The following is a 52,908-nucleotide window of genomic DNA, read 5'->3' as shown; positions in this document are numbered from 1 at the left end:
CCGGTGCGGCGGATGTAGCCGCCCCGTTCCAGGGCCTTGAGCTGACCGGCGACGCTGCTGGTGGAGGCGAGGCCGACGGCGTCGCCGATCTCCCGGATGGAGGGCGGGTAGCCGCGGTGCCGGATGGCGTCGTGGATGGCGGCGAGGATGTTCTCCTGCCGCTCGGTGAGGGGCGTGGTCTCAGACACGGCCGGCCTCCAGGTTGTCCTGCCGCCGTTCACGGGCGGCGTGGTAGACCGACAGCGGCACCCGCGCCCACATGTCCAGGCGCACCTGCTCTTCGGCGGGCGCGACCTTCCAGGTGACCCAGACCGCGCCGTCCATCTCCTTCAGGCCGGGGGTGTGGATCCGGTTGTGGTCGTAGTCCTCGACCTCGGCGGGCATGCCGGGTAGGCCGATGTGGGGTTCGGCTGGCGGTTTGCAGCCGGACATTTGGGCGGCGATCAGCTTGCCGCCGCGGGTGCGGCGGTCGGGGACGAACACGTCTCGGGCGTCGAAGCGGGTGCGGCGCCATCCGCGGAGCGGGAGTTCGATGTCGTCGCGGGGGGTGATGCCGACGATCCAGCGGTCGCCGAAGGCGGTGCCGACGATCCAGGTGCGGCCGGGGAAACCGAGGTCGGTGAGGAGTTGTGTGGCGTTGCGGCGCCATTGGGTGAGGGTTCGGTTGTGGCGGTTGCGGTGGGTGAGGACGGCGGGGTGGGTGGTGCGGTAGACGGTGAGGTCAGACATGGCCGACACCGCCGTCCAGGATGCGGCCCATGCACTCGATGGCTATGCGGGCCTGGTCCCATTCGTGGGTGATCGCGGCCTCGTCCTGCATGGCCTGGTCGAGGCGATTCTTGTAGTCGTCCCGTTCGGCGAGGACTTCTCGTGCGTCACGGAGGGAGCTCTCGCCGAAGGTGGCCTTCCACTGCTCGACCTCGGCGCGCTGCTCGCGGTGAGCGCGGATCAGGGCGAACGCCCGCCAGGCGACGTCCTTGGCCGCGGGGTCCGTCTCGTCGGCGCTGTGCAGCAGGGCGCACAGCGTTTCCAGGCCGGTCAGGTCGTCGCGGGTCGGGCTGGTGCCGAGGCGCTTGAGCTCGGCCAGTTCGGTGCGGAGGCGCACTGCCTCGTTGTGAGCAGTACCGGCTTCGTCAAGTGCGGCGTCGCGTTCGGCTTGGACGGCGCCGACGTCGCGGCGGAGGACGGCCAGCTCGCGCAGGTCGTTCTCCAGTCGACGCTGGGTGTCGTCCCGCTCGACGGCCTGGAGTGCGGCGTACAGGATCGGTGCAGGGTCGTCGGATCGTGCGGCGCGCTGTGCGGCGGCGGTGATCTGAGCGAGTGCGGCGAGCGCCCCGTCCCGCGCGGCCTTCAAGTGGTGGGCGCGGTCGCGCCATTGGTCGCGGTCGATCTGGACGGCGCAGAGTTCGAGCCGCTCGTCGTCGCCGGGGGCGTCCACGGCCCGCGTCCGCTCGGCGCGGAGCCGCTCGGGGGTCATCGGGTCAGCCACGGCGGGCCTCCGTCTTCTGGACCAGCTCGATGCCACGCGCCCGGTGCTTGTCCCGCCGCAGGAACCCCTCGCGCTCCAGCGCGCGCAGGTGATGGAAGGCGTTCGTCGCGGCGTTCAACCCGGCCAGGTCCGCGATCTCCCGCATCGTCGGCGCGCAGCCGTGCTGGGCGACGTAGTCGCGGACGGCGGCAAGCACGACCCGCTGGGTGGGGGTCAGCCGCTGGGCCGCGCGCCACTCCGCGACCTCGGCGCGGAGCCGGTCACGCTCGCGGACCAGCTCGGCCCAGCGGCTCGCGGGGATAGTGATCGTGGACCCGGCCACGGCCTCGCGCTCGATGAGCTCGGCGGTCATGAGGTCACCGCCTTCCACCGGCGCGACGACCGGTGATGCCCCCGGTGCAGAGCCACGGCGTACCGGGCGGCCAGCCACCCGGACCAGAACCGGAGAGAGAGGGGCTCACGCACGGCTCTCACCGCGTCCGTTACGGCCGTTCGGCGGTTGAAAGAGGTCCGAGGATTCGGACAGGTCACCACCGCCCTCCGGGTCGATGACGGTCTGCGTGGTGGTCTCTCCCGCGACGCCCAGCCCGAGGGGCGGCTCGGCCCCGGCGTCCCGCTCGGGCGCGGCCGGGAGGGCGTACTGCCCGTTCCCGTTCCCGTTCCCGGCGTTGATCGTGACCAGGTCGGGCTCGGGCGGCAGCGGGCGGCCGTGCTTGGTGCACCACAGCTCCGCCATCTCCCGGGACGTCTCCGAGCTGGTGTACGCGGCGGTGATGTCCCGGCCGGCGCGCTGGTGCTCGCCCTTGAGGAAGTCGAGGCGGGCCTGGACGCGCGCGAGCTCCTCGTCGAGGGCGGGGAGCTGGGCTTTGATCTGCTCGGCGCGCTGGAGGGCGGTGAAGGAGTCGTGCCAGTTCCGGAGGACTTCGGTGGGCAGCTCGGTCGGGATGGTGGGCTGGGGGCCGGTGTTGGGGCTGGTCATGATGGGTTCTCCTTGGGGTTGAGGGCTCGGGCGACGGCGAGGGCGTTCGTGAGGTTGATCAGCGACTTGTCCGCCAGTTCGCTCAGGAACTCCGCCGCTTGGGCGGCTTCCTCCAGCGAGGCGGCGAGGGGCTCGGCGACTGCCGGGGACATCAGCGCGATCCACTCGGCCTCGGCGGCAGCCCCCGGCCCGGCGAGGTGCTCGGAGACGGCGTGCGCGACGGCGACCTCCGTGCCCGCCATGACCTCGGCGTAGGGCTCGTCGGGGACCTCCCGCGTGGTCCACGGGCCGGGCGTGGCCTTGCTCGCGGTCTCGCGCAGCAGCGTCGCGGCGGCGCGCAACTCCTCGGCGGGGCTCATGACCGCACCGTCCGCGTCTGCTCCTCCAGTTCGACGGCCACGGCCGGCGGCACCCGCCACAGGCCGAGCGCCCCCTTGCACGGCAGCGGCCGTTCCAGCGCCCGCACCCCGATCAGGTGAAGGTGCCGCTGCCGGGGCATCGCCCACGGCCCGCACTCGCACGCCAGGCCCACGCCGTGCGGGATGCCGTACGAGGTTGAGCAGATGCCGGAGAGGTAGGCGACGGCGACGATCGCGGACCTGGTTCGCATGCCGTCCTCGACGTCCCGGATGGGGACGCTGGCGAGTGCGGCGACGCGGTCGGCGGCGTACTCCCACTCGTCCCGGGGGCCGGCCGACGCGGCGGCGTGGATGGCGATGAGGCCCCGGTAGGCGGTGGTCCAGCCACGGTTCTCGATGGTCTTCTGGTGATGGGCGATTGCGTGGGCCCAGGGCTGGCGGATGGTGAGGCCGCGGATCTCGGTCATCGCTGCCTCGCCTCGTCGCAGTCGCAGCGGGTGGGGTCGTCGAAGTCGCGGTGCGGGCACCGCATCCCCGGCGGGACGGGCTCCGGTTCGCGGTACTCCAGCCGCAGCTGCCGCCGCTGTTCCCAGGCCTCCTGCTGGTCGCGGGTCTCTCCCTCACCGTTGACGAGGGTCACGTTGGAGCCGACCTGGAACGCGAACCAGAGCGCCCCGCCTGTGTGCCGCCAGACGTCGTTGCGGCGGGGTGGCCAGTTGTCCGGGGCGGCGTGCTCGACGGTGACGCCTTCGGCATTGAGGTTCACCGTGTGCGAGCGGTCCTCGACACCCTCGTCGGGGTGCCGGTAGACGAGCACGGTTCCGGTGTCCTCGTGCGGGCCGTTGAGGGGCTTGCGGCCGGTGCGGAAGGTGTTGGTGACGAGGGCGTTCTCGATGGTGATGTTGACGCGGTCGCCTTCACGGAACTCGGTCACGACGCGCCGCCCTCGTGCTCGCGGGCGGTCGTCCCCAGCCGCGGCCGCGCCGGGTCCGGCCCGTTGCGGCGCAGCTCGTCGGCCTTGGCCCGGGCGTCGAGATTGTCGATGGCCTGCTGCCACGCGTCCCGGTGCGCCACCGCGACCGCGCGGTCGTCCGTCGACAGGACCAGCGCCCCGTCCAGCACGGTCATGATCGGGGCCGTGTCGTCGTCCACCGCCAGGCCCGCGAACTCGGGCTGGCCGTTGAGGGGGATGTGGGCGATGGGGGTGCCGGTGATGGACACCTCGGAGGATCCGCCGGAGATGATGCCGCGCCTCATCGGCCGGCCCCCGCCGTCTCCGCCTCGGCGGAGTCAAGCTGAATATTGCTGCGGTAGGACTCGGCCGCGTCGCGCTGCGACATCCAGGCACGCGTGATCGCCGCGGCCTTGTATTCGACCGGCCCGAACGCTCGCCGCGCCCGGTAGTGGGAGTCACCGGTCGCCGTGACGCCCAGGGCGGCGGCGATGCGGTCGACCTCGGCGCGCTCCTCCTGGTCGGTGCCGTCGTTGATGCTGACGGAGACCTCGTTGTAGTACTCGTTGATGGGGATCTCGGGGTGGTTCTCCAGGTAGTCCAGGAGGTCGCGGTAGCCCTGGATGATGGCGGTCCGCTTCTCCGGACCTGCGATACTGGTCATGGCCGTGTTTCTCCTTCTCAGTGCTGGGGAGGGTGTGTGTCGGTCAGGGCCAGCGCACCGGATGCACCCGGGGCGCTGGCCTTTCTCATGTCCGCGGGGATCAGCCCGCGGCCGGCGAACTCCCGCCAGAAGGCGGCGTCGCCCGGGTTGCGGCGGAGCCAGGTCGAGCCCCGGCTCGGCGCGCTGATCAGGGTTCGGTGCGTGGTCCGGCGGCCGCGGGCCTCGCCCTTCGAAGCGGTGCGGGCGGTTTTGCGCCAGACGCGCGTCCCCTCGGGCCTCATGACGCCGCCACCTGCTCCCAGGTGACCCGGAACGGCGACTCGGCCCCGTACGCGAGGAACGGCCCCAGCTCCCACACCGGCAGCTTCAGCGCCAGCGCGCACGCCACCTCGGCGCGGACACCCTGCGACGCCTGCCAGCCCGGCAGGACCACGACCGCGTCGGCCTCCTCGCAGATCCACGACAGGTCGGCGTTGAGGACCTTGCGGAAGTCGAATCCGGCCTCGGCGAGTTCGTGCTCGGTGCCGACGGTGTCGGTGAAGTCGAACCCGTTCGCGGTGTCGTGCTCGGCCGGGGAGAACACGTGGTGTCCTGCGTCGCGCAGCAGGGTCGTGGCCCGATGGAAGGCGGGGTGGTTGAAGTCGGCGTAGCCGCGCATCGGCCCGGCCAGGTAGATCCTCATGACGCCACTCCCTGCGGGGTTTCCAGCTGGCCGCCGCAGCGGCACGGCAGTACCCGGGTGTCGCACCACGCCAGGAACTGGCCGTAGGACACCGAGTCCGTCCGCGTCCCGCACGAGACGCAGACGCGGTCGCCGGCGTGCACCCGGAACAGGCCGGTCACGACGGCGGCGAAGCCACGGAGCGCGCTCACAGCAGCGCCCCCTGAGCCTCGAAGGGACGCACTGGCCACGACCCATCCAGCCGCTCGGCCTCGTCCGCCCGGCCCTGCCCTCGCAGCCACTGCCCGTAGTCCACGGTCTGGTCCCGCTTCCACCGCACCTGCGCGGCATGCAGCTCCGGCAGCGACATGCGGGCGAGCTCGGGCTTGCGGTCGCACATCTTCCACGCCACCCGCGCCGCCATGACCGCGTCGTAGGTGGAGTCGTGCGCGGCCTCGTCGTCCCAGGGGATGCCGAGCACTTCGGCGCAGGTCTTGAGGATGTGCGCGCCCTGCGTGGGGCTGGGCTTGCGGCGGTACTTGTCGAACCGCTTGGAGATCACGAACGTGTCGACCACGTGGAGCGGCCGCGCGCCGAGACGCTCCTCCAGGAGGCGGACGCCGTTGCGGCGGGACTCCCGGTCCAGGAGGGACAGGTCGTAGCCGCCGATGTTCTGCCCGACCAGCGGAGCCGAGGGCTCGTCCAGCAGGGCGGTGGCGAGCATCTCGACGATGAACTCGACGCCGTCCGCCGGCGGCATGGCGCCCTCGTACGTCTGGACGCGTTCGGTGGTCCAGCCGTGGATCGCGGCGGCCTCGGCGGGGATGGGGATGCCGGGGTTGATGACGACGTCGATCGTCTCCGGGGGCCGCTTCCCAGTGCCGTCGATGAGGGCGATGCAGGCGGTGACGATCCGGTCGTTCTCGACGTCGAGGCCCGTGCTCTCCAGATCGAACGCTATGAGTGCTCCGCGATGCCAGCCGCTCACGGCGTGACCTCCAGGATCCGGTCGCGCCAGTTGAGGAACTCGATTAGCGGCGACCGCCACCCGCCCAGCGGGTCGATGGACGCGGCCTTGAGCGGGACGATCCGTGCCGGGTCGATCTCCTCCGTCACGAACCGGGCGAACCGTTCGGCGACGTCGTACTCCTCGAACGGCCCGTAGTAGACGGGGCGCTCGGCGATGAGGAGCACGGCCCACATGTCGATGCCCGCGTCCGGCGTCTGCGCGGCGGTCATCGCGTCCACTCCGGCGCGCAGTCCCGGCACCGGCACATCTCGTTGATGTCGCTGCGCTTCGGGCATTCGGTGACGTGCCGCTCCCAGCACGTGCACGTCCCGCCGTCTTCGCGGATCGCGCAGTCGGACCAGTGCTTGGCCAGCTCGCCGGCGTTGTCCGGCAGGTCCTTCATGAGGGCCTGGTAGAGGGGGGTGGACTTGATCCACGCCTCCGGGTCCTCTGCGCGGGACGCGGACGCGGCTTCGAGTTCCCGCTCCACACCGGCCGCCGCCGCTTCGCTCGGTGCGAGGGAGAGCATTTGCCCAGTGACTTCGCGTGCCTTGGCGTGCCAGATCGCGCGGTGCTCGCCGAGCTCGTAGGTGAGGACGTAGTGGCGGGCGTTGCGGGTCAGGAACCGGGCGGTGTTGAACCGCCAGGCCGGGTCCATGTCGGTGATCTGGATGGGCGGCTTGCCGTTGGGGAGCCAGATCTCGCCCTGTTGGAAGAGGGTGAACAGGGCGCGGGCGGTGCGGAATGGGTCGTCGGTGCTCATCAGAACGGCACCCCGCTCTCGTTCTGCGCGGGCTGGATGGTTCCGGCCTTGATGTCCGCGAGGAACCGGGCGAGCTGGTCCGCCGTCGCGGTCGCCGGCGTCACATCGTGGTCGGACAGGAGCGTGCTCTCGATCTCGCTGGTGCGGTCGCCGGGCCAGGCCGCGACGATCTGCGCCCACAGCGCATCCCGATCCCCCACCGGCTCCGGCTCGGCAGGCGAGTCGAGCGCACGGCGGCGGCCCAGGAACGCGGCCGTAACGTCGTCGTCCTCGTCCGTCAGGTCCTTGCAGAACCCGTCGGCCTGCGCGGCGTTCAGCGCGGCCGTGAGGTCGTCCAGCGTCCGGGCCTGGAACGCGGCCTTGATGTGCGCGGCGCGTGGATCCTCGGCCGAGCCTGGACCGTTCGCGCACTCACAGGTCGCGGCGCACAGCGAGTGCTCGCCGTCGTGCTCCACGCAGGAGCACCCGCCACCGGGCCCGGTCTCCTGCGGTGCCGCGGGGTTGCCCTGCGCGGGCTGGGTGAGGCGGGTGCGGGCGGCGACGAACGCCTGCCACACCGCGTCGTTGTCCTTCGCGAACCCCGACCGCTGCGCCTCGGCGAGTGCGGCCGTCAGTTCCTCGATGGTGGTGCAGTCGGCTGCGGCCTGGACGAACTCCTCCGCCGACCGGGACGGGGCCCCGATCGCCGGACGGCCCGCGACGACCGCCGCCCGCTGACCACCGGCCACCGCACCTTGCGCCGCGCCAGAGAACAGCTCCCCCGGCGACAGATCGACGTCGATCTTCGGCAGCATGAACCGGGCCGTCTTCCCGTCAGCGCGGACGACGGACTTCTCCTCCATCGTCAGCCAGCCGTCGATGTCCCCGCGCGCCCGCGCCAGCATCTCCACCGTCGCCGGCAGTTCCGTCGTGGCGTAGTAGGAGTGGGTGGTCAGCAGCCACACACCCAGGCCCCGGACGTCCGTCAGCATCACGTTGAGGCGCGTGGTGATCTGGCATTCGCGGGCGGTCGGGTCACACAGGCAGGCCGTGTCGCCCTTCTGCTCGCGCTGCCCGTCGCACCGCCGGACGCACTTGGAGCCCTTGTACATCTCGTACCAGGCATCCAGCACGTTGTTCATCGGCGGGATGATCACCGGGACGCGGTCGACGTCGGAGTAGACCTCCCACTCCTTCGGGCCGCCGTTGGCCGGGGTCCACTCCTGGACGGTGCCGCCGTACAGGGCGGCGACCTGCTCCAGCAGGGGCTTGCTCGGGGAGGTGAACCGGAACTTCGACAGCTTCTCCGGGCGCATGATCGGGCGGCCGGTCTTCTGCGACACCTTGCCGGTGTCGACCACGTGGCCGATACGGATCTCGCCGAGCTGCCGCATCCGGCGCTGAAGATCGATGATGGGCATGCTTAGGCTGCCTTCCTGATCTGGGAGTTCTTCGGTGGCGTCAGCGCCGGGCCGACGATCGTCTTGGCGCGGCCGGTCTGGAACTCGGCCACCGCGCGGATGTGCTTGAACGCCTCGAACACGTCGTCGCCGCAGTCCAGCGGGTACAGCCGGTAGCCCTCCGGCCGCAGGTGCAGGACCACGCCGATGGAATGCCGCTCCGGCAGTTCGACCCGGGTGCCGTCACGCAGCCACCCGTACGGCGCCTTCCGGTACGCGGACATCTGCACGCCGGCCGTCGGGTACACGCCGCGGACGTCACCGTCGTAGGTCGTCTCGTCGAGTTCCCCGCCGGTCTTGGTGTCGCCGGGGATGTCCATGTCGGGCGGGCAGCCCAGCGCCGCGGCCAGCAGCGGGGACCGCAGGAGGTAGTCGAGGGTGCCGGCGTACTCCTCCAGGTAGTGCGCGACGACCATCTCCGAGGCGGTGAACTCGACCTGCCAGTCCCGGACGAACGCCTCGAAGTGGGTGATGTACGGGGCCATCTCCTCGTCGGCGAGGATGTCGGCGGGGATCGGCTGGCCGAGGACCTTCGCTTCGATGATGTTGTGGACGGCGGTGCCGAGGTCGGCGCGTTCGTCGCGCTTGCGGGTGTGGGCGCGCTTGAGCCAGTCGAGCGCGTTCTTGCGGGTCTCGGGGGTGCGGGCGGCGCGGACGAGGGCGGGCAGGAAGTCCATCGCGGTTTCGGCGACGAGCTTCCCGGCCCAGTGGATCAGCGCCTCTTTGGGGCTGCCCTGGTTGAGGATGGTGGTGACGGAGCGGAGGTCTACGTTCTCGATGCGGCAGCGGTAGAACCCGGACTTGGAGCGGCGGGGAATGCGTGCCTTGCCGACGGGCTGGTAGGAGCCGTTGCAGGGGGTGGGGCGGCCGTGCTTGGTGAGGGCGCCGTCCTTCTTGACGCGTTTGTCTTCTCCGCAGACGGGGCACGTGGCGGTCTCGGTGGCGGTGGTCACTGCCTGCCCCCCTTGAGTGGCGCCCACCGGTGACCGGGCTGGCGGTAGACGAGGTAGGCGTCGGCGTCCCGGTGGCGGCGGATGTCGAGTAGCCGCCCGCACGCGGCGGTCAGGGTCGTGCAGCGCCACACGGTGTGGGTGGCCATCTGCCGGGCCCAGAAGTGGACCCCGTACTCGACGTCGGTCTGCGCCTCGGGCGGGGAGGTCTGGGGTTGCGCGGTCATCGGCCGGCCTCCCTGGCGGTGGCGGCTGCGGCGCGCAGTTCCCGGACGGCATCCTCGGCGGTGCGGCCCGTGTCGTTCCACATCGCGATGGCCAGCGTCTTCGCCATCCATCCGCCGAACCGCGGGGTCAGCTGCAGCCGGTTGATCATGGCGTCGATGGCTTCGGCGAGGGTCCCGGTCGGGTCGTCGGTCTCGATGTAGCTGGGGGCGTAGCCGGCTGCGATTGCGAGGGCGCCGCCGACGCAGACGGGGCAGTCCCATGGGGGCTTGAGGGCGTCGGGTTCGTACCAGGTGCCGGTGGCCAGGCCGTTGGTGTGGATGGTGTCGGCGGCCTTGTCGAGGATCTGCGACAGCAGCAGGACGGTGGTGCTCATCGGCCCGCCTCGGCTTCCTTGCGGGCGGCGCCGCGCAGCACCCGAACCACGTCGCCCTCCGTACGGTCCGGAACGTCGTTCCACCCGGCACCAAGAACCTGAACCATCCGGTCATGCGGAAGCTCAACGTCGCCGATGAGGTGGTCCAGGCCGAGGTGCGCGGCAACCGCCTCAGCCGCGTCGAGAGTCACGTCGCAGAGCGGCTCGGAGTGGTACCGGCCGGCGGCGAGATTGATCGAGGCGAGGACGCAGACAGGGCAGTCGGCCTCGTCGTAGTCCTCATCGGACGGGTCGCCCGGGGCGATCCAGTCGTCCTTGGCCAGGCCGCGGACGGCGACGATGTCGGCGGCTCCGTAGAGGAGAGCGGAGGGCAGCAGGGTGGTGGTGTCGGCGGTCATGGGGTGCTCCCGTCCCGGTCGGTGCGGGTGGTCTGGGTGCGGGCGTGCTGGATGCGGGACTGCTCGGCGCCGCGGCGGCGGGCGGCGAGGCGCTGCACGATCTGGTGGATCTGGTAGTCGGTGACGTCGAGCTCGCGGAGCACGGCCTCGGCACGCTCGGCGCGCTGCAGGGCTTCGTCCCGCTCGGCCTCGGCCTCCTGGATGCGCTCGACGTACACGACCGCGGCGGCGCGGCCCTGCTCGATCCGCTGGCCCATACGGTTGCTTTCGCGCTCGATGCGGCGCCGGGTGTGTGCGGCATCGTCCAGCTCGGAGCGGAGCCGCTGCAGTTCCGCCTTCGTGCACCGCGCGCAGCCGGGCAGTCCGGGGACGCACAGCCGGTCGGTGCAGGTGGCGCAGAGGGCGGGAGTTTCGCCGGGGGCGAGGGCACCGGGCGGGACGAACGCGGCCAACTGCTCGCGGGCGGCGTCTCGGAACTCGGCCATGAACCGAGCGGTCAGGGTGGCGACCTCGTTGGCGTGGACGCTGACGATGTCGTCGTGGCCGTAGTCGAGCGCGACGAGGTTGAGCTCGACGCGGAGCTTCTCGGCCCACTGCTCGGGGGTCATCGGGTCGGCCATCACGCACCGCCCGTCAGGCGCATCCGCGCGTCGGAAGTGAACCGCCACGCCGAGACCGCGAAGTCCACGAGCAGCTGCTCCAGCCGGTGCTCGGCGACGAACGCCAGGTTCGCCAGCGCCGCCGTGACCTTCTCCTCCGCGAGCTGCTCCAGCAGCTCCGGGTCCGCGTCCGGGTACTCGGACGCCCCGGACCGGCAGGACGTCAGGTCCAGCAGCTCATCGCGTGCGCCGTCCACGTCGCGGTCCAGGCCCACGATCGCGTCCCAGTTCCGCGCCTGGATCGCCGCGACGACCTTCGCCGCCACGAGCAGCTCCGGGTACAGCGTCCCGGCCGCGCGGACCGCGACCTTCGGCGTGACCCACTTGGTGAGGATCTCCGCGACGCACGCCGGGACGGCCTCGCAGGCCCTCACGGCGGTGCCGCGCAGGCCGATCCCGTCGACCAGGTCGGAGAACGCCGAGTCCCGCTCGCCGGCGGACAGGTGCGGGGCGATGTCGGCGAGGGTGTCCTCGGCGGACATGCCGGGGAAGCTGATGGCCTGGTAGGCGATGGCCTCTATCTGGTGCCGCTGGTCGGTGACGGTGGTGGTCATCGGGTGACCCCCCGCCCGGTCCACAGCGCGCGCAGCACCCGGCAGCAGGCGGCGAGGCCGAGCCCGGCCGTCAGCCAGGTCATGCCGTTGTCGCCGTTCGCGAACATCAGCGCGGCGAGCGCGAGGGCGAGGTACGCGGCGGCCGTGTCGGCCAGGATGCGGCGGCCGGCCGCGGCGGTGATCGCGCAGATGAGGAGGCCGAGGACGATGCCTATCTGTATGGCCAGGTCTGCGGTGTTGGGGGTGGCGTGAGCCACGGTGTCCTCCCTATGGTTTGTTGCAGGTGACGGGACGAGGGATGTCCTCCCGCTCGTCACCCGCCCCGGCCTGGTTCCAGCAGGTCGGGGCTTCTTGTTCTGCTAAGCGGCTGGCTGGTCTCCTTCACGAGCAGCCTTCGCCGCGGCCTCCTCGCTGCGCTTGCGGCGGGAAGCGGCGGACTTGAGCGCCATCTGCTGCATGTGCGCCTTGTGGCGGTTCTTCGCGGCCTTGAGCTGGTCGGCCGCGGACATGTCGGGGTGCTGGGCCTTGGCCCAGTCGCGCCAGTAGTCCAGCGAGACCGGCGACTTGCGGTGGCCGTGTGAGGCCCGAGCAGTGCGGTTGGGGGTCATGGCCCAGCCGACGTTCGCGGCGATGCGTGCGGACCGGCTGCGGGCGGTGGGGTCTTTGGCGGCCATCACTCGTCGTCCTTCCGGTGCGTGAGCGCCAGCTCGACCCCGGGGATGACGTTGACGACGCCGTCGGGGAAGAGGTCGTGGAGGATCGCGTCGGTGGTGATGCCGTAGATGCGGGCGAGGTGCGGGACGAGCGCGAGCTGGGTGGCCGGCTTGGCGTGGCCTCGCTCGATCTTCGACAGGAAGCTGTGCGCCCGGCCGAGGTTGGCGCCCACCTGCGCGAGGGACTGGTGGTGCGCCTCTCGAAGGGACCGGAGGAGTGCGCCGATGCGGGCGGCCTCGGGGTCGGGCTCTTCGTTGAGCTCGTGGGCGGTTGGCATGTTCCGAAAGTACCGGCACTTATTGGAACATCGCAAGCCTGTTCGGGGGGGTTTTCGGGGTGTGATCCAAGATCTTTGGAACAGCTGTCCGTGGTAGCCCGGGTTTTAGGGACTGGCGTGAACCGGGGATGAGGGTCACACGTCTAACCGGAACGGGTGAACTTTGCTCCCAAACATGCGCCCGATGTTCCAAAATGTGACGGCAGCGGGCAGACTGATGGGCCATGAGCCGACAGGACGATCGGTCCCGCCGCGTTGCGCGCTATGTGGCCGCACGCCGAAACGATCTTGGCCTCTCCCAGCGAGGACTCGCTGAGCGGGCCGGGATCAACCACAAGACGGTCCATGCGGTTGAGTCGGGCAAGCACTGGCCGCAGCTTGAGACCCAGCAGAAGCTTGAGCCAGCGTTGGGCTGGGACGATGGCGACATCGTCCGGATCGCCGACGGCCGCTTCCCGGCGTCGGGGCCGCTCCCCCAAGATGACCCCGATGGCGCCATCGCCGCCGCGCTGGCCGGCGGCCCGGATGACCTTGAGACCAAGATCCGGGCGGTGATCGCCGACCTGCCGGAGCGGCACCGGCCGGTGGTGGAGGAGTTGTACGAGCAGCTGCTCGACTCTGAGCGGCAGCGGGAGAGGTTGCTGAACCGGATTCTGACGCGGCCCCAGCAGGATGGGTCCTCCCCGGGGACGCCGGAGGGCGGCGCGTCATCGAGCCCGAGTAGCGCGCTACCGGGTAAATCCTGATCGTGTGGATCTTGACTGAGTGATCTTGCCCCGTGTCGTGTTGATCTGGGGTCTCTTGGTTTGGCCTATCTAAGTAAGTGACTTCCGACGCGCGGCTACCATCTGGCACAAGTCGCCCTCTGTGCACACAAAGTGACAAATATGTAACCGGGGGGATGACAAACGCATCAGTGGACAGCAGACTCACCACTTACACGATCCGGACGACCGATAAAGACGTCGGTGTCGGACGTTCCGCCCACTCCCGGCCGGGCGGAACATCCATGCAGGGGGTTCCCGGGTCCCTCATAGAAGGGGGAGTCACTGGCATGATGACGAGCCGCGCGGTGGATCTTGCCGTCTTCGTGGTGTGCGCCGGGGTCACTGGAGTATGGGGCCTGCTCCAGCACGACAGGCTCTACGAATTCCTGCTGTTCCTGGGGCTGGCGTTCCTAGTCCGCCACCAGGTGCGGCGCCCCACTCAGGAGACAGACGAGTCCGTCCAGCGGATCAAGCGAATCACGGCCCTGTTCTACGCGCAGGGTCTCCAGCACGGGGCCAGGCGGCCCCACCTCGAAGGGGATGACCAGCAGCCAGTGAGGGATGGCTGAACTCATAGGCCGGAGGTGGCGTCGCCCGACCCGCCCGTACGCCAGGATGCTCCCTGAGCCCTCCCCGGCCCGATAGGACACAGAGCCGCGCGTGGGCTCCCCCGCCTGCCCACGCGCGGCTCTCTCATTGGCTGGTTAGAGGGTCGCACGTTGGCTGGCCGGGGTAGTAATCTCCACTTCGGCGACGAAGCCTGGCCCCGGTAGCTCAGTCGGATAGAGCACCTGACTTCTAATCAGACGGTCGCGGGTTCGAATCCTGCCCGGGGCGCCACCCTCATCCCTAGTATCGGTCGGCCGGAGCCTGCCGCTGGTGATTACGGCGGGCCCGCTCCTTCGCCGTCGCCTCGGTGTACCGGCGGACCATCTCCGGGCGCTTCCACCCGAAGTTGAGCATGACGTCGGTCTCGCTCATGCCCGCCTCCAGGCAGTCCGTGGCGGCCGTCCGGCGGAACCGGTGCGGATGCACGTCGTCTACCTGGGCCTGCCGGCCGCGGCGCTTGAGCATCTGCTGGATCCCCGATTCTTTGAACTGCCCCCACCGGCCGAGCCACAGCCATGGCTCGTCGGCGTCGGGGTGGTGGGCGCGGCCGCGGCGGATGTACTTGTCGATCGCGGACGCGGCCTTCTTGCCAACTGGGGCGATGTACTCGTCGCCGCCCTTGAGGCGGATCCGGATGCGGTACTGGCCGAGCTTGAGGTCGTGGGTGTCAGGGTCGTCGGGGATGTAGCGGACGCCGGCGATGCCGCCTACGCGGGGCCCTATGTCGAGCAGGAGCCGCATGATCGCGTGGTCGCGGAGGTCTTCGAAGGTGCTTCCGTGCTTGCAGGTCTTGAGCAGCTTGCCGATCTCGGCTTCGGTGAAGGGCGGGAACTCGCGCCGGGAGGTGTGCGGCTTGTCGTCGTTGTCGACGGGGCCGGGCGCGTCGACGTGGCCCTGCTTGACCAGCCATCGGAACAGTGCTCGCAGGTTGCGGAACTGCTTTTCGGCGTTCCCTGCAGAGGTGCGCAGTCGTTCATGTGCGAGGAAGAGGCGGACGTCTTCGACGTCGACCAGCTCCACGGTGGGGACGTCCCCGGTGGGCGGGCCGCCCGGGCGGACGGGGCAGGGTTCGATGGGGTCGCCGGCGCAGATGCAGCGGTCGCGGTTGCTGAGCCAGTGGGTGAAGGCGCGGATGGTGTCGCGGTAGGAGCGGATGGTCCCGGCGGCGCGGCCGCGGGAGTTGAGGGCGAGCTCCCACGATTCGACGGCTTGGGTGAAAGAGAGCCCGTGGGGTGCGGTGCGTGCGGGGGTGCGGCGGTGGCCGGGTTTGCGGCCGGGACGGCGGGGCTGGAGGGGGATGATTTCTGCGTCGGGCATGGGGATGCTCCCTCGGGGGTGCGAGAGCTGTGACCGGTCTAGACTTGGGCCTGTTCTCGGACGGGCCTGTTCTTAGAGAATCCTGCGCTATACGAACTACATGCGATGGAAAGAATCTTGTGGGGTTCCGTGTTTGTGCAGGTAGCGGCGTAGATTCTGGTCACAGGTTGGCTCTCGGGTTGCGGGTCGGACTTCTAATCCGACGGTCGCGGGTTCGAATCCTGCCGGGCGCGCCACCCCCTGACCTGCGGTTTTGCCGTCACCAAGATCCAAAAATTGCGCCCGACATGCCCGGGTTCATCCCCGTGTTCGCTCGATGTTCGCTCGTGTGTCGGCGCCGTGTCGTCGATCACGCGGGAGGGCAGCCGCCCATCGTCGTCAGCACCCCGAACGGCCACGGCGGGCTCGCACCACGAGAAACGCCGCCCGGGCAGGGACCTGCGGCCACACGACCGGGAGTTTGCATGCAGCGAAGAGCCGGTGTCCGCCGCCGGAGTTGACTCAAGCGCGGACACCGGCTCGGTCGAGTTCGGTGGCCACCTTCTCCTTGCGGAGCTTGTCGTTCTCGATCTCGGCCTGGCTGCGGGCCGGCTTGCGGGTCTTGGGCTCCAGCGCTTTCAGGGCCCCGCCCTTGCGGGCCTTCCGCCATTCGGAGATGTGCGAGGTGAGCAGCCGCTCCCGGCGCAGCAACGCGCCCCTGCTCTGGGCGTCGGCCTCGTCGTACTCCTCCAGAATCGCAAGTTTGTACTCGGCGGTGAAGGTCCGCCGCTTCGGTCGGCCCGAGCCCGAGCCGCTGGAGGAAGTACCCACCTGGTCATCATGCCCGGCCGTGCCGGTCAGGTCGGTCATGCTCAACGTCATTGTGAAGAAGACCCGTCTCTCCCTGCTCATGCTGGCTACAACTCATTCGTCCCTTGTGTCACACCAGCCTGGCAGAGAGGGAATCGTCACGACCTTCGGGGGCGTCATGACCAGCCGCAAGAACCACGACCAGCGTCTCACCGGGACGGCCGAGGACATGGGCACCGGCCGTGCGCTGAATGTCGCCGAGCGTTTCTTCCAGCTCCTCATGGCGAGTCCGCAACCGCTGGCTGTGGATGGAAGCGCGATAGGGCATGGCCTCCCTGCCCGCTCCGTGGACTTGGGCGAGCTTCAGACGTTCCTTCTATCGCCGACCGCATCCGATGAGCTGAAGGACGCGGTCGGCGGCTGGTGTGAGTTCGTGTGCGCCGTAGCTGTTGTCGTCGGGGTTGATGGTGACGCCGGGGGCGACGATCTGGTCGACCCTGTCGAGGACGTCGTCGGGCAGCGCGATGTCGGCGGCAGGCAGGTACGATTCGAGCTGCTCCATGGTGCGGGGTCCGACGATCGCGCTGGTGATGGCGGGGTGGTTGATGACGAAGGTGATCGCCATCTCGATCAAGCTCATCCCGGCCTGCTCGGCGATGTCCTCGACGACGTCGAGCTTGCGCTGGTTCGCGGGGCTCGACATGTCGAAGCGTGCGGACGGCCGCGCACTGGAGGCCGGCGCTGAGGCGGAGTCCTTGCGCCAGCGGCTTCGTCCCGGTGATGATCCAGGACATCGGCACCCAAGGGCACTCACTGCTGCTGGGCCCGCTGTTCGCCGCGGTCCTAGCCCAGGGCGGAGCGGCGGCGGCCGTGTTCTTCAAGACCCGCAACCAAGACCTCAAGCGGATCAGCGGTCCGGCGACGGTCTCGGCGTTCCTGGCCGGCATCACCGAACCCGCGATCTACGGGTCACACTGCGGCTGAAGCGCCCCTTCGTCTACGGGTGCATCGGCGGCGCGGCGGGCGCCGCGATCGCCGCCGCGGGCAAGTCCGCGGCCGACAGTATGGTCATACCCGGCGCGCTGACCATCACCTCCACCGTGAACATCGGGAACTTCACGCTCCAACTCATCGGCTGCGGCGTCGCCATCGCATTCGTCCTCACCATGTTCGCCGGCTCCAAGGACCTGCCCCAGGAAGAGACGGCGACCGCGGGCGGCAAGGTGCCGAGCGAGGACCGCCGGCACACCAGCGTCCGGACGGCCGCCATCGCGGCCATGGTGTCCCATTTGGCGGCGTTCAGCAGGTGCTGCATCTTGCCGGGCGTGGCGTCCCCGGCATGCTCGGCGATGGCCCAGCAGTTCTTGCGCGGCAGGTCGCCCATCAACGCACGCACGTACTTGCGGGCCTGAACGCGGGGTCCCCACCTGCGGAAACACCCGGCCATCAAGCCCATCAACTCATCGAGAAGACCGCGGATGGCCCAAACCTCTACCATGGCGGCAGCTCGGACTGCCGTACTAGCTAGGGCCCCGGAGGGCGTTGGATGCCTGTCGGGCAGAGCGTCAGCCGAAGGAGTGTTCGGCGTCGCGGTTGCAGAAGCCGTAGACGAGGCCGAAATGCCGGAGTATTGCTTTGCTCGGGCGCGGGCGGGCTGGGTCGGCCAGGTACTTTGTTAATCCGTCGGTGGCGATGAAGGGCGTTTGAGTTCGACGGATGGCGCCGCGTGCCCCGGCCACAGCTGCACCCTGTGTTCTTCCTCGGCGTTGCCGGAGCTGCGCACGCTCAGCCGTACCCGGTACACCACGTTCGGCCATACCTGGGTGGACAGCTCCGGCAGCACTGTCCCTTCCTGGTCGGGGACGGCGAGGATCAGTTCTGGGTAGGGGTGGCTGATCCACTGCTGGCTGATCTCTCCGACGTATGCCCATGGTGTGAGGTCGGTCTCTGGGGCGTCGGCCCGGATTTGCATCGTCACGTCCACGGCGGGAGTGCCGGTGGCGATGGACAAGCCCCGGCCAGGCACGGCGGCGCGGATCGGTAGCCCGATGGTGGCGTCAGGACGCCCGTAGGTGAATCCAGTGCGCCAGCCTCCGCGGGGCGGCTGGAACAACGTGTAGTAGCCGGCTTTGCCGGGCTCCAGGTGCTGCTGCACGGTGGTGGGCTGCCCAGAATGTGCAGGCAGGTCGTGACCGACTTGGGTGAGCACAGTGTCACGGGCCTGTATACGTTCGGTTGCTTCGTCTTCGTCCCCGGTCTGCAGCCTGGTCAAGGCATCCTTATCAAGCTCGGCAACAACCACGTCCCACTGCCGGATAGTGAGTTCCACCCGTACCTCTTGCCCGTCAAGGTCATGCCAGCCGAGGACGCTCTTGACGGCAAGAGAGTCCTCAGCGATCCCGCGCGGGTCACCCCACTGCGGTTCGGTGGTGATGCCCGAGTCCAGGGCCAGGGAGATCGTGTTGGCCTGCGCGGGAGAAAGGGTGACGGCGACCGCATCGCCGTAAATGAAGGACATGCAGCTCACACTCCTCTTGCTAGGCAGCAGGAAGCAGCGGCCAGGGTACCGTTCGGAGACGACACCCTGACCGCTGTCAGGCGGGGCACTCAGATCAGTACTGGGAGCATTGTTTCGTCGTCGGGATCTGGCTATCGGCTGGGGCGTTGGTGACCCACACCCAGTACGGGTCGCCCTGGATGTATGTACCGCCCTCGTTGAGTGCCGGCAGGATGCGGTTCTCGCGGAACAGTCTGTTGTTCAGGGCATTGCCGTGCGCGGTGTTCTCCGTAAGGGGGAGGAACGCGCACGAGAACCGTGGGTTCTGGGTTCCGCCCTCCTCGCTGGAGGCGTACGGGTACTCGTCGCATGACAGCCCGAGCGATGACGCTTTCTGCTGGTATGCGGTCGTGCAGATCGTGGCGCGGTTCTGGTCGTGGGTGATGGGGTCGGCGCGGTGCAGAGGGTTGCCGTACTGAATGTCTCCGTAGTGCTTGAGGTTATCGCGCACCCTGATTGCGTACAGGTTGTGCTTGACCACCTCTCGGTAGTCTCCGTATTTCGTGTCCGCGACGTTGTAGTCCATGTAGAAGGTTGCGGCGGCGGCGTTGCCCATGTAGAAAACGCAGCCTTCTCCGCCGATATAACTCTCCTTGTCACAGCGCACGTTAAACGGATCGTTGGCCGGCGAGGCCGGGGTGAGAACGGCTCCGTCGTCCACACTCAGAGCCAGTTTGATCTGCGGGTTGGAGTATTGGATGCTCACACCGGTCACGGGGGGAATCGAAGTCGGCATCTCGTAGTAGGTGTACACGCTTGGGGCGATTTTCTTCCGAACAGGATCCGGTATCGTGCATTGGTTTGTTGCGCAGGTGAGCGAGGCGATGTAGCCGGGGCCCACCTGTACAAGTTCAGGCGAAAGCCACAGCGGCGTTATGCCGACCTGCATCAGCCACGTTCGGTTGCTTGCGCTGAGTGTCGCCCACACGTCCGTCCGGACCTGTCCATGGACCGTGACAGTACCGTCCTGAAGGATCTCGATCTGCCTGACGGTTTCGTAGCAGGCATGGAATCGGTCGTAGTTGGTCTGCCCCGGCTTGCTGGAACACAGCGCTTGCGGCGGGGTCGGGTCAGCAGCTCTGCGCTGGACCGTTGCGGGGGCCTTCGCTGCCTTCTTCGGATCGATCGTTCTCAGGCACAGGCGCGCCTCGCGACCTTTGAAGCGGATGGCACCACAGTCTTCCTGCCTGACAGTGTCGCCACGCTGGAGTCGTTCCAGGTAGCCCTTGACTTTAGCCGGGTCGTTCGGATCCCGGCGGGCCGTCAGCGAGTCGGCCGTGGTGGGGGTGCTGGTCGCTGGGATGTTCGCCGGGTTGTGCGGGCTGGGTGTGAAGGCGGTCAGGGTCACCGACAGCGCAGCAGCGATTGCTGCGACCAGAAGGGGAAACCGACGTCGTCTCATCGGCGTCATCCGCAGAACGTCTCGAACGCGTCGGCCTTGTTGTCGGCGCCACCGACGCCGGTCGATTCAGCACCCGGGTTCTCGGTCCACAAGGTGGCCGGCGGCTGGGTGGCCTGGTCGTAGACCAGCACCGTGTTGGTGGAGTAGTTCTGCCAGGAGGAGGCGGCGTCGCCGAAGCCGTAATCGGTGAGGTACTGCCACAGGCCGGCGGCGCCGCAGTCGTGGAAGCTGAGTTTGCGGCCACCGTAGCTGGTGGTTTCGAAGAAGCAGTACCAGCCCGAGCTGCACACGCCCGCGGCGGCGCCGGCGGTGGGGATGGTCAGGACGGCACCGTCGCCGAAGATGATCGTTCCCGGTGCCGTTTGCCGGGCACCAGGGTGCTCGGCCACGACTTGGTCGACCTGCCGCTGCACGTCTCGCGTGTTGCTGGTTGAGGCCTGCGCCGGCGCGGTAAGCATCGCTGCGGTGGCCATGGCGGCGGTGGCGGTGAGGGTGACGGCTCGGGGAAGGTGGGGGGTCTTCATGCTGTCCCTTCGCGAAAGGACGCCTGCTCGGCCTGTGAAATCGAACAGAGCGCCGAAGTGATCTTGCACCCTTGAAGCTAGATCAACTCACTTCGGGCACCCTAGAAGGGAACAGGCAAAGGATCATTTACCCACACCCCTCCCTGGGAGGACAACATCCGGCCATATTTGCAGTAAACCACCCGCGTGACATTGACGTCAGCGCGTTCTTAACATTAAGAACGCAAGAGAGCATCAAGCTTCACACACGAATCACTGGCCCACCATGACAGCATTCGACGATTCAGGGTTCGGCGATGACCGTATTGGTCTTATCGACATCAACCAAAACCACTCACGCCCTTTACGTAGCAACTTTTAAATCCGTGGGTTGTGGGTTCGAGTCCCACGCGACCCACCACCCCTGACCAGCACAAACATGGCTTCGACAGCCCGCCGGTGATCATGCCTGGGGCCAACCAACCTGAGGCCATCCTGGGGCCAGGGCTCCGGCGTAGTGGAAGTGACGGCCTGATTGTCCGGTTCGATCAGCCGGGTTGAGGGCCCGGAGATGCGTGCAGGCACGGCCTCCGCGATCATGAAGTTGTCTACGCCTCGTGATCACAAGAGAAGACCGTGCCTGCCTGTTCATCATCGCTGATCTTGCCGTCCTTGGCGACCTGGCCGGGTTGCCGGCCGCTGACCGTGAGGTGCTGGCGGGGAAAGTTCCGCAGCTCATGGCCCATCTGGCATGGGTTCCAGACCCTCGGGACCCACGTGGAGTGCGGCACTCGCTGTGCTCACTGCTGGCCGTGGCCGTCGCAGCGGCGCTGACCGGTGCGACCTCGTTCGCAGCGATCGGCGAGTGGGTCGCCGACGCTCCGGCCGATGCACAGTCGGCCCTGGGCGTCCGGTACGACCCGTTGTCCCGCGCGCACCAGGCGCCGGACGAGGCGACCATCCGGGACGTGCTGGACGCGACCGCGTTCACCGCGGCGACCGGCGCGTGGCTGACCAGCCTGACCCAGGTGCAGGCCGACACCGGGCAGGCCGCGGCGGGGCCATCGCCGCGTAGGCCGCGCCGCCGGTCGATCCAGGTGGACGGCAAAGCGCTGCGCGGCACCCGCCATCACACCGCCTCCGGCCGGGCCCGACACCCGCTCGCCGCCTGCACCGGCCGGCACGCCACCGTGGTGGCCCAGATCGAGATCGACGGCAAGACCAGCGAACTGGCGGCGTTCGAACCGCTGCTGCGGCCCCTGAACCTGACCGGCACCGTCGTCACCGCCGACGCGCTGCACACACAGCGCGAACACGCCCGCTTCCTGGTCCAGGACAAAAACGCCCACTTCATCCTCGTGGTGAAGAAGAACCAGCCGTCGCTGTACCACCAGCTCAAGCGGCTGCCGTGGCGGCAGATCCCGATCGGGCACACCCAGGACCGTCACGGGCACGGCCGCACCGAACGCCGCTCGATCAAGGTCACGGCCGACGGGCAGGGGCTGCTGTTCCCGCACGCCGCCCAAGCGATCCAGATCACCCGCAAAACGCGGCCCCGCCACGGTGGACGCTGGAACACCGTGACCGTCTACGCGATCACCAGCCTGCACCCCCACCAGGCCACACCCGGCGAACTCGCAACCTGGATCCGCCAGCACCGGCAGATCGAGGCCCTGCACCATATCCGCGACGTCACCTACCGCGAAGACGCCTCACAAGTACGCACCGGCAGCGGACCCGCCATCATGGCGGCCCTGCGCAACCTCGCCATCTCGATCCTGAAACTCTGCGGCTGGACCAACATCGCCCAGGCCAACCGCAGACACCTCCAAGACGCCCACCGCTGCCTCGCCACCCTGGCCTCACAACCGGACATTACGGCCCATAACGCGAGAACGCCGGAGCCGTGGGAGCAGGTGCCTCTGGTTCCAGATCAAGATGCGGTCGAGGAACTCGCGGGGGCAGGTCCGCACCCTCCGCTCCATCACCGCGTTCATCCTCGGCATCCGCACCCCGGTCAGCACCGTCCGAACGCCGACATCGGCCAGAACGGCGTCGAACAGCTCAGGGAACATGCCATCCCGCACCAGTCGCAGTACCAGCAGCCGGATGGAGCGAACGGTGGGCGGTCGGCCCGGCTCGCTCGGGTCTGGACCCGGCGGCATGCCGGACCCGCGATCAGGTCCCGGTGCCAGCGCAGCACCGTGTCCGGCCGCACCAGCAGCCGCATCCGCCGCCGCGCGCCGGAAGGCAACCGGTGCAGCAGCGCCGCCACAAGCGCCGGTTCCGGCGCGACCTGCTCACCGGAACCGGGTCAGCACGACGTGGATCCGGCGGTACCCGTAGGCAGCCAGGCGCACATGTCGATGAATCACGTCGAACTCCTCCTCCAGGCCGCTCCGGCCGTGCATTTCCTGATCGCCCCGCTCGGCGTCCCGTCCGCCAGGGCGGTCCGCCGAGCGGAACGTGACCGTCCCGGCGCGACCGGCACCGCGGCGAGCGCTGCCGCCCCGTGCCGTGAGCGCGCCGGCACGTGGACGAAGGTCCGTCTGCCATGGCTCTCTCGTTCGGTGGCTTCGCTGAGGCCCTGTCAACGCCAGTAGTGATTGGCGGCGGCGATGGTGGCGAACTCGATCGCGACCACCTGCGCCGCGGCGATCAGCCCGAGCGCGTCGCCGTCGTAGCCGGGCCGCCCCGCCCGCAGGGTCTCCAGATCCGGCTGGATGTTGTGTACGGTGCGGCGGGCCAGGGTGATGGCCAGCGCCCTGCCCTCCTCCGGTGTCTCGGTGATGAGGGTGCCGCCGGGGACGCGGACCATTTCCTCTTCGGGTAGACGGGTCATGCGGCATCGGCCTTCCGAGTGGGAGGTTGAGCGGGATCGGCTGCGGGACGGGGGGTCCTCCGGGCCGCCCGGAGGCGGCGGCGCTCGCCCGGGGTGGTGCCGGCCCAGATGCCGTCCGGCTCACCCGTGGCCAGGGCCCATTCCAGGCAGAGGTTCGCGGCGGGGCAGGAGGCGCAGATCTGGCGGATCGCCGCGATCCGTGTCGTGTACACGGTCTCCCCGGCCACCGGGAAGAACAGGTCGGAATCGAGCGAACGGCACGACGCCTCCTCCTCCCAGTGCAGGGTCGACTCGGTCATGGCCGCGCCCGCGCGGGCAAGGGCCGTCCGGCGCGGTCTGCGCCGGTGCCGTCGTTGGTCGTCACTGGTCCCTCCAGTCACTGCTTCGTTTCAAGGCGACGTCAACAAAGGTCGTCGGTACGGGTATGGGGGAGATCCGGGTTCGGCGAACTCCATGGGCACTACCGTCATCAGCGCCGACGGCCGCGGCCACTCATTGCGCGCCTTCATCCGGGTGACCAGCCTGGTGCTCCCGCCGGGCAGCGGGGTCAGGCACCGGGCCCACGTGCGGTTCGGCATGCGCCACAAGAGCCAGGACGGCTCGGCTAAGCCGTCGCCCCGGAACGGCGTCGGCTCGGTGGGCCTCGGGACCGTGGACGGCCACTGGCCCACCCGGAGGTCCTGCAGTTCGGGGACGATCCGCCGGACGTTGGGACGGGGGAAGTCGTCAAGGTCGCCGGCGTACCAGCCGGCCCTCCGGTACCCGACCTGGACCAGCCACGGCCGCACCTCGTCCGGGGCGGCGTCGATGGTGATCGCACGGGTGGCGCGGTGCTGGGCCCGGGAGAGCAGGCCGTCGCCGCGCATCTCCCGGGCCGCCTCTCCCGGAGTGGCCCCCGGTTCAGGTGCCAGCACCGTAACAGCGGTGCGGCCAGGAACCATGGCAGATCGACGACGGCGTCATGGATCTGGCCCGCGAGACCCGCCCCGGTCCTCGGCGGTATCGCCCAGTTCCCCACGTTCGGCCGCTCCGGCGCGTCCTGCCGCCGGCCGGCACCTGGATGGGCGGGGAACTCGCTCACGAGGGACCCTCCGTTCGTCTCGTTTGAAACCCGCGTACAGCACGACCGGACAGCCGGTGAAGATGTGACACCTCGCTGGCGTCCCGTCCCGTCATGGGCGGTCCCCGGGGTCGCGGGTCCGGCGGTGAGCGGCGGCGTCGACCCCCTTTGCGCGGCGGCCGGGTGTCACAGGGCGGGCCGATGCCCGGTCTTACAGATCAGTCGCCCATCACCCGCTCGGCCCCGACTGCACCAGCGGCCACGGCGTGGACGGACGAGTCATCCGCGTCATCCGAGTCATCACCACGAACCGTTTCGCACCTGTCCGCCGTCGGAACCGTCCCTCGCACAGAACAGGGCAGGACCATGACCAGACCCGGTCCCCCCGCATTGCTCCCTACCGGCAGACGGCCCGCCGTCGCCGCGATCCTCCTGGCCGCGGTCGCCCTGGTACTGGGGAGTCTCAGCCCGGCGAGCACCGTCCACGCGCAGGAAGGCGGGCCGGGGACCCCCAGGCCCACGATCGTGCTGGTGCACGGGGCCTGGGCGGACGCCTCAAGCTGGAGCAAGGTCATCACCCGGCTCCAGCGGGGCGGGTACACGGTGGCGGCGATCGCCAATCCGCTCCGCTCGCTGTCGGGCGACGCCGCCTACGTGCGGACCCGTCTGGAGACCCTCACCGGCCCCATCGTGCTGGTCGGGCACTCCTACGGCGGCGCGGTGATCACCAACGCGGCCACCGGAAACCCCGACATCAAGGCACTGGTCTACGTCAACGCCTTCGCACCGGACCAGGGCGAGACCCCCACGGCGCTCGCGGGCCCCGACTCGGCGCTGTCGGCCCCCGACCCCACCACCGTGTTCGACTTCGTTCCCAACACTCTCCCGCCCACCCCGGCGACCGACCTGTACCTGAAGAGGGCGACCGTCTTCGCCTCGTTCGCCACCGGCCTGAACCCGCAGGACAAGGCCCTGCTGGCCGCCACCAGCGACCGGCCACCATCGGCGCGCTCAACGAGCCGTCCGCAACCCCGGCCTGGCGGACGATCCCGTCGTGGTACCTCATCGGCACCAACGACAAGATCATCCCGCCCGCCGCCGAGCGGAAGATGGCTCAACGGGCCGGCTCCACCATCACCGAGTACAACGCCGGGCATCTCGGCCTGATCTCCGACCCAAGGACCGTCACACGGCAGGAGGCCGCCCTGTCGTACCTGGTGACCAGCCGGACCCGCGCAGCGGCCCGCCCCCTGCGAGGACAGACCTGATGACCGGCTGCGACCGCGGCACTCCGCCGCACCGAAGGAGGGACTCATGAGCGAGAAACCTGTCCGGCGGAAGTTGGGGTTGTGGATGGCCACGGCCCTGGTGGTGGGCAACATGATCGGGTCGGGGGTGTTCCTGCTGCCCAGCTCGCTGGCGGAGTATGGGCCGATCAGCCTGGTCGCGTGGGGGTTCACCGCGGCCGGCGCGGTCCTGCTGGCGCTGGTGTTCGCGCGGCTGGCGCGGGCCTACCCGCGTACCGGTGGCCCGTACGCCTACGCGCGGCGGGCGTTCGGTGATTTCGTCGGGTTCCAGACCGCGTGGGGGTACTGGATCGCGGTGTGGGCGGGCAATGCGGCGATCGCGGTGGCGTTCGTCGGTTACCTCGCGCACTTCTGGCCGGCGCTGGGCGACGACAAGATCCTGGCCGCGGGAGTGGGCCTGGCTGCGATCTGGCTGCTGACCGGGGTCAACGCCTACGGCGTCCGGGAGGCCGGCGCCGTCCAGGTCGCCACCACCGTCATCAAACTGGTGCCGCTGCTGATGATCGCGGTGGGCGGGCTGTTCTTTGTCAAGTCCGGCAACTTCGGCGAGTTCAACGCCAGCGGCGGCAGCGCGTTCGGCGCGGTGACCGCCGCGGCGGCGCTGACGCTGTGGTCGTTCATCGGGCTGGAGTCCGCGACCGTGCCCGCCGAGGACGTCGCCGACCCGCAGAAGACCATTCCGCGCGCCACCGTCGCCGGGACCGCGGTCACCGCGCTGATCTACATCCTGGGCACCGTCGCGGTGCTGGGCCTGGTCCCGGCGGCCGCGCTGGCGACCTCGACTGCGCCGTTCGCCGACGCCGCCGACGCCGCGTTCGGCGGCTGGGCCGCCGACCTGGTCGCCGCCGGCGCCGCGATCAGTGCGTTCGGTGCGCTGAACGGCTGGATCCTGCTGCAGGGCCAGGTCCCGCTGGCCGCCGCCCGCGACGGGCTGTTCCCGCGCGTGTTCGCCCGGACCGGGCGCGGCGGCACCCCGATCGTCGGGCTGGTGGTGTCCAGCGTGCTGGTGACCGGGCTGATGCTGATGAACTACAACGCGAGCCTGGTCGACCAGTTCACCTTCATCATCCTGCTGGCCACCCTCACCACCGTCATCCCCTACGCCTACGCATCTCTCGCCGACCTGGTGCTGCTGGCCACCGACCGCACCGCCTTCTCCAGCCGACGCCTCACCCGCGACGCCGTCATCGCGCTGCTGGCCTTCGGCTACTCGACCTGGGCGATCGCCGGGGCCGGCTACGAGGTCGTCTACAAGGGCACACTGCTGATCTTCGCCGGGATGCCCGTCTACGCCTGGCTGAAGTACCGCGCCCATAGCACGCACGTCCAGGAGGTGGAGGCCGAGGTCGAGGAGGCGGTGGAGGAGGCCGAAGAGTACGGCCCGCCGCCGCTCGGCCTGCCCGACCAGCCCGAGCCGCCCGTCCACGCCGCCTGAAAGGACTGCCTTCGTGTTCGCCGTCTCCTCCGAGGTCGGGCGGCTGCGGCAGGTGCTGCTGCACCGCCCCGACCTGGAACTGCTCCGCCTCACCCCGGCCAACAAGGACGACCTGCTCTTCGACGAGGTGCTGTGGGCCAAACGCGCCCGCCAGGAACACGACGTGTTCGCCGACACCCTCCGCGAACGCGGCGTCCAGGTGCACTACCTCGCCGACCTGCTCGCCGAAACCGTCAAGATCGACCAGGCCCGCGCCCAGATCCTCGACCACACCGCGTCCGAGACCGCGCTCGGGCCGACCCTCGCCGGCCCCGTCCGCTCCGTACTGGACGACATGGAGCCCCAGACCCTGACCCGCCACCTGATCGGCGGCCTCACCAAGGCCGAGCTCGGGCTGTCCGCGCACAGCCTGCTACTGACCTCCATGGACGACGGCGACTTCGTCCTGCCGCCACTGCCCAACCACCTGTTCACCCGCGACCCGTCGGCGTGGATCCACGGCGGCGTGACACTGCACCCGATGGCCAAACCCGCACGGCGCCGCGAAACCGTCCACCTGGCCGCGATCTACCGGCACCACCCGATGTTCACCGGAACGCAGTTCCCGGTCTGGTATCCCGGCACCGACTTCGCCCTGCCATCACTGGAAGGCGGCGACGTCCACGTCCTCGGCGACAGACTGGTCCTGATCGGGATGACCGAGCGCACCACCCCGCAGGCCATCGAACTGCTCGCCCAGCGGCTGTTCACCGCCGGCGCCGCGCAGCGGGTCATCGCCGCCGAGCTACCGCGCCGCCGCGCGTTCATGCACCTGGACACCGTCATGACCATGGTCGACCGGGACGCCTTCACCGCCTATCCCGGGCTGCCGGCACTGCGGTCCTACACCCTTACGCCCGGCCAAGACCAAGGCAGGGAGGTCCTCGTGCACCAGAACGAGGCGCTGTTCCCGGCGATCGCTCGCGCCCTCGGCCTGCCCCGCGTGCACGTGCTGGCCGCCGAGCAGGACGTGCGCGCCGCCGAACGCGAGCAATGGGACGACGGCGACAACGTACTGGCCCTCGAACCCGGCGTCGTCGTCGCCTACGAACGCAACGTCACCACCAACACCATGCTCCGCCGCCACGGAATCGAGGTCATCACCATCCCCGGCGGCGAACTCGGCCGCGGCCGCGGCGGCCCCCGCTGCATGAGCTGCCCCCTGCAACGCGACCCGGCCGACGACCAAGCGACCGCGTGAAAGAGATGACACCGATGAAAGACCTGCTCCGCATCACCGACCTGACCGGCGACGACCTGACCCTCCTGCTGGAACTGGCCGCCGACTCCCAGGGCACCCCCGGCACCGCCCCCTCCCTGCTCACCCACCAGATCGTCCCGATGTACTTCGCCGAACCGTCCACCCGCACCCGGCTGTCGACCGCGGCCGCGGTCACCCGGCTCGGCGGCACACCCGTCACCGTCGGGCCCGACGAGCTCCAGCTCCGCCGCGGCGAGACCATCGCCGACACCGCCCGCGTGATGGGCTCCTACGCCGCCGCGATCGTCATCCGCACCTTCGCCGACGCCGACGTCGCCGACCTGGCCGCCGCCGCACCCGTCCCGGTGATCAACGCGCTCACCGACGGCCACCACCCCCTGCAGGCCGTCGCCGACCTGCTCACCATCAGCGAACACTTCGGCCACCTGCTCGGCCACCGCATCGCCTACCTCGGCGATCCCGGCAACGTCGCCCGCAGCCTCATGGAGGCCGCCGCACTCGCCGGAATGGACATCGCCCTAGCGGTCCCACCCGGATACTCGCCCGCCGAGGAGGCCCTGGCGTTCGCGACCACCGAGGCCGAACGGCGCGGCGGCAGCGTGCTGGTCACCCACGACGTCGCCGAGGCGGTCAAGGGCGCCAGCGTGGTCTACACCGACGTCTGGATGTCCATGGGCGACCCGGAACAAGAGCGCGGACGCCGCATGAAGGCGCTCGCCCCCTACCAGGTGAACGAGCACCGCATGGACTACGCCCGCGACGACGCTGTCTTCATGCACTGCCTGCCCGCACACCGCGGCCAGGAGGTCACCGCCGACGTCCTCGACGGCGGACGCTCGCTGGCCTTCCGCCAAGCCGCCAACCGCCTGCCCGCCACCCAGGCCGTCCTGTACGCACTGCTCACCGACCGGCTGGCGGGTCGGTGATGAGGATCGTCGCCGCCCTCGGCGCGCTAACCGACGCCCCCGCGCTCCTGTCCGGAACTGCCGGCACCCGAATCGAGGCCGGCTGAACGCCACACCGGGCACAGGCGGCATCCGCGCCCGGTTCCCGACCAGACGGCTGTCGGGGCAGCGGTTCTCCCAGCACGAAGCCGACCGCGGGCCCCTACCCGTACGACGACGCCCAGGAGTGGGACCGCAAGCCGATGCCTTGACGCGTTCGGCGGTGGTCACCGTGCTCGTCGGTTCCACCGCCGGGCGGGCCCGTGTCACAGAACGCCGCCGAATCCTCATGGTCCTTGGACGGGAGCACAACGAGAGGGGTGCGGTCACCGCAGGCTCGTCCTCTCGTCGCTCTCCGGGCCGAGGCGTGACCAGATCCGTGTGAGGTCGCGCAGGTCGTCGTCGTCGAGACGGTCGAGGAAGAGTCTGCGCAGGTCGGCATGCTGCTGCTTCCATGCCTTGCGCAGGAGGTTGCGCCCGTCGGGTGTCAGGACGGCGACGTAGCCGCGCCCGTCCCCGGCCGCACGCTGACGTTCGATGAGCCCGCGGCGCTCCAGCCGGTCGGCGAGCCGGGTGAAACCACCGGTCGACATCAGCCGGTCCCTGGCCAGCTCGGACATCCGCATGCCGGAGCGACCGGCTCGGCCGAGCAGGGACAGGACGCTGTACTCGGCCATGCTCACGCCCAGCGGCGCGATCCCTGACTCGATCTCACGCCAGATGCGGTCGTGGGCATAAAGGAAGCCCTGCCAGGCCTCGTTCTCAAGGTCGCTCAGAGGTGGAGTCGCCACTTCCGAAGCGTACCGCTACCGCCGTCCTCATCGCCGGAGGCGTATCTGTCTGCGCAGGCAGTGCACTCGATGGAATATCTGCCTGCGCAGGCAGCTTACTGTAGTCGGGACACCGAACGGCGTCCGCACAAGACCGTAAGGAGAGCACGTTGCCCACCACCGTCACCGGCGAGCGATCCCCCTTCGAGATCGGCTTCATGACGTTCGCCGAGATCACCGCCGACCCGGAAACCGGCACGCTTCCCTCCGCGCGCCGGCGCGCCCAGGAGACCATCGAGCAGGCGCGGCTCGCCGACGAGGTCGGGCTCGACCTGTTCGGCGTCGGCGAGCACCACCGCACCGACTTCGTCGGCTCGGCCCCCTCCGTCGTCCTGGCCGCGGCCGCCCAGGCCACCACGAACATCAGGCTGACCAGCGCGGTCACCGTGCTCAGCTCCGACGACCCGGTGCGGGTCTGGGAACAGTTCGCCACACTCGACCAGTTCTCCGGAGGCCGGGCCGAGATCATCGCCGGCCGCGGCTCCTACACCGAGTCCTTCCCCCTCTTCGGCTACGACCTGGCCGACTACTCCGACCTGTACCGCGAGAAACTCGACCTGCTGCTGCGGATCCGCGCGCAGAACCCGGTCACCTGGAACGGACGGTTCCGCCCCGCGCTGGACGCCGCCGACGTGGGTCCCCGCGCGATGCAGGAGGAGCTGCCGATCTGGGTCGGCGTCGGAGGAAGCCCCGCCTCCGCCATCAGCACCGGCCGACTCGGCCTCCCCATGGCCATGGCGCTGCTGCTCGGGCCGATCACGAACCACCGGCAGACCGTCGACCTGTACCGAGAAGCCGCGCAGCAGGCCGGGCACGACCCCGCCACGCTGCGCACCAGCATCAACCTCCACGGCTACGTCGGGCGGACGAGCCAGGGCGCCCGCGACACGATGTACCCCTACTTCGCGGCGGGCATGATGGCCAACAACCATCAGCGTGGCCGTGGGTTCGCGATGCCGCGGGCCGCCTTCGAAGCCCAGACCTCCCCCAACGCCGGACTCGTCGTCGGCAGCCCGCAGGAGGTCGTCGAGAAGCTGCTGGCCTACCACGAGCTCTACGGCCTGGACCGCGCCCTGATCCAGATCGGCTTCGGCGGGATGCCGCAGGAGGACGTCCTCAAGGCGATCGAACTGCTCGGCACCGAGGTCGCCCCCGTCGTACGCCGCGAGGTCGGCTCCCGGAAGGAGCAGGCGGCGTGACTACCACCGTGAGCGACCAGCGGGCTCCCATCGGCGGCGCCCCCTCCCAGGGGGAGGCGCGGACACTGCGGGTGGTGGTCGTCAACGGCAGCCCGAGCGAGAAGTCCAAGACCGTCGGACTGGTCGGCGTCGTGCTGCAGACACTCACCAGCGTGCTCGCCGTCCACGACGTCGCGGTCGAGCACACCCGGATCGACGTCTACCGGCTCGGCCCCGCCTTCACCGGAGCCCTCGAGAGGGAGGGCATCGCCCCCGAGATCGAGGACGCGCTCCGCCGCGCCGAGGAAGCCGACCTGCTCATAGCCGCCACCCCGGTGTTCCGCGGCTCGTACACCGGCCTGTTCAAGCACTTCTTCGACCTGGTCGACCAGTACGCACTCGCGAACAAGCCGGTCTTCCTCGCCGCCACCGGCGGCGGGGATCACCACGCGCTGGTCCTGGAACACGCCCTTCGCCCGTTGTTCGGGTTCTTCCAATCGATGACCCTCCCGGTCGCCGTCTTCGCATCCTCCGGCGACTTCGACGGCACCACGCTCCTCACCCCACGCGTCTACGGCCGCATCGAGATGGCCGTCGAGGACGTGAGCGACATCCTCACGCTCGTGGCGACGCGCGGGAGGCCGGCTGACTGACACCAGCCGCGTGGCGGGCATCCAGACCGACGTCTGCCTCGCCCTGACCGGCTTGACCGCTCTCGACCGCGGCTACGAGGTCTACATCGTCGTCGACGCCTCTGCGGCGACCACCAAGGAGACGCACGACACGGCGGTCATGCGCCTCGTTCAGGCCAGCGCGATCCCCGTCAACTGGCTTGCCGTCGGCTCGGAGATCCTCCGGGGTTGGGTCGACCAGCCGCTCGCACCAGCGTTCGGGGAGCTTATCTACGAGCACCTGCCGTCCTGGCGGCACAACCACGTGGCGAGCGACGCCGTCGCGAAGTACGCCACCCAGTAGTCCCCAAACCGCACCCGGGCCGGGCGGGCCCCCGCGAACACCGGATGGGAGTTCCGGCCGAAGGCCGGCCGCGGCCCCGCCCTGGCCTGTGGTGCGGATGCGCCGAACGGCTCGTCCTCGACCAGCAGCCGCGCGTCGACGTGGCCGTGCGGTAACAAGATCGGCAGGTCCCGGACGGTCTCGTAGAGCCGCCGCGCCAGGGCCCGCACGCCGGGATCGGTGGGCAGGAGCCGGTCGGGACGCAGAAGGGTCGGCATGTGCCGCATGCTCGCCGCAGTGCCGATACCGGCCGCGGGCGCTGTTCCGGCGCCCGCGGCCGCGCCGTGCTGGCCGCCACCTGGAGCCCGGCCAGGACGGCTGGGACAGGGCGGTGGTGCGGCTCGGCAAGGCCGCGGCCACCGACACGTCCGGTTACGGCGGATACGTCCGGGCGCTGGAGGGCGCGGCTGAGGTCCAACGATCTGAACCTCCAGATCGTCGGGACGGTCCACGGTTGGTGGTGCTACTCGAAGGTGGTGTCGCCGTCGACCTTGGCGTAACGCCGGATCTCGGCCTCGGTCGTTCCCTTCGCGCCGATCAGGGTGGCGCCGGAAAGGTTCGCCCCGGACAGGTCCGCGCCGGACAGATCCGCGCCGGTGAGGTCTGCGCCGTTCAGCTTCGCGTTCCGCAGGGTCGCGCCGTTCAGGTTCGCGTTCCTCAGTCTCGCGCTGGGCATTTTCGCCTCGGTCAGGTATGCGCGGGTCAGGTTCGCGTTACTCAGGTCCGAGCCTGATACGTCCGCCATGACCATGGACGCACGGGAAAGGTCCGCGTAGGACAGATCCGAGGAAGGCAGGACCGCGGCGAACAGATCCGTGTTGGACAGGTCGGCGTTGACCGGGAACCGGGTGCCGGGGACGCGGATCTCGTGCAGGTCGAGGGAGAAGTCCGCTGCACGCGGGTTGCGGAGGGATGCGGATCGTCCCGGGGGACAGCGAGTGAGGACGCTGAGGGCGGCGGCGACGTCGGTGTCGGGGCCTGCGGGCAGGTCGGCGGATTTGATGGTGGGGGCGGGGTCGTGTTCGCGGACATAGGCGGCCAGGACGTCGCGGATCGTCGGGCGGTCGCGGTGGGAGTCGGCGGCGATGCGTTCCAATGCGTAGACGGCGGCGGTGCGGACTTCTCGTTTGCTGGAGGCAAGTTGTTCGGTTGCCTTGGTATAGCGGTCGGTGACCTGCCCTTCTTTGGCGGTGTTCAGTTCGTCTTGGCCTGTGCGCAATGTCGCGGCGGTGGCCAGCAGGCTGCCGCCCGCGAGCACGGCTCCGATGAGCAGTACCCCGCTGTTGATCCACTGGTGCATGCTCTGGCGCCGCCGGTCGTCTGCCGCGTCCGCGCGATCGCGATCGCGGTCACGGCGCTGCCGCTGCAGTTCGAGTAGTTCAAGCCGCCGATCGGCGGGAAGCGCAGCCAGCTCGGCCGGGGTCGGGGCGCTCACCTGCGGCACCGGGGCTACCGGCTCGGGAGCCGGTCGTGCGGCATCATCGCTGTCGGGAGCCGGATCGGGTGGGGACGGAAGAGGAGAGTCGCGCTCGGTCACATATGTCAGACGCTCAGTGACGCTCTGGCGCTTCCATCTGCGGGCCCTTTTCCTTGCGGGCGATGATGTCCCCGCCACGGTGGGGAGCCAGGTGCGGCGTGGGCGCCGGTCACCGGTCGGCCGCGCATCGCGCAGCTCCAGATTGCCCCGCCGCAACCGGCGGTCGCCTGGCCGCGCCGCCGTCATACAGGCCACCGTAGGATCGCCGGATGGCTGACGATCGGCAACTCCCCCGATACCGCGTTCTCACTGGCCCCGACGACGCTTCCTTCTGCTGGCGGGTCAGCGAAGCGCTCGATCTCGGGTACGAGTTGCACGGCGCCCCGTCCCTCACCTTCAACGGTGACCGGGTCATCGTCGCCCAAGCCCTTGTCCGCAGCGAGGTATAAGACCGACCCGGTAGAACGAGCTCGAACCAAGGGCCTGCGCCGCCCCTGTCCTCCGCGGGCCCGCGCACTCAATCGCGCGATTCTGCCTGTCACACCTTCACGCCGTACGAGCGAACCAGCACCCCGGAACGGGGGGCAGTCGCAGCCAGGACGACGGCCGGGGGGCGAGCCGATGCCGCCCGCTCTAACCAGCGAGGACGTCTCTTGCGCCGGTTTCCCGCCGGACCGCGCAAGGCTCCACGCCCGCCGGTCCCGCGCAGGGGTCGCGCCGCCGCCCAGTACTTGAGCGTCACGGGGCTTCTGCCTCGTGACGCCATAATGCGACCGTGGACGCAGGAATTGCCGCCTTGCTCGGTGCCGTCGTCGGCTCCCTCACCACTCTCGGCGCAGCTCTGGTGAATGCCAGGGCACAGGCACAAACACAGCACGTCCAGTGGCGCCGTCAACATCGGCGCGACGCTTATGCCGCCTACCTCGGCGCTCTCCACGACCGCGACATCGTGATGGACGAGATCCTCAACGCGGTGCACGCGGATCCACCCGACCTGCCCGCCCTGGACGAGACGGTGCGGCGCTTCATCGCCCGCGCCCGTGAGGTTCACCGCGCCGCGGAAGTGGTCATCCTCGAAGGCCCTCCCTCCATCGTCGAGGCAGCCGACCGAATCGCCCAGGCGTCGAGCGAGCTGTCCGACGTCATGCAGCGCATGGTGCGAAACGCTCACGCAGCAGACGCAACGGACAGACCTCAACACTCGGCCACCGCATCCGCACGAGAGCGGCAGCTCTACCAGGCAGTAAAAGACTTCCGCGTGCAGGCCCGGAGCATCCTCGGCAACGCCGACTAGTCGAACGTCGGCCGGTCGTCCCTGCGTTGAGTTGCGGCGTGTTGTTGTTATCGGCCTTGCCATAGCAACAACACGCCGCAGGTCAACGCACGCGTGGGTGCGGCGGGCCTTGGGCCGCCGGGGCCCGGCCGCCGGGCCACCGCGTGCTTAGGGGCGGGGGGCGAAGGCCGATATCGGCCTGGTTGTGAGACTTCCTCGGATTTGGTGATCGTGGTTCTATGGGGACCGAGTTGGCCTTCGGGGATGACGGCGAAGTGCTGAGCGAGGGAGTACCGGATGAGCCCGCGGTTTCTCCGGAGGTTTTGGGTGCCCATTGCGGCCGCGGCCTTGCTGGTCCTCGGCCTGGTGCAGGCGGCGCAGGCGCACATCGAGCGGCCGTCGTACTGGCCGTCTCCCGGTCCGGACTGCTCCGTCAGCCCGTGCGCGGGCGGGACGGTGCCGACACCGCGGAGCCTGGCGTCGGCCGTCCAGACCGTCCCGGGGAGCACGACGCGGGTGGTGTGCCGGCCGGATTCGCTGGAACGGCTGGACGCCTCGATCAAGCGGGCGCTGAAGTCGGGCTACAACGTCCGCCCGCACGACCACCGGAAGCTCGGCGCCGCTGCGGCGCGCGACCTGAAGCGGACCAACCGGGCGTTGTTCGACCGGTGCCGGTACAGCGAGATCCAGCCCGCGGTGACCGATTCGCGGAACAACGACCGGGTCGTGGTGCTGCCGGGGGTCTACACCGAGCCGACGGCGCGCCAGAAGCCGACCCACGATCCCGCGTGCGACCAGTACAAGCTGAGCACGGGCGCGTACTCCTACCTCGGCGAGTACACCTGCCAGAACGACGCCAACCTGATCGCCGTGCTCGGCCGGGCCCCCGGCGGCGGCCAGGACCCGGACCCGCCGCGCGTCGACCGGCACGGCATCCCCAACCGGGGCGCGTGCGTGCGCTGCAACCTCCAGCTCGAAGGGTCGGGCGTGAGCGCCGACGACGTGGTCGTGGACGCCGGCGACCCGTCGTCCGGCAACGGCGGCCCGCGCAACTCGGTGAAGGACGTGGGCATCCGCGCCGACCGGGCCGACGGCTTCGTGCTGCGGAATCTGACCGTCCGGCACGCGGACGAGCACGCCGTCTACGTCCTGGAGACCAACGGGTACCTGCTGGACAGCTTCAAGACCTTCTACGCGGGCGAGTACGGCGTGCTCACCTTCGTCGAGGACCACGGCGTGATCCAGAACTGCGAGGCGGCCGGCAACGGCGACTCCGGGCTGTATCCCGGGTCGGGTGCGAAGACCGCGGCCGGACGAGACGAGAAGGTCTACCCGACCGCGCGGTACAGCCAGCAGATCCGCTACTGCGACTCGCACCACAACACCAGCGGCTACTCGGGCACCGACGGCAGCGCCACCTGGGTGCACCACAACAACTTCTACGACAACGGCCTCGGCTTCACCACCGACGTGTTCACCGCCGCCGGGCATCCCGGTTTCCCGCAGCAGGGCGACCTCGTCGAGAACAACGACTTCTTCTCCAACAACTTCAACCCGTACCTGGCGGACAGCGACGTGGTCCCGACCGTGCCGGTCCCGGTGGGGACCGGGATGTGGATCGCCGGCGGGGACGACAACGTCGTCCGGAACAACAAGTTCCGCGACAACGTGCGGCGCGGGGCCATGCTCTTCGCCGTCCCCGACGCGTTCGTCTGCGGCGACCAGCCCCTGACGGGCTGCGACCCGCTGAAGCTGTCCACCTCGCACCGCAACCAGTTCTACGGCAACAAGATGACCGGCAACGGCCTGGACTTCTGGTGGGACGCCTTCCCCGGCAACACCGGCAACTGCTGGTATGCCAACGGCTCCGTCACCACCTCGCCCGGTAACCTGCCGGACTGCCTGAACGGCAAGGCTCCCTTCCTCAGCTTCGGGTTCGGCAACCTGGGCAACGAACTCGAACTGCTCAACTGCATGGCCAACCTGAAGCCCGGCGGCCCGTGCCCCTGGTTCACGACACCCAAGCCCACCGCCCCTGCCGCCGCCAGGACGGCGTCCGCCGGCGACCCCCACCACCCCGGGACCAGCGAACTCGACGACGCGATGCTCGCCGCGATGACCTGCCATTCCTGGCAGGCGATGACGACCGGCCAGCGCGACCACATGCTCGCCAAGATGGCGGTGTTCATGGGCGGGCAGATCGACCATCCGGGGGCGCGCGGCACGACGCTGAGCAACCGGAACGCGACCAGCGTGCTCGACAACGCCTGCGGGCTGTCCTTCGCGGGGCCGTTCAAGCTCTACAAGCTCTACGCCCGAGCGGCGGCCTTCCCACTGCAACTCCCATAACAGCTGTAGAAGTGCGGCCCGAGGCGCGGACCACCGGCAACCTCGTCAGGAGGGTCGTCCTCGGGGCTCGATGGTCGTCGGGTCCCGAGGACTCGCCATCGGGCCGCGGCACGTGCGGGGCGGTCTACTCGGCCGTCCCAGTCGGCTCCGTAGGTGCCGCGGCATCCCGCGTGGCGTCCCCGGCCGCGTCAGCGACTCATGGTGTTCTCATGGACGCGGGCGGCCGGGCTCGCCGTTCGTGACGACTCGGTGCTTCTGACCAGCCACAAGCCCGTGAAGACGGCTGTGGCCAAGGTGACGACGCCGGCCACGGCGAAGGCGCTGTCGAGCCCCTCCTCGAAGGAGGCGCCACCGGACTCCCGGGTGCGGACGACGGCTCCGAGCACCGCCACGCCGAGGACCGCGCCGATCTGCCGGGTGGTGCTGCTGACGCCCGACGCCAGGCCGCCCTCCTGCGGGCTGACCGACTGGATGGCGGCGCCGGTCAGCGGGGACATGGTCAGGGCGAAGCCGATACCGGTGAGGGCCAGCCGCCACCACACGTTCGGGTAGCCGGTGTCGGCGTGCACGAAGCCCAGGGCCAGCAGTCCGAGCCCGGCCAGCGTCAGGCCGATCGTGACCATGATCCGGAAGCCGTGCCGCGCGGCCAACCGGCCCGCGAACGGGCTGACGACGACCATCGCGAGCGTGGCGGGCAAGGTCTGCACCCCGGCTCGCAGGATCGAGCTGCCCTGGACGTAGACGAAGAACTGGGAGAAGAAGAACGACGAGCCCATGAGCGCGAAGCCGACCACGACCATCGCCGCGTTGGAGACGGTGAACAGTTGCTGCCGGAAGAGCCGCAAGGGCAGCATCGGCGCCGGAACCCGCCCTTCGACGACCACGAAGACCGCGATGATCACGGCCGCGGCGGCGAAGCTGCTCAGGATCACGGGCGAGGTCCAGCCGCGGGCGCCGCCCTCGATCAGCCCGTAGGTGAGCACCCCCACGCCCAGGACGGACAGGACCGTTCCCGGGACGTCGATCGCCGGCGCGTTCGGATTGCGGGACTCGCCCAGCACGCGCAGACCGGCCAGCAGCAGGACCGCGCCGACGGGCACGTTGACCAGGAAGATGGCGGGCCAGCCGAACGCCTCCACCAGAACGCCGCCGGCCACCGGTCCGGCGGCCAGGCCGATTCCGCTGAGTCCGGCCCACAGCCCGATCGCCCTGATCCGCTCCTGCGGAACCGGGTACGCGGCGGCGAGCAGGGCCAGCGAGGCGGGGCTGAGCGCCGCGGCCCCGATGCCCTGCAGCACCCGTCCGGCGATCAGCCAGCCGATCGAGGGCGCGGCGGAGCACAGGACGGACGCGGCGGTGAACACCACGACGCCGGCCAGGAACACTCTCTTGCGGCCGAAGCGGTCGGCGAAGACGCCGCCGGACAGCAGCAGCATGGCGACCAGCAGCACATAGGCGTCCACGATCCATTGCAGCCCGGTCAACTGGGTATGCAGCCGCTCCTGCATGTCGGGCAGTGCCGCGCCGACGATCGTGTTGTCGAGCAGCACCATGAACTGCCCCAGGCAGGTCACCGTGAGCAACGCCGCCCGGTTCGGCACGGCCACCGGCGATGCAGACGTCATCCATCCCCCTAAAGCAGTTTGTTACGGCTTTAGGACTCTAGACAGCGAGGCCCGTAAACGCAACTGCGAGCTGCGCTAAGGTGGGGGCATGGAGGAGCGGGGGCCGGTCCGGCGGCCCGGCGGGCGCAGTGCCCGCGTCCGGGCGGCGGTCCACCAGGCCGTCACGGACCTGGTCGGCGAGCGCGGCTACGGCGCGTTCACGGTCGGCGACGTCGCGGCCCGCGCGGGCGTGGCCGATACCAGCGTCTACCGCCGGTGGGGCACCCTGGAGGCCCTGCTCACCGACGTGGCGCTCACGCGCCTGAACGCGCAGTCGCCGATGCCCGACACCGGAAGCCTGGCCGGTGACCTGCACGCCTACGCGGCCCAGGTGGCGCGCGAGATCACCGGGCCAGACGGCCTGGCGGTGCTGCGCCTGACCGTCGCCCTGTCGAACAGGGGCGAACGGGGTCTGCGGGCGCGGGACGACTTTCTCGCCGAACGCACCCGGTTCGTGCAGGCCATGCTCGACCGCGCCGCCGAACGCGGCGAGCGTCCACCCGACGTCATGGGCGTGCTCGACCACGTCATGGCCCCGATGTACATCCGCGTCCTGTTCGGCGCGGGCCCGCTCACCCCGGACTACATCGCCGGGCTGGTCGACCGGTTGCTGGGACCGGCCTGATCTCCGCCTTTCGGCAGGGACGCCGATGTTCAGGTGGTGCGCTGGGTGGCGGCCGTGATGAGCTGGGTCAGGGCCTGACGGGCGGGTTCGGTGATCGGTGCGGTGGCCAGGACGTCGAGGGCCCGGTCCTCGCGTTCCGCGATCATTCCCTCGACCGCGGCCAGTGCCCCGGTATCGACCAGGACCTCGCGGATCCGGTCGGCGCCGTGTTCATCGAGGTGCGGTTCGCCGTGCAGGGTCTCGATGAGGCGGCGCTGCGCGGGGGTGGCGTGCTCGATCGAGTGGGCGATCAGGACGGTGGGTTTGCCGTCGCGGAAGTCGTCGAGGTTCGGTTTCCCGGTCACGCGGGGGTCGCCGAACGCGCCCAGGACGTCGTCGCGGAGCTGGAACGCCTCGCCTACTGCCACCCCGAACCTGGAGTAGGCCGCCAGCACCGCCGGCGACGTCCCGGCCAGCGCGCCGCCCACTTGGAGGGGGCGTTCCACGGTGTACTTGGCGGACTTGTAGAGCAGCACCCGCATGGAGCGTTCGGCCGTGGTGGGGCCGTGCGCCTGTTCGATGATGTCCAGGTGCTGGCCGTAGCAGACCTCGGCGCGCATCCGGTGGTAGTAGGGGCGCGCCGCCGCGATGCGCCCGGCGGCCACCCCGCTCGTGAACAGCAGCTCGTCCGCCCAGGTCATGCACAGGTCGCCGAGGAGGATCGCGGTGGCGACGCCGAACCGCCGGGAGTCCCCCCGCCAGTGGTGGGCGGTGTGCCGGTCGGCGACGGCGCGGTGCAGGGTGGGACGGCCGCGGCGCAGCTCGCTGCCGTCCATGACGTCATCGTGGATGAGGCAGAAGGCATGGAAGATCTCCAGCGCCGCCGCGGCCTTGATGATCTCGGCGCAGTCCGCTCCGCCGGCGGCGCGCCAGCCCCAGTAGCACAGCAGCGGCCGCAGTCGCTTGCCGCCGTGCAGCACGAACTCGCGCACCAGCCGGAACAGCGGCGCCGTGGCGTCGCCGGCCGTGCCGCGCAGCCGGCCGTCGAGGAAGTCGGCCAGTTCGGTGTCGACGCGGGCCCGCACCGGCCCGCACAGGTCCCGGGCCCCGTTGTGGCGTTCGGTTTCCATGTGAACCCCCTTCTCTGCGGCGTCGTGGGCCGGTGTCACCGGCCGCTCGGCGGCGTGCACCGGCGCCGCCGGGACCACCACAGCGCGGCCGCGGCGACGGCGGCGGTCCGCAGTGCGGCCGTGGACGGCGAGTGCCCGCGGGCGCCCGCGTTCCGCAGCTGCCCGACGCGGATGGTGAAGTCACGGTCGGCGGCGTCCCGGATCAGTCCGCGCAGCTGCTCGGGGGCCAGCATGTTGCCGATCATCAGGTCGAGCGCGGTGCGGGCGGCCTGGATCTCCGACAGCGACTCGCCCGCCAGGTGCAGCAGGATGCCGCGCAGTTCGTCCTCGAAGACGTCGGTCAGCGCCAGTTCCGGGGCCAGGTGGCGGACCGAGCCCTCGATGTTGGAGAACGATTTGCCCAGCAGCGACACGACCGGGCTGGTCTGGATGCCGCGCCGGGTGGAGTACTTCAGCACCGAGGTCAGGGTGACGCCGAAGTCGAGGTCGTCCAGCGACGCGGTGGCGATCTTGGGCACCAGCAGGGCCATGTCACCGGCGAACCCGGGAATGTCCGCCCACGGTGTGGCCCGGCCCAGCTCCACCCAGGCGCGGGCCAGGCCGGGGCCGTCGTTGTGCGCCAGGCTGAGCAGCACGGTCACCAGCGTCATGCTCATCCGCCGGTCGATGCGCCCGACCATGCCCCAGTCGATCAGGTGGGCCTTGTGGCCGGGCGCGACGAAGATGTTGCCCGGATGCGGGTCGGCGTGGAAGAACCGGTCCACGAAGTACCCGCGGTACATGAACGCCAGCAGGTCGCGGCCCATCCCGAGGCGCTCCTTCTCGGTGAGGGAGCCGGGCTCGACCTCGCGGATGGACCGTCCGGGCGCGGTACTCTGCACGATCACCCGCGGGGTCGCCCAGATGGCGTCGGGCACGTCCAGGTACTCGAACTGCTCGACGAGGCCGCGGGCGCGCTCCATGTTCGCGGCCTCGACGGTCAGATCCAGCTCGGCCTCCATGGCCTCGAAGATGACGTTGAGCGAGGACTCGACGTCGATCACGGCGTTGAAGTCGGGGAACGTCCGGGCGACCAGCCGCGCGGCGCGTCGCATCAGCGCCATGTCCGCCAGCACCTGGGAGCGGATATCGGGCCGCTGGACCTTCAGCACCGCGGGCTCACCGCCGCGCAGCACCGCCCGGTACGCCTGGGCCAGGGACGCCGACCCCAGCGGACGCGACCGGTCGACGTGCACGAAACGGCGCTCCCAGTCCTCCCCCAGCTCCTGTGCCAGCACCGGCTCGAACATCGCGAACGGCGCGGCGGACACCCGGTCGTGCAGCAGCGCCAGTTCGGCCATGGTCTGCGGCGAGACCAGGTCCGGACGGGTCGACAGCATCTGCCCGACCTTCACGTAGAAGGGCCCCAGACGTTCCAGCGCGAGCCGGATGGCGCGCGGCCGCCCGGCCGCGGCGGGGTCGCCCGGCGCGGGCGCGCGCCGCACCGTCCTGGTCAGTTCGGCGCCGAGGAGTTCGGCCAGCACCGTGGTCACGGTGCGCAGCCGCCCGGCGATCAAGGCCGCCTCCGCATCCGCTGCCTCTCGGCCTCCGGCGGGCGCCGCGCCGCGTCCCGCCGCGCGTCCTGCTGCGTGTCCCGCCGCGCGTCCTCGGGTGGGCGCAGGAGCCGGCCCGCCATGTCGAGCAGGGCGGGGGCGACCGCCTGCCCGGCATGGCGGGACACGGTGCTCCGCAGCACCTCGACCAGCACCTCGTTGGTGCATTCGGCTCCCGTGCCCTGCCGGTGGGCCCGGAAGGAACGGCCGGCCCGGACGTCGTCGGCCAGTTCCGCCGGGTCGACGAACCTGCGCTCGTCGAGGTCGAACAGCCGGCCGTCGGCCTTGCGCCGCAGCCGTCTGGGGCGGCGCCGACGAGATTCCGAGAAGTGGTCGGTCACCGCTCTCCCTCCACCGCTGTCGTCGGGGGTTCCGTGCGCCGCCGGCCGGTCAGGACGGCGGCCTCAGCGCAGGTCCCGGTCGGCGTCGGCGTCCGCGTCCACCTGGCGCGCCAGCTCCTCCACGCGGCGGCTCAGCCGGGCGAGCTGCCCGCCGTCGTCGGACGTGCGGACTCTGGCGTCGCGATCCCGGCGGCGCGGGCGGCGCCGTCCCCGCCTGCCGTCCCGGCAGCGGCGCAGCCGGCGGCTGAGGTCCCAGAGGTCCTCCAGGATCTCCTCGATCTCCTCCCAGTCGCAGTCGTCCCAGTCCCAGTCGTCGTCCCACCAGTCGTCGTCCCCGTCCCAGTCGTCGTCCCGGTTCTCGACCGCCTTGCGGGCCGCCCGGCGCAGGTCGTGCTCGACGTCGCCGGCCCGGTCCAGGGTGTCGTCGACGAGGTCGCCGATCCGGCGGGTGGTGGTGCCGCTGCGTCGCCGTCTGGTCATGTTCGATCTCCTTCGAGGGATGGGTGATGGTCCGGCCCGTCTTCGAGCCGGTCACAGCGGGTGGCGCCGGTGGTGCGCGCGGCGGTGTCCGTCACACGTCCCACCACCAGGCGATGGTCGGGAGGGGAACCGGTTCGGGACTGTCGTCGGCGGGACGTTCGGCCCAGGCGATCTCACCGGCCGCGGCGGTGTCGCCGACGAGGTAGCGCGGGACCCGCAGGCCCCACTCGGCGTTGCCGCGGATGCCGTAGGCCAGGCCGTCGACATAGCCGCGGCCCGCCATGCTGAGCCGGGGGGTGAGCCGCTGCCGCAGGTCCATGAAGCGCAGCAGCACCCGGTCGCGCAGTCCGGCCGCGGCCTGCACCGCCGCGGTGAGCGAGTCGCCGTTGTGGCGCAGCAGGACGCTGTACACGTTCTGGGACGCGTGCCTCTCGCCCAGCTCCTTGGACAGCGAGTGACGATCGTTGTCCAGGGACGTCACCGCGATCGCCATCTCGGTGAGCGCCCGCATGGCGGGCAGTTCCATCTCGGCGGCGGGCACCTCGGAGCCGCCCGCGATCTCCAGCATCGCGAACGTGGGCTCGCCGCCGGCCGAGTGCAGCCGCATCGTCAGGTAGTCCTCGAGATCCGGCATGTGCCCCCGGGCCTGGTTGGCGACCTGCCACGCCACTCCCGCCAGCCACGCCCGGTGGGCGGCCACGAACCGCTGGAACTGGACCGGGCTCGCGAGCTTCCGGAACCGCGCGCCGATATCGTGCACGGCCGCCGCGTAGCGGTCGTCACCGGCGGCCGGGCCGGGACGCTCCAGCGCCCGCTGGACCCGGGACGCCATCGGCACGAACTCGGCGGGCCGCGCGCTGTAGTGCCCGGCATCGCAGCGGGCGTCGTCGAACGCGAACCCCCAGTACACCCACAGCACCGCCGGCAGCAGCCGGTCCTCGTCGGCATGGGGGGCGAACCGGGAGTAGAACTCGGCGCTGTGCGTGCCGATCGCCTTCGCCCGCTCCCGGGCGTCCGCGCACAGCCCCACCCCGTCCAGCCAGTCGACGGCACGCCGCTCGACCGCGCGGCACGCCGGATTGATCGCCGACTCCAGCGGACAGAAGACCGGCGGCAGATCCAGCCCCGCTGTGAGGTCCTCGGCCGCCGACCGCTGCGGGCTCATGGACTCTCCCCTCCGTGCCGATCAGTCACCTGACCACCAAGTAGTTACATAGAGTAGTCATATACTCACTCTAAGTGACGATCTGGGGGCGGTCAACAGCGCGTGGCGAACTGGTCAAGGCGGGGCTTGGTCAGGGCGGAGTTTGGTCAGGGCAGGGTCGAGTTCGGGGCGCCGAACCAGGAGCCGAGGGTCTCCTCCAGGTCGGGGAGAGCGCTCGTCCAGCACACGTGGCCGTCGGGCCGGACCAGCATCGCGGACGCGGGGACGTCCCCGCGAGGTCCGGCCTGACCACGTTGTGTCGGATCGGTCTGTCTCAGACGCCTACCTGACCATCGAGGAGCTCGCGGATGATGTCGATATGCCCGTTGTGTCGGGCGTTCTCCTCGACGAGGTGCATAATCACCCAGCCCAGGGTGACCGGCTCGCCGGTCTCGGGGGCCTTCCAGATGGTCCTGGTGTCGAGGTCCATGCCGGCGACGACCTCGTTGTAGCGGGCCGACTGGGCCCGGTAGTCGGCCAGGATGGCCGGCAGCGGCCGGTCGAGCTCGTAGTAGAACTCCCGGTCGGGGTCGTCCGGGTCGGTCCAGGGGTCGTCGGCGGTCTCGCCGAGGAGACGATCCCCGATCCAGGACCACTCCACCCACCGCAGATGGCTGACCAGGCCCGATATCGACATCATCGGCGAAGCCGGCAACGGTGTCGCGCGGGCGTCCGCATCGGAGAGGCCCTCGCATTTGAAGGCGGTGGTGTCGCGGGTGTAGTCGAGGAACGTCATGAGCAGGCTGCGCTGGTCGAACGCGGGCGGCAGGTCGGTTCTGTTCTGCATCCCATAACAACTACTCGGTATCCCGCGATAGGCAAGTCGAATAATCGCCTCCGCTCAACGCCGCTCCTCGCCGTCGGCGGGAAGGAAGACGATGTCGTGGTCGCGGAGCCGGTCCGGGTCGGTGTCGATGGAGATGCGAGCGATCCTTCCCTCGCTGATGACGAAGGCGAAGACGGCCTTGGGCCGTCCGCGGTGCGACCAGACGGCCCCGGGAACGCCGTCGACCAGCGCGAGCCGGGCGCCCTGGGCCCGTCCGGCGAAGAAGGCCGCCACCGCTTGGGCGCCGCGGACCTCGACGGCCACGGCGTCCGGGTCGAGCAGGTCGAGCAGCGCGTCGAAGTCCCCGCTCCGGGAGGCCGCGAGGAAGGCCGCGACGATCTCCCGCTTGGCGGATCGTGCGGCGCCGGACGCCTCGGCCGCTCCCTGCACGCGGCGCCGGGCCCGGCTGGCCAGTTGCCGGGCCGCCGCCGGGGAGCGGTCGATGACGGCGCCGATCTCGCCGAACGGCACCGCGAAGACATCGTGCAGGACGAACGCGAGCCGCTCGGCGGGAGCCAGCGTGTCCAGCACCACCATCAGCGCGGCGCCGACCGAATCGGCCAGCAGCGCCTCGTCCTCGGGGTCGGCCGGGCCGGGCGGGTGGATCCGCGCGTCCCGCGCGTCCGCCGCGTCCGGCTCGGGGGGCAGCGTCCCGGCCGACTCCTCACGCCGAACCCGGCGTGCCTGGAGCATGTTCAGGCAGACGCGGGCGACGACCGTGGTCAGCCACCCGCCCGGATTCTCCACTTCGGCGGTGTCGGCGCGGCTGACCCGCAGCCACGCCTCCTGCACCGCGTCCTCGGCTTCGCCGGACGATCCGAGTATCCGGTAGGCCACCGCTTGCAAGTGGCCCTGGTGCTCGGCGAACCGCTCGCTCAGCCAGTCCTGCTCGGTCATCGGTCACGTTCCTCCATCACGGGCTGTCATACCTATTGACCGCCGAACACGCGCCGATGTGACCGCCAGGCCACCCGGACGTCACACCTGCCGGTTCAGGCGGCACCGACACCTCGATCACAAGGAGACAAGGTATGAAAGCGCATGTGAGCTCGATCCTGCTGGGCGTCCGGGACATGGACGAGGCCAAGCGGTTCTACACCGAGGGGCTCGGCTGGAAGGTCGAGAACGACTGGGGCGTCTCGGTGTTCTTCGCATCGGACGGCGCCTCGCCCGTCGGCTTCTACGCCCGCGAGGGCCTGGCCGACCAGGTGGGCACGAGTGCGGAGGGCAGCGGCTTCAGCGGACTGGTGCTGACCTACGTCGTCCGCAGCGAGGCGCGGGTCGACGAGGTCATCGCGGAGGCGGGGAAGGCCGGGGCGGCGATCCTCAAGCCCGCCGGCCCGCTGCCGTGGGGCGGCTACGGCGGCACCTTCGCGGACCCGGACGGCTACATCTGGAGCATCAGCCACAGCGACCAGCGGGCCGACCAGCCTTACGCCGAGTAGCCGCTGAGTAAAGCCCTCCGGCGAACCGTACCGGGGAGCGGGTTCGGCGCCGATGCCGGACGGCGTCGGCGCCGAACCACCGCACGGCACCGCCCAGCCCGCGGACCGCGTGGTCAGGCCGTGCCGCTGAACGCGCCGCCTCTACAATTCCGTGCGTGACCGCCTACAGTGATCTTGACGCGTTCGGGGACCTGAACGCCTCCGCCCTCCCCCCGCGCCAGCAGCGGATCCTGGCCATGATCCAGGACTGGGTGGTCAGGTACGGGTACGCGCCGAGCACGCGGCAGATCGGCGACGCGGTCGGCCTGCGGTCGTCGTCGTCGGTGTCGCGCCACCTGGCGAGCCTGGAGGACAAGGGGTTCCTGCGGCGCGGCCCGGCGGTCTCGCGGCCGATCGACACGCGCGCGTTCCTGCGGCAGGTCTCGCCGCGCGAGCCGTCCGGCGGCCCGGTGGCCGTGCCCGTGGTGGGGCACATCGCCGCCGGTACTCCGATCATGGCCGAGGAGCACGTCGACGACACCCTGATGCTGCCCCGCGAGCTCACCGGGCGCGGCACCGTCTTCGGCCTGCGGGTGCGCGGCGACTCGATGATCGACGCCGCGATATGCGACGGCGACGTGGTCGTCGTCCGCCGACAGCAGGAGGCGCACTCCGGTCAGATCGTCGCCGCCATGATCGACGACGAGGCCACCGTGAAGGTGTACCGGCGCCGCGACGGCCACGTCCGGCTCGAACCGCGCAACCCCGCCTACGACGTCATCGACGGCGACAACGCCGTCGTGCTCGGGATCGTCGTCTCAGTAGTCCGGAGCCTCTGACCCGGCGCGCCGACTGGTCCGCCGGAGACCTCGTCACCGAGGCGGTGGCCGGCGGACGCCTCGCACGTCCGTAGCGGGCTCAGGCGTGCAGGGCGGGGTGGTAGGTGAGCTCTTGGATGTTGCCGTCGAGCGTCCGGCATTCGATCAGTTCGAGGTCGAAGTCGGCGGCGTCCTGGAAGACCGGGTCCAGCCCGGTCCGCCCGGTGATCACGGGGAAGATCGTCACCTGGACGCGGTCGACCAGGCCGGCGGCCATCAGCGCCCGGTTCATCGCCAGGCTGCCGTGCGAGCGCAGCGGCACCTCGGACTCCTCCTTGAGCCGGGCGACGACGTCGACGGCGTCGCCGCTCACGAGGGTCGCGTCCGGCCAGTCGAGCGGCCCCGGGAGCGTGGTCGACACCACCGTGGCCGGCAGGTTCCTCATCCGCGTGACCCACGGGTCGCGGACGTCCGAATCCTCGGTGCTCGCGGCCAGCATCTGCGCGAACGCCCGGTACGTGTTGGCGCCGAAGACCATCCGCTGCTCCTCGCCGTACAGGGCGAGGCGGTGGTCGAGGAGTTCGGGGCCCTGCTTGCCCCAGTACCCGGTCCAGTCGCCGCCGGCGGCGCCGAAGCCGTCGAGGCTGGAGAAGACGTCGAATGTATAGGTGGCGGTCATGCTGCTCTCCTCGGGTCCGTCGATCGCGGGTCGGGGATATGGACCGGCGGCCGCCCCGAGACTCATCGGACGTGCCGGAGGCGACCCCTGCACCGCTCCGCTGGACGTGGCCCTTCCCGGTCAAGGCCGGGATATGGGGATCGGCGCCTCGCAGCGGCATATTGGCCCCATGGACACGTGGTTCTCTGAAGCCCCGGAGCCGGATCACCGTCGCGAGCAGGACATCCGTAGGCGGAAAGGGCCTCTCGATGCGAGGGAGGCCGAGGTGGAGGACCCGGAACTCGTGCGTTTGGAGCGCGATGCCCAGGAGGCTTGCGATCGAGCGGTGAAGGAGTCCCTGGAAGCGGTGTCCAGGGCGAAGGAGGCGGCCGCGGCTCAGGACAAGGCGGAACTCAACGAGCAGAAGGCCGCCTTTCGCCGGGGAATCTCGGCGTGGGAGACACCTGGCCCCTCCGAACCGGACGCGGCCTCGTCCTTTGCGGAGCGAGCGAAGCGCTGCGCACGGCGGGACGCGAATGAGCACATGGCCCGGCGCCGGGAGAGGGCCGATTCTTTGAAGAAGGCCGGGCGGCGAGCGTACGAGGCGCTCGATGCCCAGCGGCGCTCGCGGCTCGACGGCGTGCCGTCCATGGAAGACCCGGAACGCCTCCGGAAGTGCAGGACGAAGGTCGAGGACATCTTCGAGGAGGGGCGCGCGAAGATATCCCGGGGTGTCAGCGATGTCTCCCACGGGGAGACCATCGGAGATCCCTTTCATAGATTGAACTCCCAATACCAGGACGTGGCGGAGGAAGAACGTCGTTCACGGCAGGACGCCGAAACGGCCACGACCGAGCGCAGGGATACCGTCCTTGGGCTCTTCGAGCAGTTCGCACGGGACATCTTGGGCAATCGAGGTCCGCAGCCGCCATCGGATGCACCTCAAGAGAAAGAGACCCCTCCCGGCCTGGTCGAGCGCACCAAAACGGCGGTCGCGTTCCGCATGATGACGTACGCCATGGACGGGGTCGCGCCCGGCTCGGGGGCATTGGCGCGCCATCTGAAGCTGTTCTGGGAGACCGGTGAGGCATTGACCGGGGACGGCCCTGTCCGTATCACCGTCCCGCTCGAAGGAACCGGCGTCGGCGTGACCCTCACGAATGCGGGGCGTCGCCCCAGGCTGCGGTTTGACCCGGCGTTCGGCGACCAGCCCACCATAGGGCCGGAAGCCGCACCGGGCACCCGGCCAGCCGACCGCCGCTCATCGGCGGACGCCCGAGAGAGCGAGCCGGCGCCCGCCGATTTCAGGCGCGGACGAGACTCGGACTCGATGGCGCCGCGGAGCCCGACCGCGTTCGGCCCCCGGGACGACGCCGCGGATCCGCGTGTCGGCGCCGTCGCCCTCTCGGTGAAAACCGGGAGGTGGCGGGTTACCGCCGAACCCGGCTGGTGGAGACCGGCCGGCCTGGAAAACAATGGGCCGCGCGAATTCGCGGAACTGGACACGGCGGAATTCCTGCTCGTGACCGTCTACGGCGACATGCGGGGCCTCCACGGCCGCGACCTTGCCGTCCACGGGTTGATCCTGGCGCAGCGGGCCCTGCACCAGCGAGTTTTCGACCCCCGGAGACCGGAGAGCGCGAAGACGTCCGCGCAGTGGCTGCGTCGCATCGGCGCCGTCATCCTGTGCGACCGCGGGCTCGGGCTCGCCGCGTACATCGACGTCGACCCGCGAACCCGCGAGCCGTCATGCGAGGCGATCGCTGTGCTGAGCGCCGATGTCGCACCACCACCAGCCTGACGCGCCGCGCAGCCTCATCGAGCCGAGGGTGACGGTCCCCGCCTCCATCGTCTTCACGATCTCGAACAACGCCGTGACCTCTGGGGCTTCGGCCCGCTTGGCGTGGACGAGCCAGTCCGCGAACTCCGCGTCGTCGACTCCGGCGAACCAGTAGCGCGCTTTCAAAGGGGCGCTCTTCAGCACACGGCTGCTCACCAGGCTCAAACCCGCGCTACCGGCCAGCCGGAGCAGGACGTTCTCGACCGCGCCTCCGACGTCGTCGCTCTTGCAATCGATCTCTCCGTTGACCGCCGCCCAGGACTCCCCCTCAAGACGAGTCAGCCGATCGTCCTGCACCTGCTGCGCCTTTTCGACCTTGGCGAGACGTTTCTCCAAAGTGGCCAGCCCGTCATGCGCGCGCTCGTGGTTCTGTTTCACCTCCCGCGCGAGGCTCCCGAGTTTCCCGATGACCAACTCCACCCGGGTCACGGATTCCTGGCGGGAACCTTCGATCGCGGTCTTGAGGCGATCGGCCGTCTCGGCGATTTCACGGAGCGTTTCTTGCCGCGACTGGTCGAATTCGTCCCGCAACACCGTCGCGGTACTCCGCAGGTCCGCCGTGCCCAGATCTCGCGCCTCAGTGAGCGCCGAGGCCACTTCGCCGCGGAGCACGCCGAGTTCGGTGGCCAGCCCTTCCCGGACGACCTCGACCTGAGTCTTCATCGTTTCAGTGTCGGCCTTCCGCCTGACGAGGTCCCGCAGAACGGCGAGCTCACGCGCGGAGTCCGCACGCCTGCGCCTGCCCCCGGTCAACTCGGTGACGCCCAGCACGACGCCCGCGAGGATGACCACGCACGCAAGGAAAAGTTGCGTCATGAACGGAAGATACGCCAGAAAACGGAGACTGAAAGACGTGCGGCCTCGGTCGGCATCGCCCGGCGACCGCGCGGCAACCGTGGCCCAGACCCTCCAACCTGCAGCGGACGGGCGCATTTCGCAGATTTGCGGCGGATACCGGGTTTTTGCGCTTGGGTGGTGGTCGTTTGCTGCCCGAGTCCGGTGTCCGCGGAGGGAGAACGGGGCATGGCAGGGACGCCGTTGCCGGTCTGGCTGGCCACGCTCGAACAGGACGTGCTCGCGGAGGTGCTGGCGGCTCGCGCCGACGTCTGCGGACCGTCCGAGCCGGACGGGTGGGACGCACTCGCCGAGCGGCTCCAGCGGACGGAGTCGGTGGAGCGGGCGCTCAAGCGGTTGACACGGCCCTGCCTTCAGGTCGCGGAGGCGGCCGCGACGCTCGGGCAGGATGCGACCAGAGCGAGGATCACGGCGTCGCTGGACGGTCCCGGCGCCGCGGTGGACGACGCGCTGGCGGTGCTGGAGCGGCACGCACTCGTGTGGCCGGGTCACGGCGGGACGCTGCACGCCGCCCAGCCCCTGTGCGAGCGGTGGCCCGCGCGGGGTGGAGCGGCATGGCGGGGGCCGTTCGAGCCGTCGCCTCCCGGGCTGCCGACCGTCCCGGCCGGTCCCGAACGGGTGGAGCCCGCTGCCGCCGCGCGGCTCGGGGAGTTCGTCGGGCACGTGGCGGGGACGCTCATCGAGTGCGGGCGGCGGCCCTTGCAGGTCTTCAAGGTCGCCGGGATGCAGCCGAGAGCGCTCCGGCGGGTCATGCGGGCCGCGCGGTGCGGCGAGGCCGCCGCGCGGCTGGCGGTGGCATGTGCGCAGCGCGCCGGGCTGCTCGCCGGCGACGGGACGCACATCGGCCTGTCGCCGGAGGGCGGGGCGTTCACGTTCCTACCGCCGGGCGAGCAGGCCGCTCGGCTGCTGCTCGCGTGGTGGCGGCTGCCGTCCGCGCCGACGCGTACCCGGTCGGACGATGGCAAGCCGCTCTATCTCCTGGGCGCGAAGGCCGACTGCGACGGCTGCGTCCAGGTGCGGCACGAACTCGCGACCGTCCTGCGGAGGGTGCCCGAGGGGCGGGGCGTGCAGGCGCCCGGGGCTCTCGCCAGAGCGCTCGGCTGGCATCGGCCGCTCGCCTGCGACCATGGCTCCGGACGTCCGCCGCACGGTGCGCTGCTGCAAGAGGCGGTGCTGCTCGGCCTGGTCGCGCACGGGGCGCTCTCCTCGTTCGGCGCGCTCCTGGCCGCCGGGGACCATGGCGGCCTGGCGCGCGAGGCGGCGCGGGCGCTGCCGGCGTTCGCCGATCGCGCGACGATCGGCCCGGACCTCATGGTGACCGTCCGGGGCACGCCGTCCGGTCCCCTGGTGAGGGAACTCGACGCGGTCGCGGACGGCCTGACCGGACCGGTCTGGAGGATCGGCGACCAGAGCCTCCGGCGGGCCCTGGAGTCGGGCCTGAGCGCCGCCGGGATCGAGGCGGGCCTCGCCGCGATCAGCGCCGCGCCGCTCCCGCCGCTGCTGCGACGCAAGATCAGTGAGGCGGCGGACGGCCGCGTCCCGCCGCCCCCGCTCCGGGAGGTGCCGGCCACCTGCGTCTTCCAGAGCGCCGACACCGGGCTGCTCGCGCGCGCCGTCCGGCACCCGGCGCTCCAGGGCCTCGGCGCGCGGCTGCTCTCCCCCGGCGTCCTCGTCGCCACGGCCCCGCGCGAGAGCGTGCTCGCGGCGCTGCGCGCCGCCGGGTGCGCGGCGGCCGAAGACCCCGCTCCCGTGCCGCTACCCCCGCCCGCCTCCGACGACCCGCCGCCGCCCGACTTCGCCGCGCTCGCCGAAAGGCTGCGCGCGGTTCCGCACGTCCCGCGGCGCTCCCCTGCCCGGACGCGGCCGGCGGCTCCTCGCCCTCCGCGTCCCGCGCGCCCGTCCGGACGGCGTTCGGCCGCGGAACGGACGCTGAGCCTCATCACCCGTCAAGCCCGGGAACTCGGGTCCGCGGAGATCCGGCTGCTCGCCCGCGCGGTCGCGGAGGGCGAGCGTGTCCGGATCACCTACGTCGACCAGAACGGCGTGGAGACCGACCGCGTCATCGGCCCTCCCTACGAAATGGTGCAGAT

68 protein-coding genes, 1 tRNA gene and 1 pseudogene (2 of these 70 cut by a window edge) are annotated in these 52,908 nt (G+C 70.3%); 20 read left to right on the top strand and 50 right to left on the bottom strand.

Annotated elements, in window-relative coordinates; genetic code table 11:
• From ACA511_RS12420 to ACA511_RS12300, 25 genes are all read right to left on the bottom strand, one after another.
• A protein-coding gene (locus tag ACA511_RS12420) for a hypothetical protein (protein ID WP_375024298.1) crosses the window boundary here: on the bottom strand, positions 1–188 show its beginning. 310 nt of this gene lie to the left of the window's left edge; only the first 188 of its 498 coding nucleotides appear in the window; its start codon is at positions 186–188; its stop codon lies beyond the left edge, outside the window.
• Positions 181–729 carry a hypothetical protein gene (locus tag ACA511_RS12415; protein ID WP_375024297.1) on the bottom strand — a complete coding sequence of 183 codons (549 nt, stop codon included), beginning with the start codon at positions 727–729 and terminating at the stop codon, positions 181–183. The genes ACA511_RS12420 and ACA511_RS12415 overlap by 8 nt, the downstream gene beginning before the upstream one ends.
• Positions 722–1,489 carry a hypothetical protein gene (locus tag ACA511_RS12410; protein WP_375024296.1) on the bottom strand — a complete coding sequence of 256 codons (768 nt, stop codon included), beginning with the start codon at positions 1,487–1,489 and terminating at the stop codon, positions 722–724. The genes ACA511_RS12415 and ACA511_RS12410 overlap by 8 nt, the downstream gene beginning before the upstream one ends.
• Positions 1,482–1,841: a LexA family protein gene (locus ACA511_RS12405; protein WP_375024295.1), complete on the bottom strand. Its 360-nt coding sequence runs from the start codon at positions 1,839–1,841 to the stop codon at positions 1,482–1,484. The genes ACA511_RS12410 and ACA511_RS12405 overlap by 8 nt, the downstream gene beginning before the upstream one ends.
• Positions 1,842–1,946: 105 nt before the next feature.
• Entirely contained in the window at positions 1,947–2,468 is a 522-nt protein-coding gene (locus ACA511_RS12400) for a hypothetical protein (RefSeq protein ID WP_375024294.1), read from the bottom strand.
• A complete protein-coding gene (locus tag ACA511_RS12395) occupies positions 2,465–2,827 on the bottom strand; it encodes a hypothetical protein (RefSeq protein WP_375024293.1) in 363 nt (120 codons plus the stop codon). The genes ACA511_RS12400 and ACA511_RS12395 overlap by 4 nt, the downstream gene beginning before the upstream one ends.
• The gene (locus ACA511_RS12390; protein WP_375024292.1) at positions 2,824–3,294 is read right to left on the bottom strand and encodes a hypothetical protein; all 471 of its coding nucleotides are present in this window, start codon (positions 3,292–3,294) and stop codon (positions 2,824–2,826) included. The genes ACA511_RS12395 and ACA511_RS12390 overlap by 4 nt, the downstream gene beginning before the upstream one ends.
• Positions 3,291–3,761, bottom strand: coding sequence for a hypothetical protein (locus tag ACA511_RS12385; RefSeq protein WP_375024291.1), 471 nt, complete (start codon positions 3,759–3,761; stop codon positions 3,291–3,293). The genes ACA511_RS12390 and ACA511_RS12385 overlap by 4 nt, the downstream gene beginning before the upstream one ends.
• Positions 3,758–4,084: a hypothetical protein gene (locus ACA511_RS12380; protein ID WP_375024290.1), complete on the bottom strand. Its 327-nt coding sequence runs from the start codon at positions 4,082–4,084 to the stop codon at positions 3,758–3,760. Before ACA511_RS12380 ends, ACA511_RS12385 begins: the two co-directional genes overlap by 4 nt.
• Complete coding sequence (locus ACA511_RS12375; RefSeq protein ID WP_375024288.1) at positions 4,081–4,443, bottom strand: hypothetical protein; 363 nt, start codon at positions 4,441–4,443, stop codon at positions 4,081–4,083. Before ACA511_RS12375 ends, ACA511_RS12380 begins: the two co-directional genes overlap by 4 nt.
• A 277-nt stretch (positions 4,444–4,720) precedes the next feature.
• Positions 4,721–5,125 carry a DUF4406 domain-containing protein gene (locus tag ACA511_RS12370; RefSeq protein ID WP_375024287.1) on the bottom strand — a complete coding sequence of 135 codons (405 nt, stop codon included), beginning with the start codon at positions 5,123–5,125 and terminating at the stop codon, positions 4,721–4,723.
• Positions 5,122–5,316 (bottom strand): hypothetical protein, encoded by a 195-nt coding sequence (locus ACA511_RS12365; RefSeq protein WP_375024286.1) that lies wholly within the window; start codon positions 5,314–5,316, stop codon positions 5,122–5,124. The genes ACA511_RS12370 and ACA511_RS12365 overlap by 4 nt, the downstream gene beginning before the upstream one ends.
• Positions 5,313–6,092 (bottom strand): exonuclease domain-containing protein, encoded by a 780-nt coding sequence (locus tag ACA511_RS12360; RefSeq protein WP_375024285.1) that lies wholly within the window; start codon positions 6,090–6,092, stop codon positions 5,313–5,315. Before ACA511_RS12360 ends, ACA511_RS12365 begins: the two co-directional genes overlap by 4 nt.
• A complete protein-coding gene (locus ACA511_RS12355; RefSeq protein WP_375024284.1) occupies positions 6,089–6,343 on the bottom strand; it encodes a hypothetical protein in 255 nt (84 codons plus the stop codon). Before ACA511_RS12355 ends, ACA511_RS12360 begins: the two co-directional genes overlap by 4 nt.
• Entirely contained in the window at positions 6,340–6,876 is a 537-nt protein-coding gene (locus ACA511_RS12350) for a hypothetical protein (RefSeq protein WP_375024283.1), read from the bottom strand. Before ACA511_RS12350 ends, ACA511_RS12355 begins: the two co-directional genes overlap by 4 nt.
• On the bottom strand, positions 6,876–8,276 hold the full coding sequence (locus tag ACA511_RS12345) for a hypothetical protein (RefSeq protein ID WP_375024282.1): 1,401 nt from the start codon (positions 8,274–8,276) through the stop codon (positions 6,876–6,878). The genes ACA511_RS12350 and ACA511_RS12345 overlap by 1 nt, the downstream gene beginning before the upstream one ends.
• A gap of 2 nt (positions 8,277–8,278) precedes the next feature.
• Positions 8,279–9,268, bottom strand: a complete 990-nt coding sequence (locus ACA511_RS12340; RefSeq protein WP_375024281.1) for a hypothetical protein — start codon at positions 9,266–9,268, stop codon at positions 8,279–8,281.
• Complete coding sequence (locus tag ACA511_RS12335) at positions 9,265–9,492, bottom strand: hypothetical protein (protein ID WP_375024280.1); 228 nt, start codon at positions 9,490–9,492, stop codon at positions 9,265–9,267. The genes ACA511_RS12340 and ACA511_RS12335 overlap by 4 nt, the downstream gene beginning before the upstream one ends.
• Positions 9,489–9,866, bottom strand: coding sequence for a hypothetical protein (locus ACA511_RS12330; RefSeq protein ID WP_375024279.1), 378 nt, complete (start codon positions 9,864–9,866; stop codon positions 9,489–9,491). The genes ACA511_RS12335 and ACA511_RS12330 overlap by 4 nt, the downstream gene beginning before the upstream one ends.
• Complete coding sequence (locus tag ACA511_RS12325; protein ID WP_375024278.1) at positions 9,863–10,264, bottom strand: hypothetical protein; 402 nt, start codon at positions 10,262–10,264, stop codon at positions 9,863–9,865. Before ACA511_RS12325 ends, ACA511_RS12330 begins: the two co-directional genes overlap by 4 nt.
• A complete protein-coding gene (locus ACA511_RS12320) occupies positions 10,261–10,884 on the bottom strand; it encodes a hypothetical protein (RefSeq protein WP_375024277.1) in 624 nt (207 codons plus the stop codon). Before ACA511_RS12320 ends, ACA511_RS12325 begins: the two co-directional genes overlap by 4 nt.
• Positions 10,884–11,477: a hypothetical protein gene (locus ACA511_RS12315; protein ID WP_375024276.1), complete on the bottom strand. Its 594-nt coding sequence runs from the start codon at positions 11,475–11,477 to the stop codon at positions 10,884–10,886. The genes ACA511_RS12320 and ACA511_RS12315 overlap by 1 nt, the downstream gene beginning before the upstream one ends.
• Positions 11,474–11,734, bottom strand: coding sequence for a hypothetical protein (locus tag ACA511_RS12310; RefSeq protein WP_375024275.1), 261 nt, complete (start codon positions 11,732–11,734; stop codon positions 11,474–11,476). The genes ACA511_RS12315 and ACA511_RS12310 overlap by 4 nt, the downstream gene beginning before the upstream one ends.
• Before the next feature lie 102 nt (positions 11,735–11,836).
• Positions 11,837–12,151, bottom strand: coding sequence for a hypothetical protein (locus tag ACA511_RS12305; protein ID WP_375024274.1), 315 nt, complete (start codon positions 12,149–12,151; stop codon positions 11,837–11,839).
• Complete coding sequence (locus tag ACA511_RS12300) at positions 12,151–12,468, bottom strand: helix-turn-helix domain-containing protein (protein WP_375024273.1); 318 nt, start codon at positions 12,466–12,468, stop codon at positions 12,151–12,153. The genes ACA511_RS12305 and ACA511_RS12300 overlap by 1 nt, the downstream gene beginning before the upstream one ends.
• A gap of 224 nt (positions 12,469–12,692) precedes the next feature.
• On the opposite strand from ACA511_RS12300, the gene ACA511_RS12295 reads away from it, so the two are divergent.
• The 3 genes from ACA511_RS12295 (at position 12,693) to ACA511_RS12285 (ending at position 14,075) form a co-directional block, all read left to right on the top strand.
• Positions 12,693–13,214, top strand: a complete 522-nt coding sequence (locus ACA511_RS12295) for a helix-turn-helix transcriptional regulator (RefSeq protein WP_375024272.1) — start codon at positions 12,693–12,695, stop codon at positions 13,212–13,214.
• Positions 13,215–13,522: 308 nt separating this feature from the next.
• Positions 13,523–13,804, top strand: coding sequence for a hypothetical protein (locus ACA511_RS12290; RefSeq protein WP_375024271.1), 282 nt, complete (start codon positions 13,523–13,525; stop codon positions 13,802–13,804).
• 194 nt (positions 13,805–13,998) lie between these two features.
• Positions 13,999–14,075, top strand: a tRNA-Arg gene (locus ACA511_RS12285).
• A 9-nt stretch (positions 14,076–14,084) separates the two neighbouring features.
• Here ACA511_RS12285 and ACA511_RS12280 read toward each other — a convergent pair.
• The 4 genes from ACA511_RS12280 to ACA511_RS12265 all read right to left on the bottom strand — a co-directional run bounded on the left by ACA511_RS12280 (position 14,085) and on the right by ACA511_RS12265 (position 16,764).
• Positions 14,085–15,161, bottom strand: a complete 1,077-nt coding sequence (locus ACA511_RS12280) for a tyrosine-type recombinase/integrase (RefSeq protein ID WP_375024270.1) — start codon at positions 15,159–15,161, stop codon at positions 14,085–14,087.
• Positions 15,162–15,662: 501 nt separating this feature from the next.
• A complete protein-coding gene (locus tag ACA511_RS12275; RefSeq protein ID WP_375024269.1) occupies positions 15,663–16,010 on the bottom strand; it encodes a hypothetical protein in 348 nt (115 codons plus the stop codon).
• 70 nt (positions 16,011–16,080) lie between these two features.
• Complete coding sequence (locus ACA511_RS12270; RefSeq protein ID WP_375024268.1) at positions 16,081–16,278, bottom strand: hypothetical protein; 198 nt, start codon at positions 16,276–16,278, stop codon at positions 16,081–16,083.
• A 48-nt stretch (positions 16,279–16,326) separates the two neighbouring features.
• Positions 16,327–16,764, bottom strand: coding sequence for an aldo/keto reductase (locus ACA511_RS12265; RefSeq protein ID WP_375024267.1), 438 nt, complete (start codon positions 16,762–16,764; stop codon positions 16,327–16,329).
• Here ACA511_RS12265 and ACA511_RS12260 point away from each other — a divergent pair.
• Positions 16,731–16,934: a hypothetical protein gene (locus ACA511_RS12260; RefSeq protein ID WP_375024266.1), complete on the top strand. Its 204-nt coding sequence runs from the start codon at positions 16,731–16,733 to the stop codon at positions 16,932–16,934. The genes ACA511_RS12265 and ACA511_RS12260 overlap by 34 nt on opposite strands.
• Before the next feature lie 298 nt (positions 16,935–17,232).
• Here the strand turns inward: ACA511_RS12260 and ACA511_RS12255 are convergent.
• From ACA511_RS12255 to ACA511_RS12240, 4 genes and pseudogenes are all read right to left on the bottom strand, one after another.
• Positions 17,233–17,406: pseudogene (locus tag ACA511_RS12255) on the bottom strand (IS701 family transposase); the annotation flags it as partial.
• Positions 17,407–17,625: 219 nt separating this feature from the next.
• Positions 17,626–18,468, bottom strand: a complete 843-nt coding sequence (locus ACA511_RS12250; protein ID WP_375024265.1) for a hypothetical protein — start codon at positions 18,466–18,468, stop codon at positions 17,626–17,628.
• 94 nt (positions 18,469–18,562) lie between these two features.
• Positions 18,563–19,918 (bottom strand): NucA/NucB deoxyribonuclease domain-containing protein, encoded by a 1,356-nt coding sequence (locus ACA511_RS12245; RefSeq protein WP_375024264.1) that lies wholly within the window; start codon positions 19,916–19,918, stop codon positions 18,563–18,565.
• Complete coding sequence (locus ACA511_RS12240; RefSeq protein ID WP_375024263.1) at positions 19,915–20,433, bottom strand: peptidase inhibitor family I36 protein; 519 nt, start codon at positions 20,431–20,433, stop codon at positions 19,915–19,917. Before ACA511_RS12240 ends, ACA511_RS12245 begins: the two co-directional genes overlap by 4 nt.
• A gap of 596 nt (positions 20,434–21,029) precedes the next feature.
• Between ACA511_RS12240 and ACA511_RS12235 the strand changes: the two genes are divergently transcribed.
• Positions 21,030–23,015: an ISAs1 family transposase gene (locus ACA511_RS12235; RefSeq protein ID WP_375024262.1), complete on the top strand. Its 1,986-nt coding sequence runs from the start codon at positions 21,030–21,032 to the stop codon at positions 23,013–23,015.
• On the opposite strand, the gene ACA511_RS12230 is transcribed toward ACA511_RS12235, so the two are convergent.
• From ACA511_RS12230 to ACA511_RS12220, 3 genes are all read right to left on the bottom strand, one after another.
• Positions 23,003–23,254, bottom strand: a complete 252-nt coding sequence (locus tag ACA511_RS12230; RefSeq protein WP_375024261.1) for a hexameric tyrosine-coordinated heme protein — start codon at positions 23,252–23,254, stop codon at positions 23,003–23,005. The genes ACA511_RS12235 and ACA511_RS12230 overlap by 13 nt on opposite strands.
• The gene (locus ACA511_RS12225) at positions 23,251–23,553 is read right to left on the bottom strand and encodes a WhiB family transcriptional regulator (protein WP_375024260.1); all 303 of its coding nucleotides are present in this window, start codon (positions 23,551–23,553) and stop codon (positions 23,251–23,253) included. Before ACA511_RS12225 ends, ACA511_RS12230 begins: the two co-directional genes overlap by 4 nt.
• A 90-nt stretch (positions 23,554–23,643) precedes the next feature.
• Complete coding sequence (locus tag ACA511_RS12220) at positions 23,644–24,120, bottom strand: hypothetical protein (RefSeq protein WP_375024259.1); 477 nt, start codon at positions 24,118–24,120, stop codon at positions 23,644–23,646.
• A 560-nt stretch (positions 24,121–24,680) separates the two neighbouring features.
• Between ACA511_RS12220 and ACA511_RS12215 the strand changes: the two genes are divergently transcribed.
• The 4 genes from ACA511_RS12215 (at position 24,681) to argF (ending at position 29,243) form a co-directional block, all read left to right on the top strand.
• The gene (locus tag ACA511_RS12215) at positions 24,681–25,481 is read left to right on the top strand and encodes an alpha/beta fold hydrolase (protein ID WP_375024258.1); all 801 of its coding nucleotides are present in this window, start codon (positions 24,681–24,683) and stop codon (positions 25,479–25,481) included.
• Between the two features lie 147 nt (positions 25,482–25,628).
• Complete coding sequence (locus ACA511_RS12210) at positions 25,629–27,056, top strand: amino acid permease (RefSeq protein ID WP_375024257.1); 1,428 nt, start codon at positions 25,629–25,631, stop codon at positions 27,054–27,056.
• Positions 27,057–27,069: 13 nt separating this feature from the next.
• Positions 27,070–28,296 carry an arginine deiminase gene (locus tag ACA511_RS12205; RefSeq protein WP_375024256.1) on the top strand — a complete coding sequence of 409 codons (1,227 nt, stop codon included), beginning with the start codon at positions 27,070–27,072 and terminating at the stop codon, positions 28,294–28,296.
• Between the two features lie 14 nt (positions 28,297–28,310).
• Complete coding sequence (gene argF, locus ACA511_RS12200; RefSeq protein ID WP_375024255.1) at positions 28,311–29,243, top strand: ornithine carbamoyltransferase; 933 nt, start codon at positions 28,311–28,313, stop codon at positions 29,241–29,243.
• Positions 29,244–29,587: 344 nt separating this feature from the next.
• Here argF and ACA511_RS12195 read toward each other — a convergent pair whose 3' ends face one another.
• Positions 29,588–30,052 (bottom strand): MarR family winged helix-turn-helix transcriptional regulator, encoded by a 465-nt coding sequence (locus ACA511_RS12195; protein ID WP_375024254.1) that lies wholly within the window; start codon positions 30,050–30,052, stop codon positions 29,588–29,590.
• Positions 30,053–30,201: 149 nt separating this feature from the next.
• Between ACA511_RS12195 and ACA511_RS12190 the strand changes: the two genes are divergently transcribed.
• From ACA511_RS12190 to ACA511_RS12180, 3 genes are read left to right on the top strand one after another with little or no spacing between them, the layout of a single operon-like run.
• Entirely contained in the window at positions 30,202–31,290 is a 1,089-nt protein-coding gene (locus ACA511_RS12190; protein WP_375024253.1) for an LLM class flavin-dependent oxidoreductase, read from the top strand.
• Positions 31,287–31,922, top strand: coding sequence for an NAD(P)H-dependent oxidoreductase (locus ACA511_RS12185; protein WP_375024252.1), 636 nt, complete (start codon positions 31,287–31,289; stop codon positions 31,920–31,922). The genes ACA511_RS12190 and ACA511_RS12185 overlap by 4 nt, the downstream gene beginning before the upstream one ends.
• Before the next feature lie 10 nt (positions 31,923–31,932).
• Positions 31,933–32,244, top strand: coding sequence for an isochorismatase family protein (locus ACA511_RS12180; RefSeq protein WP_375024251.1), 312 nt, complete (start codon positions 31,933–31,935; stop codon positions 32,242–32,244).
• Here ACA511_RS12180 and ACA511_RS12175 read toward each other — a convergent pair.
• Entirely contained in the window at positions 32,172–32,501 is a 330-nt protein-coding gene (locus ACA511_RS12175) for a hypothetical protein (protein WP_375024250.1), read from the bottom strand. The genes ACA511_RS12180 and ACA511_RS12175 overlap by 73 nt on opposite strands.
• Before the next feature lie 245 nt (positions 32,502–32,746).
• Positions 32,747–33,718: a pentapeptide repeat-containing protein gene (locus tag ACA511_RS12170; RefSeq protein WP_375024249.1), complete on the bottom strand. Its 972-nt coding sequence runs from the start codon at positions 33,716–33,718 to the stop codon at positions 32,747–32,749.
• 311 nt (positions 33,719–34,029) lie between these two features.
• Here ACA511_RS12170 and ACA511_RS12165 point away from each other — a divergent pair, with 311 nt between their 5' ends.
• The 3 genes from ACA511_RS12165 (at position 34,030) to ACA511_RS12155 (ending at position 37,382) form a co-directional block, all read left to right on the top strand.
• On the top strand, positions 34,030–34,209 hold the full coding sequence (locus ACA511_RS12165; protein WP_375024248.1) for a DUF1737 domain-containing protein: 180 nt from the start codon (positions 34,030–34,032) through the stop codon (positions 34,207–34,209).
• A 326-nt stretch (positions 34,210–34,535) separates the two neighbouring features.
• Positions 34,536–35,054: a hypothetical protein gene (locus ACA511_RS12160; RefSeq protein ID WP_375024247.1), complete on the top strand. Its 519-nt coding sequence runs from the start codon at positions 34,536–34,538 to the stop codon at positions 35,052–35,054.
• Positions 35,055–35,360: 306 nt separating this feature from the next.
• Complete coding sequence (locus ACA511_RS12155; RefSeq protein WP_375024246.1) at positions 35,361–37,382, top strand: right-handed parallel beta-helix repeat-containing protein; 2,022 nt, start codon at positions 35,361–35,363, stop codon at positions 37,380–37,382.
• Positions 37,383–37,570: 188 nt separating this feature from the next.
• On the opposite strand, the gene ACA511_RS12150 is transcribed toward ACA511_RS12155, so the two are convergent.
• Positions 37,571–39,007 (bottom strand): MFS transporter, encoded by a 1,437-nt coding sequence (locus ACA511_RS12150; protein WP_375024245.1) that lies wholly within the window; start codon positions 39,005–39,007, stop codon positions 37,571–37,573.
• A gap of 88 nt (positions 39,008–39,095) precedes the next feature.
• On the opposite strand from ACA511_RS12150, the gene ACA511_RS12145 reads away from it, so the two are divergent.
• Positions 39,096–39,671, top strand: coding sequence for a TetR/AcrR family transcriptional regulator (locus tag ACA511_RS12145; protein ID WP_375024244.1), 576 nt, complete (start codon positions 39,096–39,098; stop codon positions 39,669–39,671).
• A gap of 29 nt (positions 39,672–39,700) precedes the next feature.
• Here the strand turns inward: ACA511_RS12145 and ACA511_RS12140 are convergent, their stop codons facing one another.
• The 8 genes from ACA511_RS12140 to ACA511_RS12105 form a co-directional block, all read right to left on the bottom strand.
• Positions 39,701–40,780 carry a polyprenyl synthetase family protein gene (locus ACA511_RS12140; protein WP_375024243.1) on the bottom strand — a complete coding sequence of 360 codons (1,080 nt, stop codon included), beginning with the start codon at positions 40,778–40,780 and terminating at the stop codon, positions 39,701–39,703.
• Between the two features lie 35 nt (positions 40,781–40,815).
• Positions 40,816–42,336 (bottom strand): ABC1 kinase family protein, encoded by a 1,521-nt coding sequence (locus ACA511_RS12135; protein WP_375024242.1) that lies wholly within the window; start codon positions 42,334–42,336, stop codon positions 40,816–40,818.
• Entirely contained in the window at positions 42,333–42,713 is a 381-nt protein-coding gene (locus tag ACA511_RS12130; RefSeq protein WP_375024241.1) for a hypothetical protein, read from the bottom strand. Before ACA511_RS12130 ends, ACA511_RS12135 begins: the two co-directional genes overlap by 4 nt.
• A gap of 63 nt (positions 42,714–42,776) precedes the next feature.
• Positions 42,777–43,193 (bottom strand): hypothetical protein, encoded by a 417-nt coding sequence (locus ACA511_RS12125; protein WP_375024240.1) that lies wholly within the window; start codon positions 43,191–43,193, stop codon positions 42,777–42,779.
• A gap of 91 nt (positions 43,194–43,284) precedes the next feature.
• Entirely contained in the window at positions 43,285–44,358 is a 1,074-nt protein-coding gene (locus ACA511_RS12120) for a terpene synthase family protein (RefSeq protein ID WP_375024239.1), read from the bottom strand.
• 146 nt (positions 44,359–44,504) lie between these two features.
• On the bottom strand, positions 44,505–44,675 hold the full coding sequence (locus ACA511_RS12115; protein WP_375024730.1) for a hypothetical protein: 171 nt from the start codon (positions 44,673–44,675) through the stop codon (positions 44,505–44,507).
• A complete protein-coding gene (locus ACA511_RS12110; RefSeq protein ID WP_375024238.1) occupies positions 44,672–45,184 on the bottom strand; it encodes a DinB family protein in 513 nt (170 codons plus the stop codon). The genes ACA511_RS12115 and ACA511_RS12110 overlap by 4 nt, the downstream gene beginning before the upstream one ends.
• 54 nt (positions 45,185–45,238) lie before the next feature.
• The gene (locus ACA511_RS12105; RefSeq protein ID WP_375024237.1) at positions 45,239–46,120 is read right to left on the bottom strand and encodes a sigma-70 family RNA polymerase sigma factor; all 882 of its coding nucleotides are present in this window, start codon (positions 46,118–46,120) and stop codon (positions 45,239–45,241) included.
• A 134-nt stretch (positions 46,121–46,254) separates the two neighbouring features.
• Here ACA511_RS12105 and ACA511_RS12100 point away from each other — a divergent pair, with 134 nt between their 5' ends.
• Together ACA511_RS12100 and lexA are read left to right on the top strand one after the other, a co-directional pair.
• Complete coding sequence (locus ACA511_RS12100; RefSeq protein WP_375024236.1) at positions 46,255–46,668, top strand: VOC family protein; 414 nt, start codon at positions 46,255–46,257, stop codon at positions 46,666–46,668.
• A gap of 155 nt (positions 46,669–46,823) precedes the next feature.
• Complete coding sequence (lexA, locus tag ACA511_RS12095) at positions 46,824–47,486, top strand: transcriptional repressor LexA (protein ID WP_375024235.1); 663 nt, start codon at positions 46,824–46,826, stop codon at positions 47,484–47,486.
• A gap of 79 nt (positions 47,487–47,565) precedes the next feature.
• Here lexA and ACA511_RS12090 read toward each other — a convergent pair whose 3' ends face one another.
• Positions 47,566–48,144, bottom strand: coding sequence for a dihydrofolate reductase family protein (locus ACA511_RS12090; protein ID WP_375024234.1), 579 nt, complete (start codon positions 48,142–48,144; stop codon positions 47,566–47,568).
• Positions 48,145–48,313: 169 nt separating this feature from the next.
• Here ACA511_RS12090 and ACA511_RS12085 point away from each other — a divergent pair, with 169 nt between their 5' ends.
• A complete protein-coding gene (locus ACA511_RS12085; protein ID WP_375024233.1) occupies positions 48,314–49,924 on the top strand; it encodes a hypothetical protein in 1,611 nt (536 codons plus the stop codon).
• Here the strand turns inward: ACA511_RS12085 and ACA511_RS12080 are convergent.
• Entirely contained in the window at positions 49,871–50,779 is a 909-nt protein-coding gene (locus tag ACA511_RS12080; protein ID WP_375024232.1) for a hypothetical protein, read from the bottom strand. The genes ACA511_RS12085 and ACA511_RS12080 overlap by 54 nt on opposite strands.
• 207 nt (positions 50,780–50,986) lie before the next feature.
• Here ACA511_RS12080 and ACA511_RS12075 point away from each other — a divergent pair, with 207 nt between their 5' ends.
• A protein-coding gene (locus ACA511_RS12075; RefSeq protein WP_375024231.1) for a helicase-associated domain-containing protein crosses the window boundary here: on the top strand, positions 50,987–52,908 show its 5' portion. It continues 118 nt past the right edge of the window; only the first 1,922 of its 2,040 coding nucleotides appear in the window; its start codon is at positions 50,987–50,989; its stop codon lies beyond the right edge, outside the window.

The sequence above is a fragment of the Actinomadura sp. GTD37 genome (assembly GCF_041951365.1).
Classification (GTDB): domain Bacteria; phylum Actinomycetota; class Actinomycetes; order Streptosporangiales; family Streptosporangiaceae; genus Spirillospora.
This window is presented reverse-complemented; position numbering and strand designations above follow the sequence as displayed.

Coding starts and splice junctions, on each gene's coding strand:
- ACA511_RS12395 (WP_375024293.1), bottom strand. CDS start 2,827: ATGAGCCCCGCCGAGGAGTTGCGCGCCGCCGCGACGCTGCTGCGCGAG.
- ACA511_RS12100 (WP_375024236.1), top strand. CDS start 46,255: ATGAAAGCGCATGTGAGCTCGATCCTGCTGGGCGTCCGGGACATGGAC.
- ACA511_RS12225 (WP_375024260.1), bottom strand. CDS start 23,553: ATGACCGAGTCGACCCTGCACTGGGAGGAGGAGGCGTCGTGCCGTTCG.
- ACA511_RS12165 (WP_375024248.1), top strand. CDS start 34,030: ATGGCTGACGATCGGCAACTCCCCCGATACCGCGTTCTCACTGGCCCC.
- ACA511_RS12150 (WP_375024245.1), bottom strand. CDS start 39,007: ATGACGTCTGCATCGCCGGTGGCCGTGCCGAACCGGGCGGCGTTGCTC.
- ACA511_RS12415 (WP_375024297.1), bottom strand. CDS start 729: ATGTCTGACCTCACCGTCTACCGCACCACCCACCCCGCCGTCCTCACC.
- ACA511_RS12315 (WP_375024276.1), bottom strand. CDS start 11,477: ATGACCACCACCGTCACCGACCAGCGGCACCAGATAGAGGCCATCGCC.
- ACA511_RS12355 (WP_375024284.1), bottom strand. CDS start 6,343: ATGACCGCCGCGCAGACGCCGGACGCGGGCATCGACATGTGGGCCGTG.
- ACA511_RS12210 (WP_375024257.1), top strand. CDS start 25,629: ATGAGCGAGAAACCTGTCCGGCGGAAGTTGGGGTTGTGGATGGCCACG.
- ACA511_RS12405 (WP_375024295.1), bottom strand. CDS start 1,841: ATGACCGCCGAGCTCATCGAGCGCGAGGCCGTGGCCGGGTCCACGATC.
- ACA511_RS12120 (WP_375024239.1), bottom strand. CDS start 44,358: ATGAGCCCGCAGCGGTCGGCGGCCGAGGACCTCACAGCGGGGCTGGAT.
- ACA511_RS12320 (WP_375024277.1), bottom strand. CDS start 10,884: ATGGCCGACCCGATGACCCCCGAGCAGTGGGCCGAGAAGCTCCGCGTC.
- ACA511_RS12295 (WP_375024272.1), top strand. CDS start 12,693: ATGAGCCGACAGGACGATCGGTCCCGCCGCGTTGCGCGCTATGTGGCC.
- ACA511_RS12085 (WP_375024233.1), top strand. CDS start 48,314: ATGGACACGTGGTTCTCTGAAGCCCCGGAGCCGGATCACCGTCGCGAG.
- ACA511_RS12370 (WP_375024287.1), bottom strand. CDS start 5,125: ATGAGGATCTACCTGGCCGGGCCGATGCGCGGCTACGCCGACTTCAAC.
- ACA511_RS12260 (WP_375024266.1), top strand. CDS start 16,731: ATGATCCAGGACATCGGCACCCAAGGGCACTCACTGCTGCTGGGCCCG.
- ACA511_RS12375 (WP_375024288.1), bottom strand. CDS start 4,443: ATGACCAGTATCGCAGGTCCGGAGAAGCGGACCGCCATCATCCAGGGC.
- ACA511_RS12400 (WP_375024294.1), bottom strand. CDS start 2,468: ATGACCAGCCCCAACACCGGCCCCCAGCCCACCATCCCGACCGAGCTG.
- ACA511_RS12280 (WP_375024270.1), bottom strand. CDS start 15,161: ATGCCCGACGCAGAAATCATCCCCCTCCAGCCCCGCCGTCCCGGCCGC.
- ACA511_RS12245 (WP_375024264.1), bottom strand. CDS start 19,918: ATGACGCCGATGAGACGACGTCGGTTTCCCCTTCTGGTCGCAGCAATC.
- ACA511_RS12145 (WP_375024244.1), top strand. CDS start 39,096: ATGGAGGAGCGGGGGCCGGTCCGGCGGCCCGGCGGGCGCAGTGCCCGC.
- ACA511_RS12230 (WP_375024261.1), bottom strand. CDS start 23,254: ATGACCCGTCTACCCGAAGAGGAAATGGTCCGCGTCCCCGGCGGCACC.
- ACA511_RS12220 (WP_375024259.1), bottom strand. CDS start 24,120: ATGCGCGGCGACGGCCTGCTCTCCCGGGCCCAGCACCGCGCCACCCGT.
- ACA511_RS12290 (WP_375024271.1), top strand. CDS start 13,523: ATGATGACGAGCCGCGCGGTGGATCTTGCCGTCTTCGTGGTGTGCGCC.
- ACA511_RS12325 (WP_375024278.1), bottom strand. CDS start 10,264: ATGACCGCCGACACCACCACCCTGCTGCCCTCCGCTCTCCTCTACGGA.
- ACA511_RS12275 (WP_375024269.1), bottom strand. CDS start 16,010: ATGACCGACCTGACCGGCACGGCCGGGCATGATGACCAGGTGGGTACT.
- ACA511_RS12270 (WP_375024268.1), bottom strand. CDS start 16,278: ATGCCCTATCGCGCTTCCATCCACAGCCAGCGGTTGCGGACTCGCCAT.
- ACA511_RS12330 (WP_375024279.1), bottom strand. CDS start 9,866: ATGAGCACCACCGTCCTGCTGCTGTCGCAGATCCTCGACAAGGCCGCC.
- ACA511_RS12110 (WP_375024238.1), bottom strand. CDS start 45,184: ATGCAGAACAGAACCGACCTGCCGCCCGCGTTCGACCAGCGCAGCCTG.
- ACA511_RS12305 (WP_375024274.1), bottom strand. CDS start 12,151: ATGGCCGCCAAAGACCCCACCGCCCGCAGCCGGTCCGCACGCATCGCC.
- ACA511_RS12175 (WP_375024250.1), bottom strand. CDS start 32,501: ATGCCGACCCTTCTGCGTCCCGACCGGCTCCTGCCCACCGATCCCGGC.
- ACA511_RS12335 (WP_375024280.1), bottom strand. CDS start 9,492: ATGACCGCGCAACCCCAGACCTCCCCGCCCGAGGCGCAGACCGACGTC.
- ACA511_RS12390 (WP_375024292.1), bottom strand. CDS start 3,294: ATGACCGAGATCCGCGGCCTCACCATCCGCCAGCCCTGGGCCCACGCA.
- ACA511_RS12240 (WP_375024263.1), bottom strand. CDS start 20,433: ATGAAGACCCCCCACCTTCCCCGAGCCGTCACCCTCACCGCCACCGCC.
- ACA511_RS12090 (WP_375024234.1), bottom strand. CDS start 48,144: ATGACCGCCACCTATACATTCGACGTCTTCTCCAGCCTCGACGGCTTC.
- ACA511_RS12250 (WP_375024265.1), bottom strand. CDS start 18,468: ATGTCCTTCATTTACGGCGATGCGGTCGCCGTCACCCTTTCTCCCGCG.
- ACA511_RS12105 (WP_375024237.1), bottom strand. CDS start 46,120: ATGACCGAGCAGGACTGGCTGAGCGAGCGGTTCGCCGAGCACCAGGGC.
- ACA511_RS12300 (WP_375024273.1), bottom strand. CDS start 12,468: ATGCCAACCGCCCACGAGCTCAACGAAGAGCCCGACCCCGAGGCCGCC.
- ACA511_RS12345 (WP_375024282.1), bottom strand. CDS start 8,276: ATGCCCATCATCGATCTTCAGCGCCGGATGCGGCAGCTCGGCGAGATC.
- ACA511_RS12380 (WP_375024290.1), bottom strand. CDS start 4,084: ATGAGGCGCGGCATCATCTCCGGCGGATCCTCCGAGGTGTCCATCACC.
- ACA511_RS12080 (WP_375024232.1), bottom strand. CDS start 50,779: ATGACGCAACTTTTCCTTGCGTGCGTGGTCATCCTCGCGGGCGTCGTG.
- ACA511_RS12350 (WP_375024283.1), bottom strand. CDS start 6,876: ATGAGCACCGACGACCCATTCCGCACCGCCCGCGCCCTGTTCACCCTC.
- ACA511_RS12140 (WP_375024243.1), bottom strand. CDS start 40,780: ATGGAAACCGAACGCCACAACGGGGCCCGGGACCTGTGCGGGCCGGTG.
- ACA511_RS12215 (WP_375024258.1), top strand. CDS start 24,681: ATGACCAGACCCGGTCCCCCCGCATTGCTCCCTACCGGCAGACGGCCC.
- argF (WP_375024255.1), top strand. CDS start 28,311: ATGAAAGACCTGCTCCGCATCACCGACCTGACCGGCGACGACCTGACC.
- ACA511_RS12125 (WP_375024240.1), bottom strand. CDS start 43,193: ATGACCAGACGGCGACGCAGCGGCACCACCACCCGCCGGATCGGCGAC.